We start from the raw sequence: 57,671 nt of genomic DNA, 5'->3' as shown, positions 1-57,671 counted from the left end.
CCAGATATTTATATAATCCGGATTCATCTTTGGCAAACCCATCATTGAAAAAAGAAAATCTGCATACTTTAGATATGGGTTCACGATTGATATTCAGACTATTTGATGATAAATTTTTTTTGAGTGGAGAATGTATTTATAGAAGTATTTTGAATAAATCAGATTTTGAAGCTTCCTGGAAATATCTTCTTAATTTTGAGTATGAGCTAACTAAAAACCAAAGGCTAACATTCTCATTCGGAAAAGACTTTAATGGCGACTATGAAAAGAAAGGTAACCTTATTGTGGCACTGAATTTATTAGTTGGACTAGGAAGAATGAAACTATAATAGAGAGATGATAGGTAAAAGAACATCAAACATCAATTTCAACTCTCCGGATTATAAGATCCGGAGAGTTTTTTAGCATAATTCCACCCTATCAATTCTCCTGTTTATCATAATATAAATTAACTAAAATTTAACTTGGATTTATTTCAAAAATATCTCCTGAAATACCCCTAAAAGTTAAATTTTGATTAAATTTGTCTAAACTAAAAAAAATAAAAAATGAGTGCAATTTCTTACATAGAAGCAAGACAGATTTTAGATTCCAGAGGTAATCCTACCATTGAAGTGGATGTATTTACAGAAAACGGAGCGATGGGACGTGCAGCTGTTCCTTCAGGAGCATCTACAGGAGAACATGAAGCCGTAGAATTACGTGACGGAGGTTCAGAATATCAGGGGAAAGGAGTTTTGAAAGCTGTTGAAAATGTAAAAGAAGTAATTGCAGAGAATTTAGTTGGACAGCCAGTTTTTGAACAAAACTATATCGATCAGATTATGATTGAGCTTGATGGTACTCCTAACAAAGGAAATCTAGGTGCTAATGCAATCCTTGGGGTTTCTTTGGCAGTAGCAAGAGCAGCTGCAGCAGAACTGGGAATGCCTTTATATAAATATGTAGGAGGGGTAAACGCAAACACGCTTCCTGTTCCAATGATGAATGTAATCAATGGTGGATCTCACTCAGATGCGCCTATCGCATTCCAGGAATTTATGATTATGCCGGTAAAAGCTGATTCTTTCTCTCATGCATTGAGAAAAGGAACAGAAATTTTCCACAATCTGAAATCAATCCTTAAAGGAAGAGGTCTTTCTACAGCAGTTGGTGATGAAGGAGGTTTTGCTCCTACATTCAACGGTACTGAAGACGCTTTAGATACTTTACTTCAGGCGATCGAAAAGGCAGGATATAAGCCAGGTGACGATATCATGTTGGCATTAGACTGTGCCGCTTCAGAATTCTACAAAGACGGAACTTACGATTACAGAAAATTTGAAGGAGATAAAGGAGCACACAGATCAAGAGAAGAACAGGTTTCTTACCTTGCTGAACTAGCTGCTAAATATCCAATCATTTCTATCGAAGACGGTATGCAGGAAGATGACTGGGAAGGATGGAAAATGTTAACTGATAAAATCGGTGACAGAGTACAATTGGTAGGTGATGATTTATTTGTAACTAACGTTGACAGATTATCAAGAGGAGTAAAAGAAGGAATTGCAAATTCAATCCTTGTAAAAGTAAACCAGATTGGTTCTCTTTCTGAAACAATGGCAGCAGTACAGATGGCTCAGAACAACAAATTTACTTCAGTAATGTCTCACAGATCTGGGGAAACTGAAGACTCTACCATTGCTGATTTAGCGGTTGCAATGAACTGTGGTCAAATTAAAACAGGTTCAGCTTCAAGATCAGACAGAATGGCAAAATACAACCAGTTGTTGAGAATTGAAGAAGCGCTAGGTGAAACTGCAATTTTCCCAGGTTTAGAAGCATTTAAAATAAAAAGATAATTGAATTTATAAATAACGGCAAGCGATAATTTTTGTTTGCCGTATTTTATGGAAAGTGGTATATTTAAAAAAAATAAATAAATAATGTCAGACAACAAAGTAATATTGAATTACGACGGTAATTCATATGAATATCCAATCGTGGATAGTACTATCGGAGACAGAGGGATTGATATTTCAAAATTAAGAGACCAGACAGGTTTAATCACTCTGGATTTAGGTTACAAAAATACAGGAGCTACTATTAGCGACATCACTTACTTAGACGGAGATAAAGGAGAATTATTCTACAGAGGTTATCCAATCGAGCAAATTGCTGAGAAATCTAACTTTACAGAAGTAATGTATCTTTTATTACATGGAGAATTACCTACTCAGGATCAATTTACTTCTTTCGACAACAATATTAAAAAATATAACTTCATCGCAGATGAGATGAAAAAGATCATTGATGTTTTTCCTCGTTCTGCTCACCCTATGGGAGTTTTATCTTCTATGACGTCTGCATTGACAGCTTTCAACCCGAAAGCCGTTAACGTAAACTCTAAAGAAGAAATGGATCACGCAGCTGAGCTGATGATCGCTAAATTCTCTCACCTTTGTGCTTGGACGTACAGAAAAACTCAAGGTTTACCATTAAACCACGGAGATAACAACCTAAGCTATGTAGAGAACTTCTACAAAATGGCATTCAGATTACCAAACGCTGATTTCGAAATCGATCCGGTAGTAGTAAATGCATTAGATAAACTATTAATCCTTCACGCTGACCACGAGCAAAACTGTTCTACTTCTACAGTAAGAATGGTAGGTTCTGCTCACACAGGTCTTTTTGCTTCTATCTCTGCTGGAGTATCTGCACTTTGGGGACCACTTCACGGTGGTGCTAACCAAGCTGTAATCGAAATGCTTGAGCTTATTGAGAAAGATGGTGGTGACGTATCTAAATATGTAGCTAAAGCTAAAGATAAAGGAGATAGCTTCCGTCTAATGGGATTCGGACACAGAGTGTACAAAAACTTCGATCCAAGAGCGAAAATTATCAAGAAAGCTGCTGATGATATCCTTAAAGCATTAGGAATTCAGGATAAGGCTCTTGATATTGCAATGCAGTTAGAAAGAGTAGCCCTTGAAGATGAGTACTTCGTAGAAAGAAAACTATATCCAAACGTAGACTTCTACTCTGGTATCATCTACAGAGCACTAGGAATTCCTACAGAAATGTTCACTGTAATGTTTGCATTAGGAAGACTACCAGGATGGATCTCTCAATGGAAAGAAATGAGATTGAAAGGAGACCCAATCGGAAGACCGAGACAGGTTTACCAAGGTGCTCAGGAAAGAAACTATATCGATATCGCAAGCAGATAATATTTGCTTTTACCATATCAAAATCCCAAGGCTTGCTTTGGGATTTTTTGTTTTTTAATGGTTAGGAGCTGTTTCCCGCTATCCACTTTTACTCCTCGCGCCCATGCTGTCCAAAACCTGCTGTGGGGTAGCCGTTTCTATCGGGGCTAAGGATATAGGGCATTATAATACCCGAACAACGTTATCCACAATGTTATCCACAACGCTTATTATTCAATAGAAACGGGCTTTAGCCCGTTTAGAAATAAAAAATTCCATTGGCTTTAGCCAAAACCTAAAAAAATCCCATCTATCTGGAATTCAATTCAATAATTTATTAAATTTACTCTTGTAAAAAGATAAGTTTCGGCTAAAGCCAAATGAATGATATTTATCGATGAAATGGACTAAAGTCCGTTTCTATTGATAGAACAATTGATATTAGAAAAATAAATAAGCCATGACCTTCGGACAGCAGATGCTTTTTTTCTTTAGTGCAGTAGGAGCCTTTAATGGGTTGCTGCTTGGTATTTATCTGCTGTTTGTCAAAAAACTGAAATGTATACCTGATTTTTTCCTTGGACTTCTTTTGCTCATGCTAAGTTTAAGAGTGGGAATCTCAGTATGCATCTACTTTTACCCTGATTTACCAAGATTAATTCCTTATTTGGGCTTGGCCGCATTGTTCTTTACAGGTCCAGCTTTATATTATTATGTGAAGGCATCTTTTCAACAGGAATATTTTGATTTGAAAAATTGCCGCATGTTATTTGGAATCCTTACTTTGGTCTTAGGAACTGTAGGTTTGCTTTATCTGTTCTTTCCTGTGACTTGGGATCGTTATATTGGAACTTTTATATACACCGTCTGGTCAGTATTTATTTGTCTCACAGTTTATCAGTATTATATTTTTTCTAAGCAGAATATTATAAGGACTAACAGATTTGTTCTTCCGGTTCTGATCAGTAATGTGATTATCTTTTTGACTTACCAGCTTATTTCTACAGGTTGGATACAGATCTATTGTGCAGGAGGAAGCTTGGTTTTTTCATTCGTTCTGTATGCTAATTTTTTAATCTTATTCAATAAAAAAGATCAGCAGATCCCGGTAAAAGATCCCGGGAACAGATATTCCAATAAAAAGATTTCCGAAGAGCAGGCGGATAATTTTGCTTCCAGATTAGAAAAACTGATGAACGCAGAAGAACTCTATAAAAATCCGAATCTTAAATTAAGTGACCTTGCCTTCAGAATGAATATATCGACTCATCAGCTTTCCCAGCTGTTGAACGATAACTTAGGTAAAAGTTTTTCCACCTACATTAATGAATACAGAATCGGTGAAGCCTGTGGAAAAATAGAAAATGGCTCTTATTTAAAAATTGAAGAGATTGGTTATGAAGTAGGATTCAACTCAAAATCAACTTTCTTTTCAACGTTCAAGAAAATAAAGAATACAACACCACTTTTATACAAGCAAACACAAACACCTTCTGATACTGGGTTTCATAGTCTTAATTTATAATTTCGTACTGCGGAATTTTAATTTCAAAACCTGATTTTTGCAACAAGCCAATACTTTTGATCTCATAAAATTTAAAAATTATGATGATCAAATTATGGTTCTTTCTGTTACTGCTTTTTCTTTCTGTTTTTGGTAATGCACAGCAAACCACAGGACAAAAGGTATCAGATTCTCTTGCTCAACAAAAGCCTCCGACAACAAACATTTCAGAAGTCGTGATCCAATCTGCCCCACGACGAATCAAATTAAATGATGGAAATTTGACGATGGCTGTTTCCGGTAATAAAGATTTTAAAACTTCTACCCATCTTCTCGATGTACTGAGAAAAACACCGGGAGTTACTGTTGATCAGGAAGAGGGAATTTTTATTGGGGGAAGAGAGACCCCCGCCATATTCATTGATGGCAAACCTATTGTAATGAGTAATCAGGAGTTGCAGGCTTATTTGCGGTCTTTATCACCAGAAATGGTAGAATCTATCGAAGTAAACACGAATCCATCTTCAAAATATGATGCTGAGTTTAAGGGAATTATCGACATTAAACTAAAAAAGAATACCAATCTGGGTTGGAAAGGAAGCTATAATGGAAATGTGTATGCATATAAGTTCAATTCCCGGGAGAATACTTTGAATATTACTTATAACACAGAAAAAGTAGCGTACAGTTTGCAGGCTGGATATAATGATGGAATCTCAGTTTACCGATACAATGCCCTACAAAGGCTAGCTAATACCAATGTTATGAGGACCAGGACCTATCAGGAGGATCAGATAAAGGTGTACAGCATTCAGGCAGGAGCTGATTTCAGATTGAATGATAAAAATAGACTAAGCCTGAATCTCAGAGGTAACTTCAGGGATATTGACCGGATGCGCTTAGGTTCATTATATACTACGGACAAAAGTGAAACACAGCTTGTTTTTAATACCGAAAATGAAAACCCAATGTACTATTTCCAGAACAATTACGGAATTACTACTGATTATTCTTTTCAGAATAAAGGATTTAAGATAAGTTTTTTAGGTAATTATCTTTCGGTGAAAAACAAACAGCAGGACGATTTTATTAATAAAGATAAGCCTTCTTCAGCAGTATTGTCCTATTGGAAATCTGACCTTGTCAATAAGATCGATATTTATACAGGACAAATTGATGCTTCTCAAAAAATAGGGGATGCAGAGATAGAAGCGGGGCTTAAATATAGCCAGTCTAATACCCATAACAATATGAGATATGACACGCTATCAGTAAATAACCAGTTTGTCTTCGATCCCGGGAGAACTAATCTGTTTTCCTACAAAGAGAAAATAGTTGCAGGTTATCTGGCATATAAACAAAAATTTGGAAAACTTCAGATCAATGCAGGATTAAGGTTTGAAAATACAAATAGTATTTCTGATGCTGTTACTGTAGATTCTATTGTTTCAAGAAATTATCTGGAATGGCTACCATCCTTCAGTGCAAATTATACTTTCAATAAATCTAATGAGTTTTCGTTGGCTTATAGCAGAAAAATAACAAGACCCGTTTTTTCACAGCTTAATCCGTTTCGGTATTACTTCAGTCCTTTGAATTACTGGATGGGAAATCCTTATTTGCAGCCTTCTTTTACCAGCCAGGTCAGAGCAACCTATCGATATAAAAATTGGATCACAAGTTTTACGGTAGGAAAAGAAAAAGATGTTATGACCCGTTATCCAAGATATAATCCGAAAACCAATGTATTGGAATATCTGGGAACGAACCTTCCGTACCGTAATTTTGCAGTGTTGGAAACAAGTTTTCCAGTGAAAATTACAAAATGGTGGAATATAACAAGCCAGATTACTGGATATTATAATTATGAGTTCAGACCTTATCTTGATCAGGTTTTTACACTGGGCATTTATAACTATGAAATCAGGGTAAATCAAGTGTTTACTTTACCCAAAGGATACACCATTAATCTATTTACTAATTATGAATCTAAAACCGGAAACAGTCTTTATATTATCAAACCACGTTATAGCATAGATCTATCCATTCAAAAATCCTGGTTGGATAATAAGCTGAACACGAAGATCGGCTATAATAATATTTTTGATACTTATGATCAAAAGTTAGAGTTTAGGTATAAACAGATTATAGACAATCAGTTTAGGCATTGGTGGGATAACAGCCGGTTCTTTTTTTCACTGAGTTATAGTTTTGGTGGTTCAAAATATCAGGCAAAAGAAACCCAGAGAACGGATGAAGAGAATAGAGCAAGATAAAAGAAAACCTGCTTGGAAAAGCAGGTTTATTATTTTATTAAGGGCAAACGCAGTTACCACATGTCCAGATTCTGCAGCTACCATCTTCATTCCACTCACAGCAGTATCTTTCTCTGTTTATTCCACCGATTACCGATTTTTGTTGCTCTCTTCCTAATTTTTGTGCGTTTTTTAGCACAGGATTTTTCTTGTTCATGATTTTGTTGTTTTTGATGTTAATAGATAGTTAAGTTCTGATTTTTTTATGGACATTGACATCTATCACAAGTATAGAGCGTGCATTTTCCTGACGGATCCCATTCACAGCATCTTTTGCCTGCTGAGATTCCTATTCCACCTACTACTGATTTTTGTTGCTCTCTTCCTAATTTTTGTGCGTTTTTTAGCACAGGATTTTTCTTGTTCATGATTTTGATTTTTTGATGTTGATAGTTAAGTTTTAAATAATATAATTTAATGATAAATTATATCACTAATATATGACTTTATTTTGTTTAAAAAAGAATTTTTTATTATTATGTGTGTGAAATTTAATAAGTTGTATTGTATTAAATAGAATTTCAACAATTTTTTATCATAAAATAAAGAAGATAGAGTACGGCTCAGAAAGGTGAAATTGAAAGTTACTGTTACAAAAACCCTTTTACATATAATTTGATGTAGGCGCATTAAAAAAGCCGTATCAAAATTCATGAAACGGCTTTCTCAATATTTTATGGACAACCACATCTGTTACATACCCAGAGGAAGCATGCTCCAGTAACATCATCATATTCACAGCATTTTCTAGGCCCTGTAAATTCACCTCCAATAATAAATTTTTGTTGGTCTCTTTCTAATTTTCGTGCATTTTTCAGCACAGGATTTTTCTTGTTCATGACTTTGATTTTTGATGTTAATAATAAAGTTTTAGCATATATAATTCCGCGAAAATTATATCACTAATGTAGGATGTTAAATTGTAAAAAAAATCTATTTTTCTGTTCTTATGTAGATGAAATATAGTAGGTTGTAGACGTTTTTGTGTGCTTTATACTACGGTTTGTTGGATAGGGGGAGAATTTCGCTAAAAGAAGGTGCTTGCAAAGGCCAAATTTCAGACATAAAATAATCCAAAAATTTTCTAGATAGAGACCTTTACTTATATTTGTAGTATTGCATAAATCTTTATGAGACTAAACATTAAAAACGAAACGGGTAGGCTGAAGTCAGTAGTTCTAGGCCAGCCTAATTCATTGGGAGCTGTTCCCACACTAGAGGAGAGTTATGACGCGAAGTCATATTACTCAATCGAACACAACATTTATCCTAAGGAAGTGGATATCATCAATGAGATGAACGCTTTTGAAACGGTATTAAAAAAGTATGACGTTGAAGTACTTCGTCCAAGCATTATCCAAGATTATAATCAGGTCTTTTCAAGAGATGTAGCCTTTGTAATTGACGATAAAATGATTATTTCCAACGTAATTGCAGACAGAGCAGATGAGCAGGAAGCATACAAAAGCGTATTTGAAAAAGTAGCCTGGAGAAAAATTATTAATCTTCCGGAAACAGCACATATTGAAGGCGGAGATGTTATCGTATGGAATGATTTTATTTTCATCGGAACCTGCTTCAGTGAAGATTACAGAAATTATAAAACGGCAAGAACCAACGAGTATGCCATTGAAATTTTAAAAGAATACTTTCCGAAGAAAAGAATTATTGATCTTGAACTGAAGAAAAATGATAAAGTACCTTTTGAAGGAATTTTACACCTGGACTGTACTTTCAATCCTGTAGGAGAAGACAAATGTATCATCTACAAAAACGGATTTGTAGACGAAAGCGATTACCGCCTAATCATCGATATTTTCGGAGAAGAAAACTGTTTCCACATCAACGATGAAGAAATGTTTGAAATGTTCCCGAATATTTTCTCTATTTCTCCAGATGTTGTAGTTTCAGACAAAGCATTCACGAGAATGAACAACCATTTAAGAAATGAGTGGGGAATGACTGTGGAAGAAATTCCTTACAGAGAAATCTCAAAAATGGGAGGACTGTTGAGATGCTCTACAATGCCTCTTGTAAGAGAGTAATTGAGTTATAGAGTAGGAAAGTATTAGAGTATTAGAGTAGGAGTGTTTTTAGGTTGGGAGAGTTTGAGTATAATTTTTTAATCTTAATTAATCATTATGTCAACAATTAAATTTCATCAAGACCTAAAAGTTTATCAAAAGTCTTTTGAGGCAGCTCAACAGATTTATGAATTCTCTAAGATCTTTCCAAAAGAAGAACTCTATTCTCTTACAGACCAGATAAGAAGATCATCAAGATCTGTTACAGCTAATATAAGTGAAGCATGGGGGAAAAGACGATATGAGAAATCCTTTATTGCTAAACTTACAGACTCTGAAGGCGAAGCACGGGAATCACAAACATGGCTTCAGTTTGCTTACGCCTGCAATTATATGAATGAAGAGCAATTTAATAATTTGCATAATCAGTATAATCAAATAATAGGGATGTTAATTAATATGATTAATCAGTCAGAAAAATGGTGCTCATTTTCTTCGTTTGATACGGAACAGAAGGATCGATAGACCAGACTGACAACTCACAAAGCCTCATACCCTAACACCCTCAAACTTTAAAAACATGCAAACGACAGATACAGTATTAATGATAGAACCGATTGCATTCGGTTACAACGCAGAAACTGCAAAAAATAATTACTTTCAGGTAGAACAGACAGGTTCTGATATTCAATCAAAGGCTTTAGCAGAGTTCAATACCTTTGTTGGAAAGCTGAGAGAGAAAGGAATCAATGTAATTACCATAAAAGATACATTAGATCCTCATACACCGGATTCCATTTTCCCTAATAATTGGGTAAGTTTCCACAAAGATGGAAAAGTGGTTTTATATCCGATGTTCGCTTCCAACAGAAGAGTGGAAAGACGCGATGATATTATAGAAAGTATCAAAGATCAGGGATTTGAAGTTGCTGAAATTGACGACTGGTCATTTCCTGAAACTCAGGGACATTTCCTGGAAGGAACAGGAAGTATGATCTTCGATCACGATAATAAGATTGCTTACGGATCTGTTTCCTTGAGATTAGATGAAAACCTATTCAGAGAATTCTGTGAAAAATATGGCTTCACACCAGTAGTTTTCCATTCTTATCAAACGGTGGGTACAGAAAGACTTCCTATTTATCACACCAATGTAATGATGTGTGTGGCAGACCGGTTTGTCGTTATTTGTCTTGACTGTATTGATGATGAGCTGGAAAGAGAAAAGGTGATTGAAACCATTAAAAATTCAGGAAAAGAAATCGTTGAAATTTCAGAAGAGCAAATGCAGCAGTTTGCAGGAAATATGCTTCAGGTTCAGAATAAAGAAGGTGAAAAATTCCTTGTTATGAGTCAGACAGCTTATCAATCTTTAACTTCGGAGCAAGTAGCTGCCATTGAAAAATATTGCGAAATTATTTACTCTGATTTAAATACCATTGAAGTAAACGGTGGTGGAAGTGCAAGATGTATGCTTGCTGAGGTTTTTCTTCCTAAAAAATAATTAAAATCATTACCATTATATTCTTCTGACTTTGGAAACAGGGTCAGAAGTTTTTTTTATCATTCAGAGGATAAAAGTTTCTGTATGTTTTTTACATGAAGAAACAGGAAAAAGTTAGCTAACTTTGCCTGGAATGTTTAAAATCTAAAAATGAGACAATACTTTTTATCTTTAGCAATTCTCCTAGGAATATTTGTGGTAGGGCAACAGAAAACGTTCTGTAATCCAATTAATATAGATTATGGATATACCCCTTTTGAAGTCTTTTCAAAACAAGGAAAACATCGTGCTACAGCAGATCCGGTAATTGTCAATTTTAAAGATAAACTTTTCCTTTTCTCTACGAACCAGGAAGGATATTGGTACAGTGATGATATGCTGGACTGGAAGTTTGTAAAAAGGAAATTTCTCAGAGACAATAAATACATTCATGATCTTAATGCTCCGGCTGCCTGGGCTATGAAAGATACCCTGTATGTGTATGGTTCTACCTGGGAGCAGGATTTTCCTATCTGGAAAAGTACCAATCCCACCAAAGACGATTGGAAAATTGCTGTAGACACCTTAAAGGTTGGCGCTTGGGATCCTGCATTCCATTATGATGAAGATAAAAACAAGCTTTATCTGTATTGGGGTTCCAGCAACGAATGGCCTTTATTAGGAACAGAAGTAAAAGTGAAAACCCTTCAATCTGAAGGCTTTGTAAAACCGATCCTTAAATTGAAGCCGGAAGATCACGGATGGGAAAGGTTTGGGGAATATAACGATAATGTTTTTCTTCAACCCTTTGTGGAAGGAGCCTGGGTGACCAAACACAATGGAAAATATTATATGCAGTATGGTGCTCCGGCAACAGAGTTTAGCGGATATTCCGATGGTGTATATGTTAGCAAAAATCCTTTGGAAGGCTTTGAATATCAGCAGCACAATCCGTTTTCTTATAAACCGGGAGGATTTGCAAGAGGTGCCGGACATGGGGCAACCTTTGAAGACAATTATAAAAACTGGTGGCATGTTTCAACCATTTTTATTTCCACAAAAAATAATTTTGAAAGAAGACTGGGAATATGGCCGGCAGGATTTGATAAAGATGATGTCATGTATACCAATACAGCTTATGGGGATTACCCGACTTACCTGCCGCAGTATGCGAAAGGGAAAGACTTTTCAAAAGGTCTTTTTGCCGGATGGATGTTGCTGAATTATAATAAACCCGTTCAGGTTTCATCTACTCTGGGAAGCTATCAACCCAATTTTGCCGTAGATGAAGATATTAAGACTTATTGGAGTGCAAAAACCGGAAATTCCGGAGAATGGTTTCAGACCGATCTTGGGGAGATATCCACAATCAATGCCATTCAGATTAATTATGCGGATCAGGATGCAGAATTTATGGGGAAGACCTTAGGCAAAATGCACCAGTACAAAATCTATGGATCGAATGATGGAAAAAAATGGAATATTATTGTGGATAAAAGCAAAAATACCAAAGATGTTCCTCATGATTATGTTGAGCTTGAAAAGCCTGCATCGGCAAGATTCCTTAAAATTGAAAATCTGAAAATGCCCACAGGGAAATTTGCATTAAGTGGTTTCAGGGTATTCGGGAAAGGAGCAGGGGAGAAGCCCCGAAAAGTAGAAGGGTTTGTCCCTCTCAGAGCTGATGCTAAGAAATATGGAGAAAGAAGAAGTATCTGGATGAAATGGCAGCAAAATTCTGAAGCAGACGGATATGTAATTTATTGGGGGAAATCTCCGGATAAATTATACGGAAGCATCATGGTATATGGAAAGAACGAATATTTTTTTACAGGTGCAGACAGAACGGATGCTTATTATTTCCAGATCGAAGCTTTCAATGCCAATGGAATGTCTGAAAGAACAGAAATCGTAAAATCTGAATAAGATAATATTTTATCTGAGGATGTAATATCTTGGCAGTAAGCTGGGAGAGGGAAGTTCTTGAAGTACAAAACAGAAATATCACATATTTTGATTAGTTTTTTTCAGACTAATCAAATCTATGATTACCGTTACAATGAGTGTGTATTATAACTTCCAGTCTATTGCTCCCAGCTTCCATTTAAAGTATTCATTTTTTATCAATATGTTTTAGAAATGTTTCAATTTTATCAATAAGAAAAGTATTATTGGGCCGCTTATCCCAATCCAGATGTCCTCCTTTGAATTCATATGACTCATGGATAACATTATTTTTGCTGAGAATAGAATCCAGAATTTTCTTTTGACTTAAAGGAACCACCCGGTCTGTTGTTCCATAATAAGAAAGAGTAGAAGCAGAAGCAGACGTAATCCAATGTATTGGGCTGGCAAAGTTGACGGGTGAGGTTGCAGTAGGTAGTATTTTTGGGTCAACCAGGTGCTTTTCTACAAAAGAATATTCTTCATAGTTTTTAAAACCTGTATCTGAAAGATCAGCAGGACCTACTATATTAATAACTGCTTTTACCTCTTTATCAGCATGAAAATAATAACCATAAAGCATAGATAAATGACCTCCGGCACTATTTCCCAAAAGGATTAACTTAGGGCTGTAACTTAATCTTTCTTTTAGAAACTCAGTCACTTTTGTGATATCATCCGTTTGATTGGGAATTCCATATTGTGTAGCAGAGGCCAGTCTGTAGTTCATATTCATAAAAATATGATCTGGAAATCTTTGCATCATGGAAAGGGTAAAAAAGGTAAGTTGGGATTTATTTCCACCACGCCAGCCGCCACCATGAATAATAATAAAAACTTCACGTTCTCCGATCAATTTTTTATCAGGAATATAAAGATCCATAACCTGATCTGGGTTATTTCCATAATGAATATTTTCTTCTTTATTAAAATAGACATTATGGCCAAGACTGATCTTGCTTTCTTTACAGGCTGTCAATAAAAAGAAAATAAAAAAGGTGATGAATACTAAGCTCTTTTTCATACAATTAAAGATAAAAAACCTGCTGAAGAATCAACAGGTTTGTGTACAAAATAATTTGATTGAATATGAAGAAAGATAGTTTTTATCTGGTTCTGCTTTTGATAGAATCGGAAGCCCCTTCAATATCTCTTACCTTTTTCAGTTTTTTATTTCCGAAATTGTAAGTAAGGCTCACTGTTAAGTTTCTTTTATACTGATTCTGGTGGATATAGTTATAGTTTCCGTTGCTTTGGTAATCATCAATTACTACAATATTGGTTCTTAAAACATCATTTACATTCAGGGCAAAAGTCCAGTCGTTCCAGTTTTTCTTGATGCTAAGATCTAAACTTGATAAACCTCGTAACATCCCCAATTCTATCTGCTGTTTGTCTATGTAGAAAAAGTTCACTCCAAGGAACCACGTTTTCGCTTTATCAAGACGAATGGTATTATTGGTCTGAATCAAAAGACTGGTAGAATTTACATTATTGACATAGGTTACAAAATTTCCAAGCTCATCTTTGAATCGGTCCCCTGTGGTAGGATCCATATCCAAACTTCCGTTGTTCCTGTTATGCTGAACTCCTATGCTGAAGTTGGTTGTCCAATACTGTTTAAAAAATGATTTTTGGACTCCTATCATCGCTGACATTTCCTGCTTATCTCCAAAATTGGTTCTAATATATCTTAAAGCAAGATTTTGACCAGTATCTCCGTTAGGTTTCACAGGATAACCCTGTAGAGGAACCTGGGTGATAGCATCTTTAATATAAGAATGGTTTAAAACTACAAAATATGAATTCTTATACATGTACATTAGCTCTTGATTATAAGTCGAGGAAGCCTTTACAAATGGGTTGTTTTGTGTATAATTGTCATCAGTCAGCTTGTTCACCACAGGATTGATTTCCCAGAAACTTGGTCTTCTCATTCTGCTTGAAAATGAATAGGAAATATTGTTCTTATCATTAATAGTATAGTTAAGGCTCAGGTAAGGAAGAAAATTATTGTAGTTTCTTTCAATTCTTTTAAGAGCTTCTGCCCCTTCAGGTGGATTATCTGAGGTTCCTAAACTATTAGTGATCTCATATCTTGTTCCAATTTTTCCAGAGAACTTATCCGAAAACTTTTTTTCAGCAGTCACATAGAAACCATAGATACTTTCATCATAGATAAAGTGGTTAGGGGCTAACTTTGGCGTATCCTCTGGGTCAAAAAAGTAAGTATCACTTTTTGTATCGTTATCTGTTTGGGTTTTATTATAATTTCCTCCAATGGAAATGGTCAGGTCATTTTTAAATTTTTGAATGTAATCCACCATTCCGGAGAAATTGTTGATAATCTGCGGAAGATCCTGGAACATCTGTATAGACTTATTTCCTATGTTTCTGTTGATGTCAGAATTATAAGTAATATTATCTATAGCCTGGAATCTTTTATAATTCAGGTAAGCTGCATTTACATTCAGTTTACTTCCTAAAGAATCGGTTTTCAATTCATAATTTAAATTGAGCGAGTTATTATAACTTCTTGCATCTTCTTTATTTTTAGACCATGTATAACGTGGGCCTTTTTCGTTAACAATAGTATTGAACAAATTTACCGTTGAATTATAACTCTTATTGGCCCAGGTATTCCAGGATAGAGCTAAGTTGCTTTTATCGTTTAACTGATAGTCGATGTTCAGATAACCGCCAATGTTTTTGTTTGGATCATCAATATCACCTGTAGATTCATTGGATGCATTTTTACTGCTGTTCTTCAGAGTATAGGTTTGAGCTTCAATATTTTCACCACCACTGAGACTGGCACTTATTCCCAGTTTATCTTTTCTGTAGTTGGCAGAGAAACTTGCCTGGCTGGCATTGTATTTACCTTGAGTGTTAGAGAATCTCATATTTCCATTAAGACCATCACTCATTTTTTTCTTTAAAACGATGTTGATGATCCCGTCAGAAGATTCTACCTGATATTCACTTCCCGGAACTGTAATTACCTCAATTTTCTGGATGTTTTCTGCCGGAGTATTTTTAAGGAACTGAGCTAATGATTCTGCATCCATATTGGATTTTCTTCCATTGATGTAGATTAACACATTGTTCTTTCCTGCAATCTTTAATGTTTTATCATCGGTGGAAGACAATAACGGAGTCTGTTTCAGAATATCAAAGGTTGTATTTCCTTTGGCTATAGGAGAAGAAGCAACATCATAGACCAGACGATCACTTTGTTTTTTGAAAACCTGTTTGGTGATGGTAATCCCTTCTATATTTTTAGTTTTTGTCGAGTCAGATTTCTTTTCCTGTGCAAAAGCACAAGTTCCGAATATGACTGCAATTGACAAAAGTATACGTTTCATGTTTGTTTTTTTTAAGAGTGGTAAGTTTTTATAGTTTAGGTTCTTGATTTTACAGCATCATTCGCTGATTTCATTTCCCTTGCTTTTTTCAGTTTCTGATTTCCGAAATTGTAGGTTACTCCAATGCTTATTAATCGTGGATAGTTGAAGTTCGTTATATTATTATACTTCCCGTTAGGCTGTATACTGTTAACTCTGTAAAAACTCTGATTAAATAGGTCATTTGCCTCTGCAATTACGGTCCAGTCACCGATAATTTTTTTCAAACTGATATCAAAGCTTTGTCTTACCCCTATTGTACCACCTTCCATAGCTACTTTACTTCCGAAAAAGTAATTAACTCCTAGAAACCAGTCCTTTTTAGAAGAAAGACGAACGACATTATTGATAGTTGCAGACATATTGTAATTTTTAACATCTACGATGTAAGGTTCCAGTTCTTCCGATTCGTATGGCCCAAGCTGAGAAGTAGGATCTTGCCATACACCACCAGTGTAAGTAATATATCCTAGATTTACGGAATAGTTGGTGGTCCAGATATCTTTAAACCAGGACTTGTTCATTCCAAGCGTCAAACTGATTTCTCTATTCTTACCATAATTGGTTCTGATGTATCTCAGGAATCTTATTTTATCCATAAGCATATTACCCGCTTGATCGTATATGTAATTACCATTTTCATCCTTTTGCGGAGTGGTTAAAATTCCCTGTAAAGGAAGCAGGTCAGAAGCTGCGGCATCGTCTACCATTGTATAACTCAGGTTAGCATAGAATGCATTTTTGTACATATAGTTCAGCTCCTGATTATAGAACTTCGCAGCCAGTACAAAAGGATTATTTTGGGTATAATTGGTTGGAGTAAAATACGTTCTGGATGGGTTGAGCTCCCAAAATCTTGGTCTTCTGATTCTACTGGAGAAAGTATAACTTAAATTATGGTCGGAATTGATGGCATAATTTAAATTCAGGTAAGGAAGCAGGTTATTATAATTTCTTTCAAATCCTGTTTTTCCAAGAATATCTCCGGTACTTCTGGTCATTTCATAACGGGCACCTATTTTTCCGGATAACTTTTCAGTCAGTTTTCTTTCATAGTTTAAATAAATACCTAAAATATTTTCTTTATAAATGAAATGATTGGTCTGTTTAGTATCCATTACAAATTCATCGCCGATTAATTTGTCTTGTCTTGTATCATTATCTGTATTGGTGTAATTATAGCTAACTCCCATTAACCATGTTGCCCCTTTAGCCGTTTTTTTCAGATAGTCGATATTGGCTGCATAATTGTTGATAATTTGGGGTACAGATTGTTGTAAAGCAGAATATCTCTTTTTATACTCTGCACTTGAAGGATCAATATTGAATGGAATACTCTCATTGAAACTTACCTTATCTCTGTTAAACCATAAATAAGAAACATTAGAGGTAAGTTTACTGCCTATAGAATCTGTTTTGATCTCATAATTCAAATTGAAAGAGTGATTTCTGGTTTGAGCATCTTCATAATTAACAGTTCTGTCCATTAATACTCCATTTTGCCAGTTCGTCATATCCAGAACAGAATTGAAACTCTTATTATATCTCATATTATAAGATAATCCAAGACTTTGTTTCTTGCTGATTTCATAATCAATATTAAATCCGCCACCGAAGTTTTTATTAGGATCATCATTAGAGCCATAGGACTCATTTCTGAAGGTTGGATCCCCGTTAGATAGTGTATATTTTTGTCTTTCTGTCCAGCTACCCATTCTAAAATTAGAATTTCCTGACCATTTTCCCTGTCTGAAGTTAAAAGATCCTCCTGCATTAGGGTTGTTGTAATAAGCTTGTTCGTTCTGCATTTTCAATGTCCCGTTGTAGCCATTATTTTTGTTCCTCTTCATCACAATGTTGATGACCCCTTCCTTAGATTCCACCTGGAATTCACTTCCTGGAACTGTAATGACCTCAATTTTCTGAATATCTTCCGATGGAGTAGACTTCAGCATTTCAATCAATGCCTCAGAATCCATATTGGTTTTTTTGTTATTGATATAAATAACAGCATCAGATTTACCTAAAATCTTTAAGGTTTTACCATCAATGCTGGAAATCATTGGAGTCTGCTTTAAAAGGTTGAACGTATTAGTGCCTTTAGCGATAGGAGAAGCTGCCACATCATAAACAAGACGGTCTCCCTGCTTTTTGAAAACCTGTTTCTTGATATTGACTGACTCAATAGCATTTACTTTCAAACTATCTTTTTTCTGTTGAGCGGAAACCAGTCCGCTGAAGAATAGTGCTGCAATGAGAATTTGAGTTTTCATGATTATTATATTTTAATTAATAGCTTGTATGGTTTGTTATTTAACATTACAAAGATATATAATAAATTTAGTATCATGCAATACAAAGTACTTAAAAATAATTTGAATTAAATTTAACTTATTGATTTTCAGTTACTAAAAATTAGTATTTAAAAATGCACTGCTTGACCTTTCTGTATAATAAGACAACTGTAACAATAATTCTGTTACAGCGAAACATGAAATTTTATGAAAAATAGTTTTATTCTCTGTCGAATTGAGCCAACTTTTTATCGACCCATACCGTAGCAAAGGGGAAAAAGGCTGCTAATAAAGCGAACACAAAATCTTCGTCATCCCAGTTATAAATTTTTCTTGCGGGAATGCAGAGTAAAAGGTAAAGTGTAAAAAATAACCCATGTAGACTACCAATGACGCTGATGAAAATAATAGAATAGAGATTTTCATCATACCGGATCCAGATCATAGCCACACAATATAATAAAACACATGAAATAGCTTCCGCAAGACAAATCTGTTTAAACCATTTGATGAGTTTTTCCTGAGAATATTTTGAGAAGAAATTTTCGATGAAGTTCATTTTTGTAGAATAAGTTGAGTATTAAAGGTAGGGGACTCTACAGTTTCCCACTTTAATCTCTTATTAATGGTTTTGCAAAATTACTTATAAAAGTTACTTCCATCCAAATATTCAAAAACTTCAGGTGGTAACATAGGCCTCACATTCTTACCTTCTTTGATCATATTACGGATTTCTGTAGCAGAAAGTTCTATCACAGGAGCCTTTATCAGAGAGATATTTTCATGCTGAAGATATTCTGAATCCTTCTTTTCTCCTTCAAACACCCTTGGATAAACAATGATATGATGATTTTTAATCAAAGCTTCAGAATTTTTCCATTTGTGCAGGCTATCCAGATTGTCCTCGCCCATAATCAGGCTGAAAGAATAGTCTGGGTGCTTTTCATGCAGATAAGTAAGCGTATCAATGGTATAACTTGGCTTTGGAAGAGAAAACTCCACGTTGGAAGCACGCATATTAGGATAATTCTTTACTGCCAACTGTACCATATCCAATCGGTTGTGGTCCTTCAATAAAGATTTTTTGTCTTTAAAAGGATTTTGTGGACTCACCACAAACCACATTTCATCCATATCGGAATTTTCCAAAATATAATTGGCTAAAATAAGATGTCCAATATGGATCGGATTAAAAGATCCGAAGAATAAACCGATTTTTTTCATATTTGTTAGATAGCAGAAAGGGATAATATAGTAAATGAATGATCTAGTCCTTAAACTTTACATCTTTGATATTAAGATAATGAGTTACATTGCCTTTCCAATGATTTTCTTCCAGCGTAAAAGCCAGATCAAAATTTTTATTTTTAAAATCCTCTACAAACTGTCCGAGTTTGAAACCTACACATTCAATATTTCGTCCCGTAGATTCTTGCTTGATATAAAACTTTAGATGATTGTTGTCTTTACCCATCGTTTTAACATAGCCTGAAAGCTTTTGATTCGTAAGTGTAAAGATAGGCTTCATATTGTGAGGTCCGAACGGAGCCAGTTTTCTATGGAAATTGATGAACTCTCTGTTAATTTCGTCAACGGTAATTTCAGTATCAATTGAGATAGAAGGTTCTTTCTGATGATCCTGAATTTTTTCAGAAACAATCTGTTCAAATTTTACTTTAAAAGCATCAAACTTATCCTTCTCCATTGAAAGTCCTGCAGCAGCATGATGTCCTCCAAATTTAAGGAAATATTCCGAGCATAGATCAAGAGCTTCATGAACGTCAAAATCCGAAACCGATCTTGCAGAAGCTACCATTTCACCATTATTTCCGTCCGTAAAAACCAATGTAGGTTTATAATAAGTTTCAATCAGTCTTGATGCTACAATTCCAATTACCCCTTTGTTCCACTCAGGATGATAAACAATGGTAGTGTGTTTCGTTTCCTGTTGAGATTCTATAATCTGGTTCAAAGCCGAAAGAGTAGAGTTCATGTCCAGTTCACGTCTTTCATCGTTGAGGTTCATGATGTCACTCACAATCTGGTTGGCATGTTTCAGGTTCTCAGAAACCATAAGTTCTACTGCAGCTTTTCCATGGGAAATTCTCCCTGCAGCATTTATTTTAGGGGCAATTTCAAAAACAATATTTGAAATTTCAAAATGAGACAACTTATCTTCGGGAATTAATAATCTTAATCCGAGGTTTCTTGTTTTTCTAAGGGTTTTTAATCCCATTTTAGCAAGAACTCTGTTTTCTCCGGTCATCGAAACAATATCTGCAGCGATGGATATAGCCAAAAGGTCTGTAAGCTCAAATAATTCTGCGTCCGGAAGTTTATAGATGGTATTCAATCCCTGGCAAAGCTTAAAACCTACACCGCATCCGGAAAGTTCCTTGAACGGATATCGGCAGTCGCTTCTTTTAGGATCTAATACAGCTGCAGCATTAGGAATTTCTTCACCAGGAAGGTGGTGATCGCAGATGATAAAATCTATTTCCAGGCTGGAGGCATAATTAATCATATCAAGAGCCTTAATTCCGCAGTCCAGTGCAATGATTAGTGAAAAACCATTCTCTTTGGCAAAATCAATTCCCTCTGTAGAAATTCCATATCCTTCAGAATTCCTGTCAGGAATATAGTAATCCAGGTATTTTTTCTCAACAATTTTGCTGAGGTAAAGGTACATTAAAGCAACAGCTGTAGTTCCATCTACATCATAATCGCCATATACCAATATTTTTTCGCCATTTTCAATTGCAGTAGCAATACGCTCTACAGCTTTTTGCATGTCTGCCATTAAAAACGGACTGTGTATATCGTTAAGGTTTGGTTTGAAAAATTCTCTCGCCTTCTGATAATTGTCAATTCCTCTAAGAACGAGAAGTTTAGATTCAAAAGTACCAAAACCAAGTGACGAACTTAGTCCGTCCACAATTTCCTCATCGGGTTCGGGCTTGTAAATCCATTTTTGACTCATGTTCACAAAAATAAGGAAAAAAAATAGCATTTTGGTGGGATAGGGAACGAAGTTTTGACTTAATAATTGTTAAAAATTAATTACCTTCGTGCTCCAAATTTAAATGACTATGAAAAAAATTATCGTATGCCTTGTATTTTTAGGGGCAATGAATTCGATCAGTGCACAGAAAATCAATCTTGGAAAAGCTGCCGGAATTGTTTCAAATGGTGCCAAAGCTTTAACGTTTACCAACGAAGATGCTATTAAATTATCCAAAGAATCTGTAGATTGGATGGATAAAAACAATGCTGTAGCAGGACCCAAAGATCCTTACACAGTAAGACTGAACAAGTTGTTTGGAAAACACAAAACACAAGACGGTCTGAATTTGAACTATAAAGTGTATAAAGTGAAAGATATCAATGCTTTTGCTTGCGCAGACGGAAGTGTACGTGTGTTTTCTTCTCTGATGGATATTATGACGGATAACGAATTATTGGCTGTAATTGGTCACGAAATTGGTCACGTTAAAAATCAGGATACGAAAGATGCCATGAAATCAGCTTATTTAAAAGCAGCAGCATTAGACGCAGCTTCATCAGCATCTGGTGCAGTAGCAACTCTTAATGATAGCCAGATCGGAAAAATGGCCAATGCATTTTTAGATGCTTCCCACAGCAAAAAGCAGGAGTCTGAAGCAGATACCTATTCTTATGAGTTTATGAAGGCTAATAAATATGACGTAGTGGGAGCTTATTCCGCTTTCAAGAAACTAGCTTTGTTATCTGAAGGAAGTACACAATCCGGTTTTGAAAAAATGTTTAACTCTCACCCGGATAGTGAAAAAAGAGCTCAAGCAATCAAAAAGAGAGCAGAAAAAGACGGATTATGGAAAGATCCGGGAACTGTTACGCTTCCAACGACGAAACTTACAAAATAATTATTTTATTTATTGTTTAAACAAAAATACCTCAAAGCATAGCCTTGAGGTATTTTTATATTCATTTTATTGTATCAGATTAAGAATACATTTTTTCTTTTAATTCTTTTACTTTTTTATCAGCAAGATATTCGTCATAAGTCATTTCTCTATCGATAATTCCGTTAGGAGTTAATTCAATAATTCTGTTACAGACCGTTGACAACATTTCGTGGTCATGAGAAGCCAATAAAAGATTTCCTTTGAAGTTAGACAATGAGTTGTTCAATGTCGTGATACTTTCAAGGTCTAAGTGGTTGGTAGGTTCATCTAATAAAAGAACGTTAGCTTTCTGAAGCATCATTCTACTGAACATACATCTCATTTTTTCTCCTCCTGAAAGTACTTTACAAGATTTCAACGCTTCATCACCAGAGAATAGCATTCTTCCTAGGAATCCTCTTACGAATTCTTCGTGACGCTCTTCATCATTTTTCGTGAATTGTCTCAACCAATCAACCAAGCTTAAATCTTCCTGGAAGAAATTAGTATTATCTAAAGGCATGTGAGATTGGTTAGTAGTTACTCCCCAAGCAACAGTTCCTTTATCTGCTTCAACGTTTCCAGCCAGAATTTCGAAAAATTCTGTGATCGCTAAAGAGTTTTTAGAAAGTACGGCTACTTTATCTCCCTTTTTAAGGTTTAAGTCAATATTAGAGAATAATAACTCTCCGTCTTTTGTTTTTTCAAGACCTTTTACATCAAGAATCTGATCTCCCGCTTCTCTTTCCATTTCGAAAATGATCGCTGGGTATCTTCTGGAAGAAGGCTTAATATCGTCAATATTTAATTTGTCGATCATTTTCTTTCTTGCAGTAGCCTGTTTAGCCTTAGCAACGTTAGAACTGAATCTGGCAATGAAGTCCTGAAGTTCTTTTTTCTTCTCTTCAGCTTTCTTGTTAGCCTGAGCTCTTTGTCTTGTTGCCAATTGAGATGCCTGGTACCAGAAAGAATAGTTACCTGTGTAAAGGTTAAGCTTCGCATAATCTAAATCTCCAATGTGAGTACACACTGTATCTAAGAAGTGACGGTCGTGAGATACTACGATTACCGTGTTTTCATAATCAGCAAGGAAATCTTCTAACCAAGAGATAGTATCAATGTCAAGGTCATTGGTAGGTTCATCCAGAATCAATACATCAGGATTACCGAAAAGTGCCTGAGCCAAAAGAACCTTTACTTTATCTTTGTTCTCAAGTTCACTCATCATTTGCCAGTGCATTTCATCTTTAACACCTACGTTGGAAAGCATGGTTTGTGCATCAGATTCAGCAGTCCATCCACCCATTTCATCATAGATTACACCTAATTCACCCGCTTTAATTCCATCTTCGTCGGAGAAATCTTCTTTTGCGTATAACGCATCCATTTCCTCCTTTATCTCAAATAATTTTTTATTACCTCTTAGTACAGCTTCAAGAACAGTATATTGATCATAAGCAAAGTGATCCTGCTCTAAAACTGACATCCTTTTCCCTGGTTCCAGAGATACGTGACCTGTTGTAGGATCTTGCTTTCCTGTTAATATTTTAAGGAATGTAGACTTTCCCGCCCCGTTTGCTCCGATGATCCCGTAGCAGTTTCCTTTGGTAAACATAATATTTACCTCGTCAAAAAGAACTCTTTTCCCGAATTGTAAAGATAAGTTAGATACTGTTAACATATAGTTTTGTAAATTTGGCGCAAAAATACAAAAAGAATTTGGGTATATTGTAATAATATAATAGTCAAGTTTTTAAATGTATGGTATTTTTTATATATTTCATTAACGAAATTTTAAAATAATGAAGATTGAGAAAACAGTTAATATATTAAATAAAAGAGCCCGCTTTGAATATGAAATTCTTGAAGAATATGAAGCCGGGATGGTTTTGACGGGTACAGAAATAAAATCTTTACGTTCTTCTAAAGCATCTATCACAGAATCGTTCTGTCAGTTTATTGATGGGGAATTATACATCATTAATATGATGATTGATGAGTACAAATTGGGTACTTTTTACAACCACAAAACAAAAAGGGAACGGAAATTGCTCTTGCACAAAAAAGAATTGCAAAAACTTGAAAAAAAGTTAAAAGATGCAGGAAACACGATTATAGCTTTAAAATTATATATCACTGATCGAGGTAAAGCAAAAGTGCTGATAGCGCTGGGTAGAGGGAAAAAGCTTTTCGATAAAAGAGAGGCCATTAAAGATAGAGAAAATAAGCGGAACCTGGACAGAATATTAAAGAAAAGTTAAAAATCATTTGAAAAACTTTGTATATAAAGAAAAATTATATTTATTTTGCATTATCAATTATTTAATCATTTAATTCTATGAAAAATCTAAAATTAGGAATTTCAGCATTGGCGCTTACTGTTGCTTCTACTGTTTTCGCACAGACTACCAACAATCCGTGGTTAATCGGAGTTGGTGCTCACGCAGAAAACCATGTAGCTGCACGTGCAGGTTTCAGTAATACGTTCTCTGCGAAAAATTTGACAAAGAATCTGTTCAATATGAACAGCTATTCTATTACACCTCCATTATCTAAGTTAACAGTTGCTAGAAACGTTGGTAAAGGTTTAGTTATTGACTGGCAAACTTCTGTTGGAAATGTTGAAAACAAAAGATTCAACATGGGGAAAGAATTTTTCTTAATGACAGGTATTGGTTTCCAGGCTAAAGCTGCAGGTCTTTTATGGAACGAAGAATCTTGGTTTGATCCATATTTAAGAGTTGGTGCTAACTACCTAAGACATGACTATACTGGTCAAACTTTCCCTAAAAATGGGCTTGATGCTAATGGAAATGTATTAGATTACAACGTACCTAATGGAAAAGATGGTAACGAGAATGGTAAAGCTAACTTCTTTACTGTATCTACAGGTGCTGGTGCTAACTTCTGGGTAACTAAAAACTTCGGTCTTGGTATCCAAGGAGATTATGTATCAACTCCAGGTGATAAATCTACAGTTGCTAACTTCTGGCAAGCTTCTGCTTCTATCTTATTCAGATTCGGAAACAGAGATAGAGATAAGGATGGTATCCTAGATAAAGATGATCTTTGTCCAGATACTCCAGGTTTACCAGAATTCCAAGGATGTCCTGATACTGACGGTGATGGAGTTCCAGATAAAGACGATCAATGTCCAGATGTAGCTGGTCCAGTTGAAAACAACGGTTGTCCTTGGCCAGATACAGACGGTGATGGTGTTATCGACAAAGATGATGCTTGTCCTACTGTTGCAGGTCCTGCTGAAAACAAAGGTTGTCCTTGGCCAGATACAGACGGTGACGGTATCCTTGATAAAGATGATGCTTGTCCTACAGTTCCAGGTCTTCCAGAATACAACGGATGTCCTAAACCTAAGACTAAAACTGCTGAAGAAGTTGAAACAACATTCAAGAGTGTATTCTTTGACTTCAACAAGGCTACAATTAAAGCTGAATCTAAGCCAGCATTAGATAGAGCTGCTGAAATCATTAAGAAAGATGGAGGTAACTATCTATTAGAAGGTAGAACTGATGCTAAAGGTGCTGCTGCTTACAACTTGAAATTATCTAGAGAAAGAGCTGCTTCTGTAGTTGCTGCTTTAGATTCAAGAGGTGTAGATGCTAACGCTCTTAAGTCTGTAGGTGTAGGTGCTACTAAAGCTACTGTTCCTGCTAAAGCTACTGACGCTGAAAGACAAGTAGACAGAAAAGTAGTTGTTAAAGCTATTGAGAACGAAGCTGAGTGGAATGCAATCGCTAAGAAAGATTATGCTGACGCTCCTGCTAAGAAAGCTCCAGCTAAAAAAGCTACTAAAAAAGCTCCAGCTAAGAAAAAAGCTGTTGCTAAAAAGAAAAAATAATTAATTTTTCTAAATAATGAATACCTCCAATTTTTTGGAGGTATTTTTTTTTTGTAGACTTTTGAGTAATTTTGTTGAAAATTTAAAAATTTAAAATGGGAAGAGCATTTGAATATAGAAAAGCTTCTAAAATGGCCAGATGGGATAAAATGGCCAAAACTTTCTCTAAAATAGGTAAGGATATTGCATTAGCAGTAAAAGCTGGAGGAACAGATCCTGAAGCTAACCCTGCTTTGAGAAGATGTATCCAAAACGCTAAAGGGGCAAACATGCCTAAGGATAACGTAGAAAGAGCAATCAAAAAAGCGAGCGGTGCAGATGCTGAAAACTATGAAGAAGTTACTTATGAAGGATACGGGCAAGGAGGAGTTGCCTTTTTTGTAGAATGTACTACAAACAATACAACCAGAACGGTAGCCAATGTAAGAGCTGTTTTCAATAAGTTTGACGGGAATCTTGGTAAAAATGGTGAACTGGCATTTATCTTTGACAGAAAAGGAATTTTTACAATTGATTTAGCTCAAGTTAAAATGGACTGGGATGATTTCGAAATGGAAATGATTGATGGAGGAGCTGAAGATGTAGAAAAAGATGAAGAAGAAGTAATGATTACTACTGCTTTTGAAGACTTCGGGTCTTTATCTCATAAATTAGATGAACTGGGAATTGAAGCGAAGAGTGCAGAATTACAAAGAATTCCAAATAATACAAAAGAGGTAAATGAAGAACAGTTCAAAGCGAATATGAAAATGCTTGAGCGTTTTGAGGACGATGATGATGTGCAAAACGTTTACCACAATATGGAAATTACTGAGGAGCTAATGAACTCTTTATAAAAAATAATATAGCATTCATATATAGTTAACTTTCAATTAGTTTCTTTGTGAAAAACTATGAAACGCCTTCATGTATTTTCGATTTGGAAAATAATAGGCGTTCCGTCCGGCCAATTTAAAAGCTGAAAAATATACGGATGAAAAGAAACGTTGAGTTAGTTGTTATATCGGATGTTCATTTGGGAACTTATGGATGTAAGGCTAAAGAATTGCTGAGATACCTCAATTCTATCCAGCCTAAAACTTTGGTTTTGAATGGTGATATCATTGATATCTGGCAATTCAAAAAGTCTTACTTCCCTAAACCTCATTTGAAAGTGATCCGAAAAATTCTTTCATTTGCTACTAAAAATACAGATGTTTATTATATTACAGGAAATCACGATGAAATGTTCCGCAAGTTTACCGATTTTGAATTGGGGAAACTTAAAGTCTGTAATAAAATCTGCCTGACTATTGACCAGAAGAAAACCTGGATCTTTCATGGTGATGTTTTCGATGCATCAGTTCAACATTCAAAATGGATCGCCAAACTCGGTGGCAAGGGATATGATCTTTTAATTATCATTAATAATGTCGTAAATTGGTTTTTAGAGAAAATGGGTAAAGAAAAATATTCATTTTCAAAGAAAATAAAAAATAATGTAAAGAAAGCGGTAAAGTACATTGGAGATTTTGAACTCACGGCTTCTGAGCTGGCCATTGATAATCAATATGACTATGTAATTTGTGGTCATATTCATCAGCCGCAGATTAGAGAGGTTGTTAATAAAAAAGGATCCTGTATTTATCTGAATTCCGGAGACTGGATTGAAAACTTATCAGCATTAGAATATAATGATAAGGAATGGAAGATCTTTTATTATGACGATCATAAGCATTTATTGAAAGATGATGAAATTGAGGAAATCCAGGAGATGGATAATTCTGAGCTTTTAAAAATTGTAACCAATTTTACCTAATGAAAATTTTGTATGCATTTCAGGGTACCGGCAATGGGCATGTGGCGCGGGCACAAGAGATTATTCCGATACTCAAAAAGTATGCTTCGGTAGATACGCTCATCAGTGGTCATCAATCGCAATTAAAGGCCGATTTTGACATTAATTTTCAATATAGAGGTATTTCCCTGCTTTATAATAAAACAGGCGGTTTATCCTATCGAAAAACATTTACTGATAATAGCTTTATTGATGCAGCAAAGACAATAAGGGGATTGGAACTTTCCCAATATGACTTAATCATCAATGATTATGAACCTTTGACAGGTTGGGCTTCTAAATTAAAGAAACTGCCAATGATTGAACTTAGTCATCAGGCTTCTATGAGCTTTCCGGAAACCCCTAAGCCTCAAAAGAAAGATTTTCTGGGAGAAATGATTTTAAAATATTATGTTCCGAGTGAAAGGAAAATCGGTTTTCATTTTGAAAATTATCATCCCCAAATCAAAAAACCGGTAATCCGAAGAAAGATAAGAAATCTTAATCCTTATAAGAAAGGATATTACCTTGTTTATCTTCCGAGCTTTGCAGATGAAAATATCATTAAAGTTCTGAGAAAAATTCCGGTAGAGTGGAAAGTGTTTTCAAAATACAGTAAAGTACAGGTTAAAGTAAAAAATGTTGAAGTATTTCCTATTGATGAAATCCAATATCTGAAATATTTTGAAGGGTGTGAAGGAATTCTTTGCAATGCAGGTTTCGAAACTCCTGCAGAAGCACTCTTCATGGATAAAAAATTATTTGTAATCCCAATTCACAATCAATATGAGCAGGAATGCAATGCCTGTGCTCTGGATAAAATGGGAATTCCCAACTCTAAGGTTTTAAATTTGCAGGAGATTATGGAATGGGTGGCTTCAGATCATCACCTTAAAGTTGATTATCCTGATAATATTGAAGAAATCCTGGTGAAGGATGTCTTAGTTCTTTAAGAAAATATCATCCACATCATTCATTCTCATCATTACGGCTCTTGCATATGAGCAGTGAGGATAAACGTTCCAATTATTTTCCCTTGCAAATTTGATGGCTTCTTCTACCAGATATTTTCCCATTCCTCGTCCTTCAAATTCAGGATGAACCAGAACAAAAGAAATAATTAATTTATGATCTTCAGGAAAAATTGTATAGGTTAATCTTCCTACTTCTTTTATTTCATTATTCAGGGTAAGAACTCCGCCGTTTCCAGATCTGTTGTTTTCAAATTTCATGATAGAAGGTTTATTGTTATTATTAAAGATACGAAAATTATGAGGACTGATAAAATGTATTGGGTTTGATAGTCCTGCTATTCATTACTTGCGAAGCAAAATTGACTAGTGACAATCTATTTATCCTTTCCTGTATAATAGTTATAATCTTTAATAATAACATTAATAAACTGTTTTTCCGTCATTTTTGTAGGATCTATTTCCAGTTTCAGAATGCTTTTGATCTTATTGGAAAGTTTACTGATGATCTGGCGGTCGTCCGCTTTCACAGCTTTAGTATAATTATCCTTGATGATTCTCATATCATTATCACTTAAAGCAATAACCTGAGGAAATGAAGGAATATAATCGTCATTGATATTCTCGAGAATCGTATGAGAAATATTAATATTGTTTTTTAAAGAAATCACAGCCGTTCCGGAAGCGATATCTCCCAGACGCTGATTGTTTTTGGAAACAATCATTGAGATTAGGCCTACCACTCCTGCAAAAGATACATCTATCAGCCTGAATACCCAACGGATTAAATAATCTCCAAAACTGGCCTGATATCCATCAATCTTTACCACTCTGATTTTCATGAGTTTTTTCCCTGGCGTCTGCCCTTCCATCAAACTTTCCAAAACAAGAGGATAAATGTAAGTAGGGAAGGTGAGTATAATATAAACTGCCATTACAGACCAGTTATCCAGACCATTAAGTAAATATCCCAAGTCCAGGATGTTGAAAAACAAATACAGAACAATGACAACGTAAGCAACTCTTATCAGAAGATCAATGATAAATGCAAGCATTCTTTCTCCAACACTTGCCGTATTGAAGTTAATATTTACATTTTGTGAGGTATTTATCGCAATCTGAGACATATTTTTTATTATTTTAGCCTTACAATTATGAGAGAAGTTTATTTCATTAAACAAAATAAAGAAAAATGGTTGGGAATAGAACAGGTTATTGATGGGAAAATTAAAAAAAATCCTGATGACCTGTCTTCGTTATATATTAACCTGATCAATGATCTTTCTTTTGCCCAGACTTACTATCCTAAAAGTAATACAACCATTTATCTGAATCACCTATCTTCACAAATTTTCCAAAAGATTTATAAAACCAAAAGAGTAGAGGAGAACAGATTGGTGTATTTCTTTAAAACAGAAGTGCCGCTGCTGGTGTATCAGTACCGGAGATATTTACTGTATGCTTTTCTGTTTTTTGTTCTTTTTACTTCTATAGGCGTACTTTCTGCTATGTATGATAAAGATTTTGTGAATATTATTCTTGGTGAAAGTTATGTAAATGAGACTATTGAAAATATTAAAAAAAATAATGCAGTTGGAGTATATCAGAGTGGAACAACCTGGGGAACAACCATTGGTATTATTTTCAACAACATCCAGGTAGGTGCTAAATTATATATCTACGGAATTGCTGGTGGAGTGGGAACTTTATTTGCATTGCTCTCCAACAGTGTTATGTTAGGATCTTTCCAATACTTTTTTTATGATTATGGTGCTTTGAAGGAGAGCGCCAGAGGAATTTGGCTTCATGGCGTTTTTGAAATCTTTGCTATGGTCGTAGAAGCGATGTGTGGATTGATTTTAGGGGCATCTATTCTATTTCCGAGAACCTTTTCAAGATTTAATTCTTTTAAAAAAGGATTTAAAGATTCTTTTAAAATATTTTTAAGCACTGTTCCTTTCACTATTTGTGCCGGAATTATCGAAGGGTATGTGACAAGACATGCTTTAAAAATGCCTATCATCCTGAACCTGATTATTATTCTGGGATCTCTGGCGATTATAGGATTTTACTATTTTGTATATCCGGTTATAGTCAATAAAAAAACTAATAAACACATCAATGATACAATTTTATAAAAAAAGAGATTTTGGAACTTTCATCAGTGACAGTTTCAATTTTTTCAAATTATACGGAAAGAATTATTTTAAGAACTACATTCTGATCAATGGCTTACTGTTGATTTTAATGGTAACTGTTTTTATTTTTGGGTATAGAGAGCTTTTTTCTCAAATTTTCGGCTCTAATCTGGGGGGAGATACTTATTATTTTGAAAGGTATTTTTCAGACAACGCCGGAATGCTGATCGGAGTTGGGATAGTTACATTCCTGCTTTTTATGATTCTGGCTATTGTCAATTATCTTTATCCTGTTTTTTATCTGAAAAGAATCGCTGCCGGAGCAAAAAATATAAAGACCGATGAGATCTTAGGTGACTTTAAAGAAAATATAGGTAGAATTGGTAAGTTGTGTATTGGGATGACATTTATTGTAATTCCTTTATCTTTATTTATAGCAGGGTTTTCCTATCTTCTGATATTTGTGCTTATTGGGATTTTTCTTGTAATGATTGTTTATCCTACATTATTTAATGTGATTACATTTCTGATGTATGATTATTTTAATTCGGGCAGAGGTTTTATGGAAAGTCTGAGTTATTCTATCCGGTCACAATTTTCTTATCCTAACGGAAGCGAAAAATCTCCTTACTGGAAATATTGGGGTGCAGGATTTGTAATGTTTATTATCATATCTATTGCCAGCTCTGTATTTACCTATATTCCCATGATTTTTTTCTACGGTTCAATACTTACCTCTACACCCGATGGAAGTTTTGAGCAAGACCCTTTTACAGGTGCTTTCGGAATCATATTTTTTGTATTTTATGGAATTTCAATGCTGCTTTCATTCTTCCTTTCGAATCTGTTGTATGTGAATGCCGGATTCATGTATTATGACAGCAGAACGGATCTTCATCAGAAAGTAGAGCTTGAAGAAATAGACACTATTGGAATTAATGAATAAGGTTCTTTTTTTCATATTATTCGTTTTCTCCCTAAGCCTTGTTAAAGCTCAGGATGAAAATGATATGGGCGATTCACTGTTTACAACGGGACATTATCATAATATGCTGCGTGCAGATTCCGTACTGGCAAAAAATCCTATTTCTGAAAATACTGTATATCCTAAAGAGTTTAAGAAAAATATTCCATCAAGATATAAAGGAAATGAATTTGATTATTCTGTATCAAAACCCAGAGAATCTTTCTGGCAAAAACTATTGAAGAAAATAGACCGTATTTTTAGAAGCATTTTTGGAGAGACCGTTTTTGAAAAATCTTCCCAAATGACGGTAGCACTTGTTCGGCTTTTTGCTATTATTCTGGTAGGCTTTCTTCTATATTTTATTATTAAATATATTCTTGGAAAAGACGGGAGTTTTATTTTCGGTAAAAAAAATAAAAAACTGAACCTGAATGTAGAAGAACTTCATGAAAATATCCATGAAATCAATTTTCCGGAAAGTATTGCAAAATTTGAACATGCTGGAGATTACCGTTCAGCCGTTCGTTATCAGTTCTTATTTATTCTTAAAAAATTAAGTGATAAGAAACTGATTGCTTGGAATCCTGAAAAAACCAATAAAGATTATGTGTCGGAACTAAAAGCTACCCAGCTTAAAAATGAATTTTTCGATCTGTCTTACATTTTCGATTATGTATGGTATGGTGAATTCAATATTGACGAACAGAGTTACCAGAGATTTAAAAATCAATACCAGGCATTTAAACCATAACCTAATTAACTATGAATAAGACTTTCAGAATATATGCTGTGATCTTCATCGTTGTGATGGTTATTTTGGCATTGCTTGAAGTGAATAAAAAAGAAACTACAGACTGGCGTAAAAATTTTGATATCAATGAGAAGTCTCCATTTGGCCTTTTTGTATTTGATAACGAAGCAAAAGATCTTTTTAAAACTCATCTGAAGAAAATAGATCGGGCTCCTTACGAATATTATAACCAACATAAAAAAGAAGTTCATAACATTGTCATTATTGAAACTGATATTGATACAGAATCCTGGAAAAAGATTATGGATCAGGTATCAAAAGGTTCAGATGCTATGCTGGTGATAAGCAGTATGCCTAAGCAGATTTCAGACAGTATAGGATTTTATGATTCAGAAATTTCTTTTGAAGAAGAGAATGTACTAAAGCTTACAGATCAAAAATATAAAAATGACTTTATTCAATTAGATAAGTTTCCTTCAGGAAGAGGGTTCTCATTTATTAAGCCTGAAGTGGAAGTATTGGGAAAGACGGTGGAGAGTAAAAATACAGATCAGGCTAACTTTATCAAGGTGAAATTTGGGAAAGGAAACTTCTATGTTCACAGTGAACCACTTTTCCTTACCAATTATTATTTGTTGAAGCCTGGAAATGTGAAATATGCACAGGATGTTTTCTCTTATCTTCAAGATAGGGAAACCCTTTGGTTTGTTGATAATAACACTAAGACATCCCGTTTCTTCATGAGATTTGTATTGGGAAATCCAGCATTGAAATATGCATGGTGGGTATTTCTTGGGGGGCTCATCCTCTTTATTTTCTTCAATGCTAAAAGAAAACAGAGAATTGTACCCGTTACAGAACCATTGAGAAATACATCACTGGATTTTGTGAAAAGCATCGGAAATCTTTATCTTCAGGAAGGTGATTTTCATGACATGATGGCTAAAAAAGCCCAATATTTTCTAAATAAAGTCAGGCTGGATCTTCTGATTGATACACAAAATCTGGATGAAGAATTTGCTAAGAAACTACAGATGAAAACCGGAAAATCCATAGAAATGATTAATGAGGCTATTAACCTTATCAAAAGAGCACAGGATCCGTATGCAAGCGTTATGAAGGAAGATCTGACAAGAATCAATAAACTGCTTGACGAGATATTAAAATAAATAAGCATCCCAAGGGACGATTTAATAAAAGATAGAACGAAGTCCTATCAAACCCAAAGAAAAAAAAATATGGAAAATCTTGATAACCCAAACATAGAAAATCAATCTTCTATAAATCTTAATAAGAACGAAGATCAGTTTCAGTCAAGAATTGATATGATTGAGCTTCGTGCAAGCCTGGATAAGGTAAAAGCGGAAATAGGAAAAGTAATTGTAGGACAGGAGAAAATGATAGAACATCTTCTGGCAGCATTACTTTCAAACGGACATGTTCTTATTGAAGGTGTTCCGGGAGTAGCAAAAACGATTACCGCAAAATTATTAGCAAAGACCATTGATGTAGGTTTCAGCAGAATTCAGTTTACACCGGATCTTATGCCTTCTGATATCTTAGGAACCTCAGTTTTCAATGTGAAAAATTCTGAATTTGAATTTAAAAAAGGACCTATTTTCTCCAATTTTATATTAATTGATGAGATCAACAGATCACCGGCGAAAACTCAGGCTGCTTTATTTGAAGTAATGGAGGAAAGGCAAATTACAATGGATGGTACCCGTTATATGATGGAGGAACCATTCCTTGTAGTAGCTACGCAGAACCCGATAGAGCACGAAGGAACATATAGACTTCCTGAAGCCCAACTAGACCGTTTTCTATTCAAAATTACTGTGGGATATCCGAATCTTGAGCAGGAAATCGCCATCATTAAAAATCAACACGAAAGCAAAAAAGAAGATAAAACAGAAGGCGTAAACCATGTTATTACGGCAGAGCAACTGAAAAATTATCAACATTTGGTTAAGGAAATCATCGTGGAATCTCAATTGATGGAATATATTGCGAAGATTATTATCAACACCAGAGAAAATCAATTCCTGTATCTGGGAGCTTCACCTAGAGCTTCGTTAGCTCTTCTTACGGCTTCCAAAGCTTTTGCTGCATTAAGAGGAAGAGATTTTGTAACTCCTGAAGATATCAAAGAGGCAAGTTATGCCGTATTAAGACACAGAGTGATAGTTTCTCCGGAAAGAGAAATGGAAGGCCTTACTGCAGATGAAATTATCCGTCAAATCTTAGAAGGAATAGAAATCCCTAGATAGGTAATAGGTAAGGATCTCTTGTAAAACCTATAATCTGCTACCAGCCACCTAAACAATGAAAAACTTATATATCAATACACGTTTCTTCTTTACGCTCATTGGAGTGGGGATACTGTATGTTCTGACATTTTTCTTTCCGGTGTTGATGTGGGTAGCCCACATTGCACTTCTGATATGCTTTCTTGCCGTAATAGTGGATTATTTGCTGATTTTTAATCAGAAAAATGCCGTACAGGCACAAAGAATATTGCCGGAAAAATTGTCCAATGGTGATGAGAACTTTGTAAAGATTGATATTAAAAATAACTACAGTTTTAAAATCAATACTAAGATTATTGATGAGATCCCGTTTCAGTTTCAGAAAAGAGATTTTCTAATTGAAAAATCAATTAATGCTGACGCCAACACATTCTTTCAGTATAGTTTAGAACCCAAAGAAAGAGGGGAATATCATTTTGGAAGCCTTAATGTTTATGCTTCATCACCTTTAGGATTTGTTTCGAAAAGATTCAATTTTCAGAAGGATGCGATGTTACCTTCTTATCCGTCTTTTATCCATCTTAGAAAATATGAATTGATGGCTTTACAGAGTGAATTTCTGTTAGGCGGAATAAAAAAAGTAAGAAAGTTGGGGCATACTATGGAATTTGAACAGATCAAAGAGTATGTTCCGGGAGATGATATCAGAACGATCAACTGGAAAGCAACTTCTAAAGCCAATCGTCTGATGGTAAACCAATTTCAGGATGAGAAATCACAACGTATTTTCATGCTGATAGATAAAGGGAGAACCATGAAGATGCCTTTTAAAGGATTGAGCCTTTTAGATTATTCCATCAATGCAACGATGGCTTTATCTCATATTATTCTAAGAAAAGGAGATCGAGCAGGAATGATGACTTTCTCCAAAAAAGCTGAAAATAAAATTGCAGCAGAGAATAAGTCTGGACAGCTTAAGAAAATATCAGAATCACTTTATAATATTAAAACAGATTTCTTTGAAAGTGATTTCAACCGACTGTATCAGGATGTAAAATATTCGATCAACCAGAGAAGTCTTATTTTGTTATTTACCAATTTTGAAACGCTAGATGGATTAAACCGTCAGTTAAAATATCTTCGCGGAATTGCTAAGAACCACTTGTTGGTTGTGGTATTCTTCAAAAACTCAGAATTACAAACATTGATTCATAAGAATCCGGAAAGTATGCAGGAAATCTATGATGAAATTGTTGCTGAAAAATTCGAATTTGAAAAGAAACTGATTATTCAGGAGCTCCGTAAATATGGGATTTATACAGTATATACACTTCCTGAGAATTTGAATATTGACGTTATCAATAAATATTTGGAGATAAAAGCCAGAGGAATTTTATAATTTTGCAACAAGCAACAAGCAACAAGCAACAAGCAACAATGAAAATAACACTAAATAGAATCAACGACGACTTTTTATTTGAATGTACAAACAGTCAGGGAAATTCCATCCTTTTAGACAATACTTCCCAGCCAGGAGCTAAAGGAGTTTCTCCAATGGAAAGTGTCCTGATGGCAGTGGCTGGATGCAGCGGAATAGATGTAGTTTCAATTTTAAAAAAGCAACGTCAGGAAATTAAAAGTTTTCAGGCAGAAGTAGAAGGGGAGAGAGTTCAGGTAGACGATGCAAAACCTTTCAAATCAATTATGGTTAAATTCCTTTTAGAAGGTGAAATTGATTCTAAGAAAGCTTTAAAAGCTGCAGAATTATCTTTCGAAAAATATTGTTCTGTATCGAAAACTTTAGAACCGAACGTAGAAATCGGATACGAAGTATTCGTAAACGGAGAAAAAATTTAAAACTATAGTGAGGCCTTTAAGCCTCATTTTTTATTTGACACAAATGCACGAATAAAATAGTTTATAAGCATTCTAAGAACTATGTACCTATATGGTTTAAAAATTCTTACCACATAGACTTTATGCAAAAAAATATATATGCAAAAAGAAAACCGGATGTTTCATCCGGTTTTTTTATTACTCATTACCTATTATTCATTGCCCATTAAAAGGTAAGTCTTGGTTTTATCAATTTCGCCACAGTAGCCGTCCATCCTGTTTGATGGGAAGCTCCTACGCCTCGGCCATTGTCTCCATGGAAATATTCAAAAAAGGTGATGTAGTCTCTAAAGTGTTCATCGTAATTGAATTTCGGATTTCCTCCATTGAAGGCTCGTTGTCCATGTTCATCCTTTAGGAAGATAGAACATAGTCTCTTACTGATATTCTGTGCCACTTCATCCAGGTTTTTCTTTTCACCGCTTCCTGTTGGGAATTCTACTTTTAAGCTATTTCCATAATAATAGTGGAAACGTTGTAAGCTTTCTACAATAAGAAAATTAATAGGGAACCAGATCGGACCACGCCAGTTACTGTTTCCGCCAAACATTCTGCTATCACTTTCTGCAGGCGTATAATATACTACATTTTCATGGCCGTGAACAGAGAATACAAATGGATTTTCCTCATATACTTTAGACATAGCCCGGATTCCGTAAGCGCTTAGAAATTCCTTTTCATCAAGCATTCTTGATAATACTTTAGTCAGTCTGTTTTTACGAAGGATGCTCATCAGATGTTTTCTGCCCTGGCCTTCTTCATCCCAATGAGAAACAAGTTTGGTGAGTTCCGGTTTGTTTTTTAAGATCCATTCCATTCTGGTTTTGAAATTCGGCATCTTTTCCAGAAGGCGGTGATCTACAATTTCTACGGCAAATAATGGAATTAATCCAACAATACTTCTCAATCGTAAAGAAACACTGTTTCCATTTCCAAGCTGAAGAACATCATAGAAAAATCCGTCTTCCTCATTCCATAGCCCTTTGGTTCCTTCACCAAGATTTTCCATAGCTTCTGCGATATAAAGGTAATGCTCAAAGAATTTGATGGCCATATCTTCATATACCTGATAATATTGGGCAAGTTCCATGGCAATTCGCATCATGTTCAGCGCATACATCGCCATCCAGCTTGTTCCGTCTGCTTGTTCCAGATGTTGTCCATCCTCTAAAACCATATTTCGGTCAAAGGCTCCGATATTATCCAGTCCAAGAAAACCGCCACCAAAAATATTTTTTCCGTTTTTATCCTTTCTGTTCACCCACCAAGTGAAATTCAGAAGAAGTTTTTGGAAGACTTTTTCAAGGAATAATAAATCGGGTTTTCCATTGTTTTTTTCATCAATTTTAAAAACCCTGAAGCATGACCATGCGTGTACGGGTGGATTTACATCGCTCATATTCCATTCATAGGCAGGCAGTTGTCCGTTAGGATGCATGTACCATTCTTTGGTAAGGAGTAATAGCTGTCCTTTGGCAAATTCAGCATCAATGATGGATAAAGGAACACAGTGAAATGCCAAATCCCAGGTTGCATACCATGGATATTCCCATTTATCGGGCATCGAAATAATATCTTTATTGTGAAGATGGTTCCATTCCGTATTTCTTACATACTGATTAAAGTTTCTGGGTGCCTCAAAGTTAGGATCCCCTTTGAGCCATTTTCCAACATTATAGTGATAAAACTGTTTATTCCAAAGAAGTCCTGCAAAAGCTTGTCTTTGAACATTCCTTTCGTCTTCATTGGTGGTATCATTCTGAATTTCATGGTAAAATTCTTCCGCTTCAGATTGTCTGATCTCAAAGATTTTATCAAAGTTTTCAAAAGGCTCATCGCTTTCCTCAGGACATAGTCTGAATTCAAAGACCTGAGATTGCCCGGCTCCAATGAGTTCATCAATTAAAAAAGAAGCTTTGCTTCCTCTTTTTTCAGGGTTTACGGTGTTACTATGATGGACGATAAAATCATTGATGCCATCTTTAAAATAAGTGTTTTCTGTCTGTGGTGCTCCATACAACTTTGGAGTGTTGGTTTCATTTTCGCAGAATACACTTTGAGCATTTCCATTTCTTGAATAAAACTTTTTGATGGAAATACTGTCGTGTCCAATAGTAATACTTCCGTCATCGGAGGCATTCATGTCTCCTTTATAGGTATTATAACCCCATTTCCAATTATTTCTGAACCAAGCTGTTGGTGCTACCACTATCGGGGCATCCTGTTGGCTTCGGTTGCATATTGTTACCCTTACCAGAATATCGTTGTGATCTGCTTTACAATATTCAATGAAAATATCAAAATAGGCATCATTATCAAAAATTCCTGTATCAAAGATCTCATATTCCGGTTCCTGTTTGCTGCGTCTTCCGTTGACTGTAACGAGTTCATCATAAGGGAATTCATTGATCGGATATTTGTAAACCATTTTCATATAACTATGAGTAGGGGTATTATCCAGATAATAGAAAATTTCCTTGATGTCTTCTCCGTGGTTTCCCTGAGGATTGCTCAGACCAAAGAAACGTTCCTTAACGATTTTATCTTTTTTATTCCAGAACGAAAGCGCAAAGCAGAACAGTTGTTTTACGTCAGAAATTCCTGCAATACCTTCTTCACCCCAACGGTAGGCATAGCTTTCCGCATTATTATGATTGGTATGGTTCCAGGCATTTCCGTCCGGGCTATAATCTTCCCTTACATTTCCCCATTGCCGGTTGCTTACATAAGGTCCCCAGTTTTTCCATTTGGTATCTTGTAATCTTTCTTTTTCGGCGATCATATATCATCATTTTTCTATACGAAGGTAGTTTTTTTGAAAAATAATTCCAATTCATTTTATCTGAAGAATAATTAATATGCCCTTGAGAGACTTCTATTTAAGGGCTTTTTAAAATATTAAATTATTTTTTTTTTGATTTTAAAAGAAAAGAACTACCTTTGCACCATTCGTTCATTCAAATATTGAAAATGTTATCAAGAAAGGTTGAGGGATTAGACCCTATGAAACCTTAGCAACCCTTTGCGCAAGCAAAGAAGGTGCTACGTTCTACCAAAATTATTTTGGACAGATAACTTACTGAAGTTCTTTTCAGCCATTTCCTGTGGCATTTTCAATTGTATTAAAATATATAATAGAATTGAAAACAGAACTAAACTATATTAATCTTTCGTATCAAATCCATTCCCAAAAGGAATACAATATCTCGTTGAGCTATGAGCTTTTCGGGAAAGATCTGTTTACAGCCCCAATCATTTTAATTAATCATGCCCTTACCGGAAATTCAAATGTATCCGGAGAAAAAGGCTGGTGGAAACAATTGGTAGGCGAAAATCAGATCGTTGATACTAATAAGTACACTGTTCTGTGTTTCAATATCCCCGGAAACGGATACGATCATTTTTTAATTGAAGACTATGAAGACTTCACGCCTTCAGACATAGCCAATATTTTTCTGAAAGGATTAGAAGCTCTACATATCAAAAATTTATATACCATTATTGGAGGCTCCCTGGGAGGAGGAATTGCATGGGAAATGTTAGCAAAACAACCAAAGCTGGCAGAAATTTTTATTCCCATTGCCTGTGATTACAGAACACATGATTGGCTTCATGCACAATGTCTGGTTCAGAAATTTTTATTGAATGATAAAGAAGAACCATTACAAAAAGCAAGAATCCATGCGATGTTGTGCTATAGAACTCCGGAATCACTTAACGACAGATTTCAAAACAAATACAATCAGGAAAGGCAACGCTTAGAATCAGAAGACTGGCTGGTTTATCATGGTAACGCGCTAAACGAAAGGTTTAGTTTACAAGCATACAAGCTGATGAATCATTTACTGATGAATATCAATGCTGATGAAACTACTCTGGAGAATATACAAGCACGAATGCACATGATCTCCGTAGATACAGATTTATTCTTCCCGGCTTCTGAAATCCGAATGTGTTTTGAGAAACTGAAAAAGAAAAAGGAGAATATCTCTTATCACGAGATCCAATCTATACATGGGCATGACGCCTTCCTAATGGAATATCAACAATTAAATAATATCATAAAAAACATTTTATAAGTAATGAAAAATGCTAAAGAAATAAAATTTTTGAAGAACAGATCAATTGTCAAATTTGAAGGGGAAGATTTCTTAGGGGAAATCGGAATTGACGGACGAATTTTTAAAGCGCTTACTTTAGCGCGCATCAGTGTGGGAGTAATCTCCCAGCAAGCTATAGAAAACGGAATTTCTATTTTAGTTCACGAAAATGATGCTGAAAAAGCAGTGGCTTGTCTTATTGATGAATTTGAAACAGAAAGAAAATCAGGAAAAGTATCTCAAATATACAGTATCAACAATGTTTCTGTTATAGGTTTTGTAGCAGAAGATTCTAACAAAATTTTTGCAGAACTCGCAAGAAACAACGTTTTCCCATTGCTGTTAAATCAGGTTGCCGGTGAAAACAGAGTAAATATCGTGGTGACTTCTTCACAGGACGAAAAAACCAGGAATATTATAGAATCTGAGATTTTCAAAAAGCCGAAGACCGTTCATCTGGCCATTATTGGCCATGGAAATGTAGGGAAAACATTAATCGAACAGGTTCTTGAGTCTTCAGAAGAGATCAAAAGACGTAAAAAAGTAGATCTGAAAGTTGTTGCAGTAGCCAATTCAAAGAAAATTGCATTCAATAAAAAAGGGTTTGACAATAATTGGTCTGATGAGGTTTTAACGGCAGAGCATTCTTCGGACGTTCAGGAATTAATCAATTTTTCCAATGAAAATCAATTGGAGAACCTCATTGTTGTAGACAACACAGCAAGTAAAGACTTTGTAAAAAACTATCATGCATTAGCAGAAAACGGATTTGATCTGGTATCTTCCAATAAAATTTTCAACACCCTTCCGATTGAAGAATACAGAAAACTAAGATATACGTTGAGTAAAAACAATAGACGTTATCTGTATGAAACAAATGTAGGAGCTGGTCTTCCGTTAATTGATACCATCAAATTATTACACCTTTCAGGAGAGAATATCACAAGAATCAAAGGAGTTTTCTCAGGAACATTGAGCTATGTTTTCAACAATTTCTCTTTGAGAGATGATAAGTTTTCCACAATTATCAACGAAGCTTTAGAAAAAGGATATACAGAACCGGATCCAAGAGAAGACCTGTCAGGAAATGACGTGGCAAGAAAGCTATTGATTTTGGCTAGAGAACTAGACTTAATCAATGAATTTGAAGATATCAACATTCAAAATCTGGTTCCGGAAAGCTTACTTGAAGTTTCAAAATCAGAATTTCTTACAAGATTAGATGAGCTTGATGAAGAATATCAGAAGATTAAAGAAAATCAGGAACCAGGTCATGTGTTGAGATATGTGGGAGATTTACATGGCGATTTACAGAAAGACAAAGGTGAGCTGGATGTGAAACTGATTTCTGTTCCTGCAACATCAGCATTAGGGCAATTGAAAGGATCAGATTCCATCTTTGAGATCTATACAGAAAGTTATGGTGAAAATCCAATTGTGATTATGGGAGCCGGAGCCGGAGCACAGGTAACTGCCAGAGGAGTATTCGGTGATATTTTAAGACTAAGTGAAACAAAATAAATTAATGTAGCAATCTAACAATGTAGCAGTTTACCAATGGCTGTCATTGTCATTCTGAGCAAAGCGAAGAATCTCATTGTTACACTGTTAGATTGATACATTGGTAAATCAATTAAAACTATATGGAAAATTTCGAAACATCAGCAATAAGAACCCAGACGGAGAGATCTCAGTTTGACGAGCATTCCACACCATTATATCTTACTTCCAGCTTTATTTTTCAGGATGCTGAAGATATGAGAGCAAGCTTTGCTGAAGAAAAGCCTAAGAATCTGTACAGCCGTTTCTCCAATCCGAATGTATCTGAATTTACAGAGAAGATTGCAAAAATGGAAGGAGCAGAAGCAGGATATGCCTTTGCAACCGGAATGGCAGCAATCTATTCTACATTTGCAGCTTTATTAAGTGCAGGAGACCACATTGTAAGTTGTCAGTCCGTTTTCGGATCTACTCACACTTTATTCACAAAGTATTTTCCGAAATGGAATATTGAAACCACTTATTTCAAAGCAGAAGATGCACAGAATGTAGAACAATATATAAAACCAAATACAAAGATATTATATCTTGAAACCCCTACCAATCCTGCAATTGAAATCCTGGATCTGGAGTTTTTCGGACAAATCGCGAAAAAACATAATCTGATTTTTATTGTAGATAACTGTTTTGCAACTCCTTATCTTCAACAGCCTATTAAATATGGTGCGGATGTTGTTGTACATTCTGCAACGAAGTTGATCGACGGGCAGGGAAGAGTTTTGGGAGGAATCGCAGTAGGAAAAGAAGACCTGATCAGAGAAATTTATCTTTTCGCAAGAAATACAGGACCTGCGTTGTCTCCTTTTAATGCATGGATATTATCAAAAAGCCTTGAAACATTAGCGATCAGAGTTGAAAAGCATTGTGAAAACGCATTAAAGGTCGCTGAGTTTTTAGAAAGTCATCCTAATGTAGAACTCGTAAAATATCCATTCCTGAAATCCCATCCAAACTATGAAGTAGCTAAAAAGCAGATGAAGCTAGGGGGGAATATCGTTGCTTTTGAAATAAAAGGAGGAATTGAAGGCGGAAGAAACTTCCTGGATAAGATCCAGATGTGTTCACTTTCTGCGAACTTAGGGGATACAAGAACGATCGTAACCCATCCGGCATCTACAACCCACTCTAAATTGTCAGATGAAGAAAGAAACGAAGTAGGAATTACAGCAGGATTAGTTCGTTGTTCAGTAGGTTTAGAAAACGTAGACGATATCATCGCAGACTTAAAACAAGCCTTAGACTAATCATAAAGAGCCCCAAAAGGGCGATTTAACCAAAGATAGAACGAAGTCCTATCGACCCCAAACCATATCAGTCTCACTCAACAACTATAAAAGACATGACAAATATAGAATCACTAAACAAAGCCCTCAAAGAACGAATACTCGTCCTGGACGGAGCCATGGGAACCATGCTTCAGCGCTACAAATTTGAAGAAGAAGACTATCGCGGTGAACGATTCAAAGACTGGGAACATCCGGTAAAAGGAAATAATGACCTGCTTTCCCTTACACAGCCACAGGCGATTGAAGAAGTACACAAGAAATATCTGGAAGCAGGAGCTGATATCATTGAAACCAATACATTCTCCGGAACTACCATTGCAATGGCTGATTACCACATGGAAGAGCTGGTGTATGACCTGAATTATGAGTCTGCAAAAATTGCCAGAAAAGCCTGTGATGAATACACAGCCAAAACTCCGGATAAACCTAGATTTGTAGCAGGGTCAATAGGTCCAACCAACAGAACGGCAAGCCTAAGCCCTGATGTGAATGATCCGGGATACAGAGCCATTACTTTTGAAGAACTGAGAGTCGCTTACAAACAGCAATGCGAAGCTTTATTAGACGGAGGTTCAGATATTCTATTGGTAGAAACCATATTTGATACCTTAAATGCTAAGGCTGCCTTATTTGCTATCGATGAACTTCAGGAAGAAAGAGGAATAAAAATTCCAATTATGGTTTCCGGAACCATTACCGATGCTTCAGGAAGAACTTTGAGCGGACAGACCGCTGAAGCCTTTTTAATTTCAGTTTCTCATTTGAATCTATTAAGTGTAGGCTTTAACTGTGCTCTAGGAGCAGATCAGCTGACTCCTTATCTGGAAACATTGGCTCATAATTCAGAATTCTATGTTTCAGCTTACCCCAATGCCGGATTACCGAATGCCTTTGGAAAATATGATGAAACACCAGAAGATATGGCGAGACAGATCAAAGAATATGCAGAAAAAGGATTGATTAATATTATTGGAGGTTGCTGCGGTACCACTCCGGAACATATCAAGGCGATTGCGGAGCTTGTAGAAAAATATGAACCAAGGAAATTGAAGGAATTTGTGTAATTAGATAGATTTTTTTAATTAAAATCAAGAATGTAGGCTGGAATATAAATATTAACTTTAAGTAAACCACAAAAATTAATATAATGGAAAAGCCGAGTTACTTAAAAGATTCAGATGATGCCAAGTTGTTTAATGAATTGAGAAAGAAAGTAAACCAACGGATAGAAGCTATTCCTGAAAACAGAGATATCTATATTCAGATCAAAGCGATACTTCTGCCACTGATCTATGTTGGTTTATATTTTATTGCTCTTTTGAATGCAGAAAAACATTGGGTCTATATCCTGAGTTTTATTTTAATGGGAATTTCTCTGGTTTTAATTTATTTAAATCTGATCCATGAAGCAGCTCATAACAATATTTTTAAAAGTAAAAAGCTGAATGGAGTAGTGTTGCACATTTTTGATTTCATAGGAGCTAATTCCTATATCTGGAAGAAGAGACACATCGCAAGTCACCATGCTTATCCGAATGTGGATGGTTGGGATACCGATATTGAGCAGAGTGGTTTGCTTTTAATAGTGCCTTGGATTAAGGCCAAAGGAGTTCAGAAGTATCAGCATAGGTTTTTCTTTTTAGTATATCCGTTGTATTTGTTCAATTGGATGTTCATAAGAGACTTCAGAGACTTTTTTGATAAGGAAAGAGTGATTTTGAAAACGCAGGGAAGAATACCTGTGGTGGAGAAAGTGAAAATGGTGAGTTATAAGCTATTTTACTTTTTTTATCAGATTGCGATTCCTGTTATGTTCTTTAAAGTATCAATTGGTTTGGCTTTAGGAGCTTGGTTTTTACAGGTAATTGCGGCAAGTATTTTTGCCCTGTTTGTTCTATTGCCTTTGCACCCTCTTCCTGATAATGCCTTTCCAAGATTGAATAAGGACAATGGGCTTCCATTTAGCTGGCTTCATCATCAGTTTGAAGTGACCAATGATTTAAAAGAAAATAACTGGTGGGTAAGAAATGTATTGGGAAATTTTAATTTTCATGTGGCTCACCACCTTTTTCCCAATTACAGCTACATGTATTATAATGAGATCACAGAAGAGATAGAAGAATTTGCTAAAGAACATGGCTTGGCATACAAAAGATTTCCGTTGCTCACTGCTTTAGGCAAGCATAGGGATTTATTAAGGCAGAATGCAAATAATGCCTACTATATTTTAGAAGAATAAAATGAAATATTTAAGATTATCAGGCCTCGAGCCTCTTATCATAACGCCGGAAAGTAATTTCATCAATGTGGGTGAAAGGACCAATGTTGCCGGTTCCAAAAAGTTTTTAAGACTAATCAAAGAGGAGAAATTCTCTGAAGCATTAGACATTGCCCGCCATCAGGTAGAAGGAGGTGCCCAGATTCTGGATGTTAACTTTGATGACGGTTTGATCGATGGGAAAGCTTCGATGATTAAATTTTTGAATCTAATCGCCTCAGAACCGGATATTGCAAGAATCCCCATCATGGTAGACTCTTCCAAATGGGAAATTCTGGAAGCAGGACTTCAGGTGGCTCAGGGGAAATGTGTAGTAAACTCTATCAGCTTAAAAGAAGGCGAAGAAGAATTTATCAAACACGCCAAAGCAATTAAAAGATACGGAGCCGCAGTAATTGTAATGGCATTTGATGAGGTAGGACAGGCTGACAATCTTGAACGAAGAATAGAAATTTCAAAACGATCTTATGATATCCTGGTCAACCAAATCGGATTCCCGGCTGAAGATATCATTTTCGACTTAAATATCTTTCCGGTAGCAACGGGAATGGATGAGCATAGAAAAAATGCTATTGATTTTATCGAAGCTACACGCTGGGTAAGACAAAATCTTCCTTATGCATCTGTGAGTGGGGGAGTGAGCAATGTATCCTTTTCATTCCGTGGAAATGATACCGTAAGAGAAGCCATGCACTCCGTATTCCTTTACCATGCCATTCAAGCTGGAATGAATATCGGTATTGTAAATCCTGCCATGTTGGAAGTTTACGATGAGATTAATAAGGAATTGCTGGAACTTGTAGAAGACGTAATCCTGGATAGAAGAGAAGACGCTACAGAAAGACTTCTTGATTATTCCGAAAAACATAAATCAGTCAAAAAAGAAAAGACTGAAGATCTGGAATGGAGAAATAACCCATTACAGGAAAGAATTACTTATGCTTTGGTAAAAGGGATTGACCGTTTTATTGAAGAAGATGTAGAAGAAGCCAGACAATCGGCTGAAAGACCGCTTCACGTTATTGAAGTAAATCTAATGACCGGGATGGGAGTTGTAGGAGATTTATTCGGAAGCGGAAAAATGTTCCTGCCACAGGTAGTGAAATCTGCCAGAGTAATGAAAAAAGCCGTTGCTTATTTACAACCTTTCATTGAGGCCGAAAAAGACGGATCAAGACCAGCGAACGGAAAAATTCTGATGGCAACTGTAAAAGGAGACGTTCACGATATTGGAAAGAATATTGTAAGCGTAGTTTTAGGGTGTAACAACTATGAAATCGTTGACCTTGGCGTAATGGTTCCGGCTGAAAAGATTATCCAAACTGCCATCGCAGAAAAAGTAGACGTAATCGGATTAAGCGGACTAATTACACCGAGTTTGGATGAAATGGTGTACATCGCTTCAGAATTAGAAAGACAGAACTTAGATTTTCCTTTATTGATAGGTGGTGCAACTACTTCAAAGGCACACACCGCAGTGAAAATCGATTTGAAATATAAAAATGCAGTAGTTCACGTTAATGATGCTTCAAGGGCTGTAAACGTGGTAAGCTCATTATTGGGAGACAGAAATAAAGAATACGTTTCTGATTTGAAGAATGACTACTCAGATTTCAGAGAAAAATTCCTGAACAGACAAGTTGATAAAGATTATGTTTCCATTGAAGAAGCCAGAGAAAGTAAGTTTAAAATAGACTGGAAAAACGAAGAAATCTTCACTCCGAATAATTTAGGCATCACTGTAATTGAAAACCAGGACCTGAGAGAATTATTACCTTTCATTGACTGGTCTCCATTCTTCAGAAGCTGGGATCTTCACGGGAAATACCCGAATATCTTAGAAGATGAGGTAGTAGGAGTACAGGCGAAAGAACTGTTTAAAGATGCACAGGTTATTCTCAATAGAATTCTGGATGAAAAACTATTAACAGCAAAAGCCATCTTTGGAATCTTTAAAGCCAATTCCAACGAATCCGATGATATTCTGATTTTTGATGAGAATAATAATGAACAGGCTAAATTTTTAACCCTAAGACAGCAGGCTCAAAGATCAAAAGGAAAAGATTATCTGGCATTAAGTGACTTCATTGCTCCACAAAGCTCAGGGAAGACAGATTACATGGGAGCATTTTGTGTAACCACAGGTTTCGGAACTGATGAACTGGCAGAAGAATATGAAAAAGCCAACGATGATTACAATGCTATCATGGTAAAAGCCCTGGCGGATCGTTTTGCAGAAGCTTACGCCGAATTTTTACATAAAAAAGTAAGAACAGAATACTGGGGTTATGCCGTTCAGGAAGAATTAAGTAATGAAGAACTGATCGCAGAAAGATATAAAGGAATTCGTCCGGCACCGGGATATCCGGCTTGCCCAGACCACTTGGAAAAAAGTACTATTTGGGATCTTTTAAAAGTAAAAGAAAATATAGGAGTATACCTTACAGAAAGCTTAGCGATGTTCCCAACAGCAGCCGTTTCAGGATATTATTTCGGAAGCCCGCATGCCAAGTATTTTGGATTAGGAAAAATTACAGAAGACCAGCTTAAGGACTATGCAGACAGAAGAAGTTGTAGCATTCAGGAAGCGCAAAAATGGTTGTCACCAAATTTAGCAGATTAAAATTGATATGAAGATAACAGAGCACATTAAAAATGCAAATGGAAAAACTTTATTCTCCTTAGAAGTTGTTCCGCCACAAAAGGGAATTGGTATTGAAGACCTATACACGAATATAGATCCTTTGATGGAGTTCAAACCACCATTCATTGATGTTACTACTTCAAGAGAAGAATATATTTATTTGGATAAAGGAAATGGATTGATGGAGCGCCGTATCACAAGGATGCGTCCGGGAACATTGGGGATTTGTGCAGCTATTCAGCATAAATATAATGTAGATACTGTTCCACACCTATTATGTGGAGGCTTTACCAAAGAAGAAACCGAATATCTTTTAGTAGACTGTATGTATTTGGGTATCGATAATGTAATGGCATTGAGAGGAGATGCTATGAAAGGGCATCAGTATTTTGAACCTACTCAGGGAGGGCATGCCAGTGCGATGGATCTTGTGAACCAGATTAATGATCTGGGAAGAGGAAAATACCTTCACAACGAAGAACAGGTTTGTGATGAACTTAATAAATTCTGCATTGGAGTAGCAGGTTACCCTGAAAAACACATGGAAGCACCTTCTATGAATTACGACCTGAAGTGGCTGAAACAAAAAGTAGATGCCGGAGCAGATTATATCGTGACTCAAATGTTTTTTGACAATAAAAAGTATATTGAATTCGTTCAGAAAGCAAGAGAAATGGGAATTACCGTTCCAATTATTCCGGGAATTAAACCGATTGCCACGAAGAAACACCTGAAAATCTTGCCTCAGGTATTCAAAATAGATCTTCCGGAAGAGCTTATCAATGAAGTGGAGAATGCAAAAAATAATGAAGCGGTTAAGCAGATCGGAATAGAATGGTCCATTGCCCAGTGCAAAGAACTTCTGGATTTCGGAGTTCCTGTTTTACACTTTTACTCAATGGGGAAAAGTGATAACATTAAAAAAGTAGCCGGTGAGCTATTCTAATAAAAGTACCAAAAATGAAAGTAGCCTTGTCTTAAAAGACAGGGCTTTTTATTTTAATCAGAATCAGTATAAGAAAAAATTGCAAAAGCCGCAGGCTATACATTCGCTTAGAAAGAATCAATGAAGTTGATTCCACCTTCGCTCCCTTTAAAATATAACAGTAGCAAACTAAAACTTTGCGTCAAATACTTAGCAGCTTACAAGAAAATTAAACTAAACCTTTAGTCAATCATCACACTTCGATATCTTCCCTATCTTAAAGAACAGTATGCCTTTCAAACTCCTTATTCCGATCAAATAAATAACGATAAGTAGCTAGTTTCCTAGTCACCGTGGTATCAAGAGTTTCTGCAATCTTAATCATCTTTGGGTTAAAATCACCAATCCACTGAAGCTCAGTAATCGTAAAATCCGTATGCTTTCTCAAATGTTGGGTACCTTCCCAGATCATATACCCATCAATTCCTTTCCTTTGCCATTCAGGAACCACGCCGAACACCAGACCAACCATTTTTTCATTCTTCTTAAATCGCTTTAAAAACAAAAACTTAAGCTTCTCAAAAACGCCAAACTTTCCGTTGAGGTATTTAAACCACTGGTTGAGGTCCGGAAGATTGATCCACATGGCAATAGGCTTGTCATTTTCATACACAAACCATGAGATATGTTCATTCATAATAGGTTTCATCGTATTGAACATTTTCAAAACCTTACCTTCTTCCAATTGCTTTCCTTCTCCGTGAGCTGCCCATGCCTTATTATAAACCTCTGTAAAGTCCTTTGCAAACTTTGGCAGGTTATTCTTTTTCATAGGCTGAGCAGAAATAGCCGGATTTCTCCTGTTTTTCTCATGAGCAATCGTAAAAACACGTGAAACTTCTGCAAATACAGGCCTGGTGAAACAAAGCTGTTCAAAGTAAATCTGAAATCCATAATTTTCAAAAAGCTCTTTGTAATAAGGAAAATTATAATTCATCCCATACAAAGGCTCTATAAAACCTTCAATCAAAAGTCCCCAGAATTTATCACGCTCTCCGAAATTAATCGGTCCATCCATAGCTTCCATACCTTTTCCCTGAAGCCAGTTTTTACAATGTTCAAAAATGAAATTAGCCGTTTCCTGATCGTTAATACAATCAAAAAAACCAATTCCTCCTGTAAGTTGCTTCTGCTCATAACAGCTGTTGATAAAAACAGCTACCTTTCCAACCGTCTTATTATCCTTTTTAAATAAAAATCTTTTGCATTCTCCATTTTTGAAAAACTTGTTCTTTCCAGGATCAAAGATCTCCTCAATATGTTGATCTAAAGGGCGTATATAATTTTTGTCGTGTTGATAAAGTTGTGCGGGAAATTCCAGAAATTCCCTTTTGTGGTTTTTGTTTTGTACTTCTTCGACAATAATCATATAGTTTTAATCAGAGTAGGTTATAAAAGATAATGATTTTCATCCCATTTAAAATAGATGAAACAATATTATCCGTATTTTTGCTGCAAATTAAATAAAAATGGTTGATTTTACTGATAACGACGATGATATTTTCACAGGAAAAGAACATACGCCTATAAGGGAAGATGCTTTTGATAAATCGCCACAGGAAAAAATAGAGAAAATTACTGAGCTTTTTGGAGAAATCATGGAAACATTAGGACTGGATATGACTGATGATTCCCTGAAGGACTCTCCAAAGCGTGTTGCTAAAATGTATGTGAACGAAATTTTCGGAGGACTTCTTCCAGAAAACAAGCCTGGAATCTCTACATTTTCCAATAAATATAAATACCGTCAGATGTTGGTGGAAAAAGATATCACAGTATATTCTTTTTGTGAACACCACTTCTTACCTATTATAGGAAGAGCACACGTTGCTTATATCTCCAATGGAGAAGTAATCGGTCTTTCAAAAATTAACAGAATTGTGGATTACTATGCAAAAAGACCACAAGTTCAGGAAAGGCTGACAATGCAGATTGTAGACGCTCTGAAAGAAGCTTTAGGAACAAAAGATGTCGCTTGTATTATAGATGCAAAACATCTTTGTGTAAACTGTAGAGGAATTAAAGACACAGCAAGTTCTACCATCACGGCAGAATTAAGTGGAATTTTCAGAACAAATCCTATCACAAGGCAGGAATTCTTACATTATGTAGGAAGTCACGCAAAATTAGATTATTAATGAACTACCAAATCCTTAAAAATATTATAGATACAGAACTTCAGAGATTCCAGACAATTTCTGAAGAAGAATGGATTGATAAGAAATCACCTGAAAAATGGTCCAAAAAAGAAATTATTGGCCATCTTTGTGACAGTGCTTTTACAAATATCCGTAGATTTGTAGTCACTCAATATAAAGAGAACGAGAATATCGTATACGATCAGAATGTCTGGGTAAAAGCTCAGAACTATCAGAATGTTCCAACGGCCGAATTAATCAACCTTTGGAAAGGTTTGAACTATCAGGTCGTTCACATCGTAGAAAATATTCCTGATGAAGCATTACAAAGAACTTGTGATACCACCAAAACAGAACCTCAGGTTTTTACCCTGGAGTTTATCATTAAGGATTACATAGAACACTTGCAGCATCATTTAGAAGCGATTTAATTATGATAAAATTTAAAAAAGTTTCACATAAAATTTTTATCACAACAATTATTTGTTGTGACAGATCTTTATTTTAACTAATTTTTGAATCTTAAAACTATTGAATCTTTTAATAAAAAATAAATGCAATTAAAAATATATAACTCGCTTACAGCAGAAAAAGAAATATTCAAACCCATCTTAGAAGGAAACGTAGGAATGTATGTCTGCGGACCTACAGTATACAGCAACGTACACTTGGGAAATGTAAGAACTTTCCTTTCCTTTGATTTTATCTACCGTTCCCTAACCCATTTAGGATATAAAGTAAGGTATGTAAGAAACATTACCGATGCCGGACACCTTACCGATGATGGAAACGTTGATAACGACAGATTCGTAAAACAAACCAGATTAGAAAAGCTGGAACCTATGGAAATCGTACAAAAGTACACCGTTGATTTTCATAAAGTATTGGATATGTTCAACCTGCTTCCTCCAAATATTGAGCCTACAGCTACAGGACATATTGTAGAACAGATCGAGCTTACTCAAAAGTTAATAGATACAGGCTTTGCTTACGAAAGCAATGGCTCCGTATACTTCGATGTATTGGAATACAATAAAAGAGGCCTGAACTATGGTGAACTTTCAAAACGTAATATAGAGGAACTTTTTGCCAATACCCGTGATCTTGACGGACAAGGCGAAAAGAAGAATCCACAGGATTTTGCCCTTTGGAAAAAAGCATCTCCCGCTCATATTATGAGATGGAACTCTCCTTGGGGAGAAGGTTTTCCGGGGTGGCACCTTGAATGTACAGCAATGAGTACTAAATATTTAGGTGAAACTTTTGATATCCATGGAGGAGGAATGGATTTGAAATTTCCACACCATGAATGTGAAATTGCTCAGGGAAAAGCTTGCAACGGAGCAGCACCGGTACATTACTGGATGCATGCCAATATGTTGACGATGAATTCACAGCGTATGAGTAAATCTACTGGAAATTATATCCTTCCGATGCAGTTGGTAACAGGAGATAATGATTTCTTTGAAAAGCCTTTCCATCCGTCAATTGTACGTTTCTGCTTCCTGCAGGCACATTACAGAAGTGTTTTGGATATTTCCAATGACGCAATGATTGCCAGCGAAAAAGGATTTATCAGATTGATGGAAGCTGTGAAAGTATTGAATTCCATTACTCCTGACGATACAAAACAATCAGCGTTCAGCCTTACAGAATGGAAGAACAAATGTTATGATGCATTAACAGATGATTTCAACTCTCCCGTTCTAATCGCTCACTTATTTGAAGCAGTAAAATATATTTTTGCTTTAAATGATGGGAAAGAAACGATCTCAACAGCAGATCTCGAAGAATTAAAGTCAACATTGAATGCCTTTATCTTTGACGTGTTAGGATTACAGACTGTAGAAGAAAACAATAATGAAAAATTGGATCAAACCCTAAAAGTTTTAATTGAACTGAGAAATCAGGCAAGAAAATCCAAGAACTTCGAACTTTCAGACCAGATCAGAGATAAACTGCTTGCTGAAGGTATAGAATTAAAAGACGGAAGAGACGGAACATCGTATGTTCTGAACTAAAAATATAAACTTCAGTTTTACAATCATTCCGTAAGAGTCCATATTCAGGATTCTTACGGAATTTTTTTATCTATCTTTGAAAATACACACACGTGGCTAAAAATTTCAATCTTTCATTCTTCCACATATAATATACATCTCTTTTCTATTCCATTTCTAAAATTCTCCAATCTTCTGCACTTAAGCAATCAAGCTTTTCCGGAGCTATTTCCCGCTATCCACTCTTACTCCTCACGCCTTTACCCTCCAAGGCTCAAACCCTCCACCTCTCCAAACCCTGTTGCGGGGTAACCGTTACTATCGGGGCTAGGGTAGTGGACATATATTATAAATAATGAGTAATAAGTAATAGAGGATAGGTTTTATTACATAGGTAAGCATTCATATCATTAATAATTAGAATGAGTTTTTATAAAAACCCGTCTTCTTATATATAAGTATACATCAACATCTCCTGAAGTCTTTGTCATTGGTGACGTGTAATTTTCTATTCCGGTAAGAACTCCCACAAAAGCTACCTATTCCTTTAAGAAGATCGAGTGACTCTTTCAATTAAATAAAAAGCTACTCATATAATACAACCAGCACTATCATCTGTGAAAATCCGTGTCCTCTGTGGGAAATAAAAAAACACTGCGTTTTTCTATAAAATAATCTTACAGAATAACCATCATATCCTCCTGTCTCTTTATTTATCTATTTTCTCTGCACAATTTTTGTCATCCTGTAAGGATCTCAACACCGCATTATTAAAATAAACCTCTATCTATAATTTCCAACGTACAGAAATCCATCAATAGGAGTGGGCTTTAGCCCACTCAAATAAAATAAACGCCCAGCCATTGGCTTTAGCCCAAACCTATTTCAAAATAATTCTGAAAACTTACCCCATGTATTATATATCATGTATACCTTCCATTACTCATTACTCATTACCCATTACCCATTACTCATTACTCATCATTATATAGATGATATATCATATAAAAACACCCCCATTTCTTCCCAACTTTCATCCCCTTGGACCCTTTCCCTCCAATCCCCAAACAAATGTTTAAAATTTTTCTCTCATAGTACCAGTGCTTTAAGGGTAAAACATTACCTGAGTATGAATTTTATGTTAAATAAACTTGCGGGTAATGGATGAAGTTTCTATCTTTGCCCCACTGAAAAACGAAAGGGATTCAGTAAGCGCAGAAGAGCTTTTAGATAAGCATAAACATTATACTCTACGAAAGAGACAGACGAAAAAAAAACTTTTAATTTTTAGGATTTAAAAGTTGCGAGTTAAAATAAAGTTTGTATCTTTGCAGTCCCAATTAAGGGAGCGCAGGAGTAGAGAGATTGAGGGTTAGGAAAGAGATTAAGGTTACTTAAAAAAAACTTTAAAATTTTCTTTCAAAACATTTGGTCGAATCAAAATAAAGTTTTACTTTTGCACTCGCAAATACGGAGCGACACTGACAGTAAAGATTGCTTCGTTGAAAAGCGGAAGATATAAAGATCATTGACATACAATATAACAACCAAGTAAGGAAAAACTAAAGCGTTAAAAAACTTTGAGTGAGTCAGACAAACATACAATGGAGAGTTTGATCCTGGCTCAGGATGAACGCTAGCGGGAGGCCTAACACATGCAAGCTGAGCGGTAGAGATCTTTCGGGATCTTGAGAGCGGCGTACGGGTGCGGAACACGTGTGCAACCTGCCTTTATCAGGGGGATAGCCTTTCGAAAGGAAGATTAATACCCCATAATATAAGAAACGGCATCGTTTTTTATTGAAAACTCCGGTGGATAGAGATGGGCACGCGCAAGATTAGATAGTTGGTAAGGTAACGGCTCACCAAGTCTGCGATCTTTAGGGGGCCTGAGAGGGTGATCCCCCACACTGGTACTGAGACACGGACCAGACTCCTACGGGAGGCAGCAGTGAGGAATATTGGACAATGGGTTAGCGCCTGATCCAGCCATCCCGCGTGAAGGACGACGGCCCTATGGGTTGTAAACTTCTTTTGTATAGGGATAAACCTACTCTCGTGAGGGTAGCTGAAGGTACTATACGAATAAGCACCGGCTAACTCCGTGCCAGCAGCCGCGGTAATACGGAGGGTGCAAGCGTTATCCGGATTTATTGGGTTTAAAGGGTCCGTAGGCGGATCTGTAAGTCAGTGGTGAAATCTCACAGCTTAACTGTGAAACTGCCATTGATACTGCAGGTCTTGAGTGTTATTGAAGTAGCTGGAATAAGTAGTGTAGCGGTGAAATGCATAGATATTACTTAGAACACCAATTGCGAAGGCAGGTTACTAAGCAACAACTGACGCTGATGGACGAAAGCGTGGGGAGCGAACAGGATTAGATACCCTGGTAGTCCACGCCGTAAACGATGCTAACTCGTTTTTGGTTTTTCGGAATCAGAGACTAAGCGAAAGTGATAAGTTAGCCACCTGGGGAGTACGTTCGCAAGAATGAAACTCAAAGGAATTGACGGGGGCCCGCACAAGCGGTGGATTATGTGGTTTAATTCGATGATACGCGAGGAACCTTACCAAGGCTTAAATGGGAAATGACAGGTTTAGAAATAGACTTTTCTTCGGACATTTTTCAAGGTGCTGCATGGTTGTCGTCAGCTCGTGCCGTGAGGTGTTAGGTTAAGTCCTGCAACGAGCGCAACCCCTGTCACTAGTTGCCATCATTAAGTTGGGGACTCTAGTGAGACTGCCTACGCAAGTAGAGAGGAAGGTGGGGATGACGTCAAATCATCACGGCCCTTACGCCTTGGGCCACACACGTAATACAATGGCCGGTACAGAGGGCAGCTACACAGCGATGTGATGCAAATCTCGAAAGCCGGTCTCAGTTCGGATTGGAGTCTGCAACTCGACTCTATGAAGCTGGAATCGCTAGTAATCGCGCATCAGCCATGGCGCGGTGAATACGTTCCCGGGCCTTGTACACACCGCCCGTCAAGCCATGGAAGTCTGGGGTACCTGAAGTCGGTGACCGTAATAGGAGCTGCCTAGGGTAAAACAGGTAACTAGGGCTAAGTCGTAACAAGGTAGCCGTACCGGAAGGTGCGGCTGGAACATCTCATTTTAGAGCGTCGTTAGACGATAAAAAAAATAGTATCGCAAGATACAGAACTTACTTAAAGTTCAAGCTTTAGTTTTTTGTTTGGTTGATTATATTAAAAATACAAAACCCACTAGAAATTAGTAAAGGGATAGAGAGATTTTAGATTATAAATTATAGATTTTAGATTTAAAGAATCATTTAAAATTTTCAATTTAAAATTTAAAATTAATAATGAAGTCTCGTAGCTCAGCTGGTTAGAGCGCTACACTGATAATGTAGAGGTCGGCAGTTCGAGCCTGCCCGAGACTACTAATTATAAGACGGGAAGATATAAGACATCAGATGTCAGACAATAAAGTCTGTAATCTGAGATCTAAAATCTGAAGTCTACTAGAGGGGGAATTAGCTCAGCTGGCTAGAGCGCCTGCCTTGCACGCAGGAGGTCAAGGGTTCGACTCCCTTATTCTCCACATCGATGGTTTAATTTTAAAAAAGCAAATAGAGCCAAAAACAATATTTGCGAATTAGATCAGAAATAGATAAAGATCATTGACATTAACGGTAAAGACATCACAAAGAGATAACCGAGCACTTTCGAGTGCCGAGTTTATAAAAATATCGATAGACGAGAGTTTATCAAAAAATACTGAACTAATTTAATATTAGGAAAGAAATCGTTAAGGGCGTATGGCGGATGCCTAGGCTTTCAGAGGCGACGAAGGACGTGGTAAGCTGCGAAAAGCTGCGGGGATTGGCACACACGAATTGATCCGCAGATGTCCGAATGGGGCAACCCGGCTGGTTGAAGACCAGTCACCTCGTAAGAGGAGCAAACCCGGAGAACTGAAACATCT

At 35.9% G+C, this 57,671-nt stretch carries 45 protein-coding genes, 2 tRNA genes, 2 rRNA genes and 1 riboswitch (2 of these 50 only partly in view); of the genes, 36 read left to right on the top strand and 13 right to left on the bottom strand.

The features are described from left to right. The 5 genes from EG344_RS08905 to EG344_RS08885 form a co-directional block, all read left to right on the top strand. Window positions 1-329, top strand: the end of a protein-coding gene (locus EG344_RS08905) for a hypothetical protein (RefSeq protein ID WP_123909146.1). Its footprint begins 886 nt before the window's first position; the window shows 329 of its 1,215 coding nt (coding positions 887-1,215); its start codon lies off the left edge, out of view; its stop codon occupies window positions 327-329. 219 nt (window positions 330-548) lie between these two features. Next, on the top strand, window positions 549-1,841 hold the full coding sequence (gene eno / locus EG344_RS08900) for a phosphopyruvate hydratase (protein ID WP_045491082.1): 1,293 nt from the start codon (window positions 549-551) through the stop codon (window positions 1,839-1,841). Between the two features lie 84 nt (window positions 1,842-1,925). Then, a complete protein-coding gene (locus tag EG344_RS08895; protein WP_065395929.1) occupies window positions 1,926-3,212 on the top strand; it encodes a citrate synthase in 1,287 nt (428 codons plus the stop codon). A gap of 439 nt (window positions 3,213-3,651) precedes the next feature. Then, complete coding sequence (locus tag EG344_RS08890) at window positions 3,652-4,716, top strand: helix-turn-helix domain-containing protein (RefSeq protein WP_123909145.1); 1,065 nt, start codon at window positions 3,652-3,654, stop codon at window positions 4,714-4,716. An 80-nt stretch (window positions 4,717-4,796) separates the two neighbouring features. Then, window positions 4,797-6,971, top strand: coding sequence for an outer membrane beta-barrel protein (locus EG344_RS08885; protein WP_123909144.1), 2,175 nt, complete (start codon window positions 4,797-4,799; stop codon window positions 6,969-6,971). A gap of 37 nt (window positions 6,972-7,008) precedes the next feature. On the opposite strand, the gene EG344_RS23880 is transcribed toward EG344_RS08885, so the two are convergent. Both EG344_RS23880 and EG344_RS23875 read right to left on the bottom strand, forming a co-directional pair. Continuing rightward, the gene (locus tag EG344_RS23880) at window positions 7,009-7,167 is read right to left on the bottom strand and encodes a hypothetical protein (protein WP_164464413.1); all 159 of its coding nucleotides are present in this window, start codon (window positions 7,165-7,167) and stop codon (window positions 7,009-7,011) included. Between the two features lie 517 nt (window positions 7,168-7,684). After that, complete coding sequence (locus EG344_RS23875; protein WP_164464412.1) at window positions 7,685-7,849, bottom strand: hypothetical protein; 165 nt, start codon at window positions 7,847-7,849, stop codon at window positions 7,685-7,687. A 291-nt stretch (window positions 7,850-8,140) separates the two neighbouring features. Here EG344_RS23875 and EG344_RS08880 point away from each other — a divergent pair, with 291 nt between their 5' ends. From EG344_RS08880 to EG344_RS08865, 4 genes are all read left to right on the top strand, one after another. Further along, a complete protein-coding gene (locus EG344_RS08880) occupies window positions 8,141-9,055 on the top strand; it encodes a dimethylarginine dimethylaminohydrolase family protein (protein ID WP_123909143.1) in 915 nt (304 codons plus the stop codon). 96 nt (window positions 9,056-9,151) lie between these two features. Beyond that, window positions 9,152-9,559, top strand: a complete 408-nt coding sequence (locus EG344_RS08875; protein WP_123909142.1) for a four helix bundle protein — start codon at window positions 9,152-9,154, stop codon at window positions 9,557-9,559. Between the two features lie 55 nt (window positions 9,560-9,614). After that, entirely contained in the window at window positions 9,615-10,538 is a 924-nt protein-coding gene (ctlX, locus tag EG344_RS08870) for a citrulline utilization hydrolase CtlX (protein WP_123909141.1), read from the top strand. Between the two features lie 150 nt (window positions 10,539-10,688). Next, window positions 10,689-12,443, top strand: a complete 1,755-nt coding sequence (locus EG344_RS08865; protein WP_123909140.1) for a discoidin domain-containing protein — start codon at window positions 10,689-10,691, stop codon at window positions 12,441-12,443. Between the two features lie 187 nt (window positions 12,444-12,630). On the opposite strand, the gene EG344_RS08860 is transcribed toward EG344_RS08865, so the two are convergent. The 6 genes from EG344_RS08860 to recJ all read right to left on the bottom strand — a co-directional run bounded on the left by EG344_RS08860 (window position 12,631) and on the right by recJ (window position 21,139). Continuing rightward, on the bottom strand, window positions 12,631-13,485 hold the full coding sequence (locus tag EG344_RS08860; protein ID WP_123909139.1) for an alpha/beta hydrolase: 855 nt from the start codon (window positions 13,483-13,485) through the stop codon (window positions 12,631-12,633). 82 nt (window positions 13,486-13,567) lie between these two features. Beyond that, window positions 13,568-15,826 (bottom strand): TonB-dependent receptor domain-containing protein, encoded by a 2,259-nt coding sequence (locus EG344_RS08855; RefSeq protein ID WP_123909138.1) that lies wholly within the window; start codon window positions 15,824-15,826, stop codon window positions 13,568-13,570. Between the two features lie 35 nt (window positions 15,827-15,861). Continuing rightward, on the bottom strand, window positions 15,862-18,138 hold the full coding sequence (locus EG344_RS08850) for an outer membrane beta-barrel family protein (protein ID WP_123909137.1): 2,277 nt from the start codon (window positions 18,136-18,138) through the stop codon (window positions 15,862-15,864). A gap of 241 nt (window positions 18,139-18,379) precedes the next feature. After that, window positions 18,380-18,718: a DUF3817 domain-containing protein gene (locus tag EG344_RS08845; RefSeq protein ID WP_123858847.1), complete on the bottom strand. Its 339-nt coding sequence runs from the start codon at window positions 18,716-18,718 to the stop codon at window positions 18,380-18,382. Between the two features lie 80 nt (window positions 18,719-18,798). Beyond that, window positions 18,799-19,383 carry a nicotinate (nicotinamide) nucleotide adenylyltransferase gene (nadD, locus tag EG344_RS08840; RefSeq protein WP_123909136.1) on the bottom strand — a complete coding sequence of 195 codons (585 nt, stop codon included), beginning with the start codon at window positions 19,381-19,383 and terminating at the stop codon, window positions 18,799-18,801. 43 nt (window positions 19,384-19,426) lie between these two features. After that, complete coding sequence (gene recJ, locus EG344_RS08835) at window positions 19,427-21,139, bottom strand: single-stranded-DNA-specific exonuclease RecJ (RefSeq protein WP_123909135.1); 1,713 nt, start codon at window positions 21,137-21,139, stop codon at window positions 19,427-19,429. Between the two features lie 109 nt (window positions 21,140-21,248). On the opposite strand from recJ, the gene EG344_RS08830 reads away from it, so the two are divergent. Beyond that, on the top strand, window positions 21,249-22,061 hold the full coding sequence (locus tag EG344_RS08830; RefSeq protein ID WP_123909134.1) for a M48 family metallopeptidase: 813 nt from the start codon (window positions 21,249-21,251) through the stop codon (window positions 22,059-22,061). Window positions 22,062-22,140: 79 nt separating this feature from the next. Here EG344_RS08830 and EG344_RS08825 read toward each other — a convergent pair whose 3' ends face one another. After that, entirely contained in the window at window positions 22,141-23,763 is a 1,623-nt protein-coding gene (locus EG344_RS08825) for an ABC-F family ATP-binding cassette domain-containing protein (RefSeq protein ID WP_123909133.1), read from the bottom strand. A 121-nt stretch (window positions 23,764-23,884) separates the two neighbouring features. On the opposite strand from EG344_RS08825, the gene smpB reads away from it, so the two are divergent. The 5 genes from smpB (at window position 23,885) to EG344_RS08800 (ending at window position 28,710) form a co-directional block, all read left to right on the top strand. Next, complete coding sequence (smpB, locus tag EG344_RS08820) at window positions 23,885-24,343, top strand: SsrA-binding protein SmpB (protein WP_068940217.1); 459 nt, start codon at window positions 23,885-23,887, stop codon at window positions 24,341-24,343. A 77-nt stretch (window positions 24,344-24,420) separates the two neighbouring features. Then, entirely contained in the window at window positions 24,421-25,941 is a 1,521-nt protein-coding gene (locus EG344_RS08815; RefSeq protein ID WP_123909132.1) for an OmpA family protein, read from the top strand. A 95-nt stretch (window positions 25,942-26,036) separates the two neighbouring features. After that, complete coding sequence (locus tag EG344_RS08810) at window positions 26,037-26,777, top strand: YebC/PmpR family DNA-binding transcriptional regulator (protein WP_123909131.1); 741 nt, start codon at window positions 26,037-26,039, stop codon at window positions 26,775-26,777. Window positions 26,778-26,914: 137 nt separating this feature from the next. Then, window positions 26,915-27,739, top strand: a complete 825-nt coding sequence (locus EG344_RS08805; protein ID WP_123909130.1) for a UDP-2,3-diacylglucosamine diphosphatase — start codon at window positions 26,915-26,917, stop codon at window positions 27,737-27,739. Further along, window positions 27,739-28,710 carry a glycosyltransferase family protein gene (locus EG344_RS08800; RefSeq protein ID WP_123909129.1) on the top strand — a complete coding sequence of 324 codons (972 nt, stop codon included), beginning with the start codon at window positions 27,739-27,741 and terminating at the stop codon, window positions 28,708-28,710. Before EG344_RS08805 ends, EG344_RS08800 begins: the two co-directional genes overlap by 1 nt. Here the strand turns inward: EG344_RS08800 and EG344_RS08795 are convergent. Continuing rightward, window positions 28,699-28,989: a GNAT family N-acetyltransferase gene (locus tag EG344_RS08795; protein WP_123909128.1), complete on the bottom strand. Its 291-nt coding sequence runs from the start codon at window positions 28,987-28,989 to the stop codon at window positions 28,699-28,701. The genes EG344_RS08800 and EG344_RS08795 overlap by 12 nt on opposite strands. A gap of 116 nt (window positions 28,990-29,105) precedes the next feature. Next, a complete protein-coding gene (locus EG344_RS08790) occupies window positions 29,106-29,855 on the bottom strand; it encodes an RDD family protein (protein ID WP_123909127.1) in 750 nt (249 codons plus the stop codon). A 27-nt stretch (window positions 29,856-29,882) separates the two neighbouring features. On the opposite strand from EG344_RS08790, the gene EG344_RS08785 reads away from it, so the two are divergent. The 7 genes from EG344_RS08785 (at window position 29,883) to EG344_RS08755 (ending at window position 36,690) form a co-directional block, all read left to right on the top strand. Beyond that, window positions 29,883-30,866 carry a stage II sporulation protein M gene (locus EG344_RS08785; protein ID WP_123909126.1) on the top strand — a complete coding sequence of 328 codons (984 nt, stop codon included), beginning with the start codon at window positions 29,883-29,885 and terminating at the stop codon, window positions 30,864-30,866. Continuing rightward, on the top strand, window positions 30,850-31,812 hold the full coding sequence (locus tag EG344_RS08780) for a DUF4013 domain-containing protein (RefSeq protein WP_123909125.1): 963 nt from the start codon (window positions 30,850-30,852) through the stop codon (window positions 31,810-31,812). Before EG344_RS08785 ends, EG344_RS08780 begins: the two co-directional genes overlap by 17 nt. Then, a complete protein-coding gene (locus EG344_RS08775; protein ID WP_123909124.1) occupies window positions 31,805-32,584 on the top strand; it encodes a DUF4129 domain-containing protein in 780 nt (259 codons plus the stop codon). The genes EG344_RS08780 and EG344_RS08775 overlap by 8 nt, the downstream gene beginning before the upstream one ends. A gap of 11 nt (window positions 32,585-32,595) precedes the next feature. Continuing rightward, window positions 32,596-33,753, top strand: a complete 1,158-nt coding sequence (locus EG344_RS08770; protein WP_123909123.1) for a hypothetical protein — start codon at window positions 32,596-32,598, stop codon at window positions 33,751-33,753. 69 nt (window positions 33,754-33,822) lie between these two features. Further along, window positions 33,823-34,854, top strand: coding sequence for an AAA family ATPase (locus tag EG344_RS08765; RefSeq protein ID WP_123909122.1), 1,032 nt, complete (start codon window positions 33,823-33,825; stop codon window positions 34,852-34,854). 55 nt (window positions 34,855-34,909) lie between these two features. Then, the gene (locus tag EG344_RS08760) at window positions 34,910-36,232 is read left to right on the top strand and encodes a DUF58 domain-containing protein (RefSeq protein WP_123858863.1); all 1,323 of its coding nucleotides are present in this window, start codon (window positions 34,910-34,912) and stop codon (window positions 36,230-36,232) included. Window positions 36,233-36,270: 38 nt separating this feature from the next. Beyond that, window positions 36,271-36,690, top strand: a complete 420-nt coding sequence (locus EG344_RS08755) for an OsmC family protein (RefSeq protein WP_123909121.1) — start codon at window positions 36,271-36,273, stop codon at window positions 36,688-36,690. A gap of 205 nt (window positions 36,691-36,895) precedes the next feature. On the opposite strand, the gene EG344_RS08750 is transcribed toward EG344_RS08755, so the two are convergent. Then, window positions 36,896-39,511, bottom strand: coding sequence for an MGH1-like glycoside hydrolase domain-containing protein (locus EG344_RS08750; protein ID WP_123909120.1), 2,616 nt, complete (start codon window positions 39,509-39,511; stop codon window positions 36,896-36,898). A gap of 188 nt (window positions 39,512-39,699) precedes the next feature. After that, a riboswitch (SAM riboswitch) is annotated at window positions 39,700-39,807 on the top strand. 62 nt (window positions 39,808-39,869) lie between these two features. Here EG344_RS08750 and EG344_RS24270 point away from each other — a divergent pair. From EG344_RS24270 to metF, 7 genes are all read left to right on the top strand, one after another. Then, a complete protein-coding gene (locus tag EG344_RS24270; protein WP_228412892.1) occupies window positions 39,870-40,808 on the top strand; it encodes an alpha/beta fold hydrolase in 939 nt (312 codons plus the stop codon). A 3-nt stretch (window positions 40,809-40,811) separates the two neighbouring features. Next, entirely contained in the window at window positions 40,812-42,350 is a 1,539-nt protein-coding gene (locus EG344_RS24265) for an ACT domain-containing protein (RefSeq protein ID WP_228412891.1), read from the top strand. A 122-nt stretch (window positions 42,351-42,472) separates the two neighbouring features. Continuing rightward, window positions 42,473-43,633, top strand: a complete 1,161-nt coding sequence (locus EG344_RS08740) for an O-succinylhomoserine sulfhydrylase (protein WP_123909119.1) — start codon at window positions 42,473-42,475, stop codon at window positions 43,631-43,633. A 95-nt stretch (window positions 43,634-43,728) separates the two neighbouring features. Continuing rightward, complete coding sequence (locus EG344_RS08735) at window positions 43,729-44,739, top strand: homocysteine S-methyltransferase family protein (RefSeq protein WP_068940187.1); 1,011 nt, start codon at window positions 43,729-43,731, stop codon at window positions 44,737-44,739. Window positions 44,740-44,822: 83 nt separating this feature from the next. Further along, window positions 44,823-45,914, top strand: a complete 1,092-nt coding sequence (locus EG344_RS08730; RefSeq protein WP_123909118.1) for a fatty acid desaturase family protein — start codon at window positions 44,823-44,825, stop codon at window positions 45,912-45,914. Between the two features lies 1 nt (window position 45,915). Beyond that, window positions 45,916-48,576 (top strand): methionine synthase, encoded by a 2,661-nt coding sequence (metH, locus tag EG344_RS08725; protein ID WP_123909117.1) that lies wholly within the window; start codon window positions 45,916-45,918, stop codon window positions 48,574-48,576. A 7-nt stretch (window positions 48,577-48,583) separates the two neighbouring features. Further along, window positions 48,584-49,543 (top strand): methylenetetrahydrofolate reductase [NAD(P)H], encoded by a 960-nt coding sequence (metF, locus tag EG344_RS08720; protein ID WP_110008601.1) that lies wholly within the window; start codon window positions 48,584-48,586, stop codon window positions 49,541-49,543. 256 nt (window positions 49,544-49,799) lie between these two features. On the opposite strand, the gene EG344_RS08715 is transcribed toward metF, so the two are convergent. Continuing rightward, complete coding sequence (locus EG344_RS08715) at window positions 49,800-50,951, bottom strand: hypothetical protein (RefSeq protein ID WP_123909116.1); 1,152 nt, start codon at window positions 50,949-50,951, stop codon at window positions 49,800-49,802. A 100-nt stretch (window positions 50,952-51,051) separates the two neighbouring features. On the opposite strand from EG344_RS08715, the gene folE reads away from it, so the two are divergent. From folE to EG344_RS08680, 7 genes are all read left to right on the top strand, one after another. Then, window positions 51,052-51,720, top strand: coding sequence for a GTP cyclohydrolase I FolE (gene folE / locus EG344_RS08710; protein ID WP_123909115.1), 669 nt, complete (start codon window positions 51,052-51,054; stop codon window positions 51,718-51,720). Beyond that, on the top strand, window positions 51,720-52,151 hold the full coding sequence (locus EG344_RS08705) for a DinB family protein (protein WP_123909114.1): 432 nt from the start codon (window positions 51,720-51,722) through the stop codon (window positions 52,149-52,151). Before folE ends, EG344_RS08705 begins: the two co-directional genes overlap by 1 nt. A 123-nt stretch (window positions 52,152-52,274) precedes the next feature. After that, window positions 52,275-53,741, top strand: a complete 1,467-nt coding sequence (gene cysS, locus EG344_RS08700) for a cysteine--tRNA ligase (RefSeq protein WP_123909113.1) — start codon at window positions 52,275-52,277, stop codon at window positions 53,739-53,741. A 1,580-nt stretch (window positions 53,742-55,321) separates the two neighbouring features. Next, a 16S ribosomal RNA gene (locus EG344_RS08695) occupies window positions 55,322-56,838 on the top strand. A 214-nt stretch (window positions 56,839-57,052) separates the two neighbouring features. Next, a tRNA-Ile gene (locus tag EG344_RS08690) sits at window positions 57,053-57,126 on the top strand. An 87-nt stretch (window positions 57,127-57,213) separates the two neighbouring features. Next, a tRNA-Ala gene (locus EG344_RS08685) sits at window positions 57,214-57,287 on the top strand. A 197-nt stretch (window positions 57,288-57,484) separates the two neighbouring features. Next, window positions 57,485-57,671, top strand: a 23S ribosomal RNA gene (locus EG344_RS08680) (it continues 2,572 nt past the right edge of the window). The 16S and 23S rRNA genes sit together here with 2 tRNA genes alongside, the layout of an rRNA operon.

This window comes from Chryseobacterium sp. G0162 (assembly GCF_003815715.1).
Classification (GTDB): domain Bacteria; phylum Bacteroidota; class Bacteroidia; order Flavobacteriales; family Weeksellaceae; genus Chryseobacterium.
This window is presented reverse-complemented; position numbering and strand designations above follow the sequence as displayed.

Bases quoted from the DNA above. Each gene is read 5' to 3' on its own strand.
- cysS (WP_123909113.1), top strand. From the start codon at position 52,275: ATGCAATTAAAAATATATAACTCGCTTACAGCAGAAAAAGAAATATTC.
- EG344_RS08785 (WP_123909126.1), top strand. From the start codon at position 29,883: ATGAGAGAAGTTTATTTCATTAAACAAAATAAAGAAAAATGGTTGGGA.
- EG344_RS08750 (WP_123909120.1), bottom strand. From the start codon at position 39,511: ATGATCGCCGAAAAAGAAAGATTACAAGATACCAAATGGAAAAACTGG.
- EG344_RS08805 (WP_123909130.1), top strand. From the start codon at position 26,915: ATGAAAAGAAACGTTGAGTTAGTTGTTATATCGGATGTTCATTTGGGA.
- EG344_RS08705 (WP_123909114.1), top strand. From the start codon at position 51,720: ATGAACTACCAAATCCTTAAAAATATTATAGATACAGAACTTCAGAGA.
- EG344_RS08830 (WP_123909134.1), top strand. From the start codon at position 21,249: ATGAAAAAAATTATCGTATGCCTTGTATTTTTAGGGGCAATGAATTCG.
- ctlX (WP_123909141.1), top strand. From the start codon at position 9,615: ATGCAAACGACAGATACAGTATTAATGATAGAACCGATTGCATTCGGT.
- metH (WP_123909117.1), top strand. From the start codon at position 45,916: ATGAAATATTTAAGATTATCAGGCCTCGAGCCTCTTATCATAACGCCG.
- EG344_RS08735 (WP_068940187.1), top strand. From the start codon at position 43,729: ATGACAAATATAGAATCACTAAACAAAGCCCTCAAAGAACGAATACTC.
- EG344_RS08860 (WP_123909139.1), bottom strand. From the start codon at position 13,485: ATGAAAAAGAGCTTAGTATTCATCACCTTTTTTATTTTCTTTTTATTG.
- EG344_RS08810 (WP_123909131.1), top strand. From the start codon at position 26,037: ATGGGAAGAGCATTTGAATATAGAAAAGCTTCTAAAATGGCCAGATGG.
- EG344_RS08880 (WP_123909143.1), top strand. From the start codon at position 8,141: ATGAGACTAAACATTAAAAACGAAACGGGTAGGCTGAAGTCAGTAGTT.
- EG344_RS23880 (WP_164464413.1), bottom strand. From the start codon at position 7,167: ATGAACAAGAAAAATCCTGTGCTAAAAAACGCACAAAAATTAGGAAGA.
- smpB (WP_068940217.1), top strand. From the start codon at position 23,885: ATGAAGATTGAGAAAACAGTTAATATATTAAATAAAAGAGCCCGCTTT.
- EG344_RS08740 (WP_123909119.1), top strand. From the start codon at position 42,473: ATGGAAAATTTCGAAACATCAGCAATAAGAACCCAGACGGAGAGATCT.
- EG344_RS08855 (WP_123909138.1), bottom strand. From the start codon at position 15,826: ATGAAACGTATACTTTTGTCAATTGCAGTCATATTCGGAACTTGTGCT.
- EG344_RS08755 (WP_123909121.1), top strand. From the start codon at position 36,271: ATGAAAATAACACTAAATAGAATCAACGACGACTTTTTATTTGAATGT.
- EG344_RS24265 (WP_228412891.1), top strand. From the start codon at position 40,812: ATGAAAAATGCTAAAGAAATAAAATTTTTGAAGAACAGATCAATTGTC.
- EG344_RS08895 (WP_065395929.1), top strand. From the start codon at position 1,926: ATGTCAGACAACAAAGTAATATTGAATTACGACGGTAATTCATATGAA.
- EG344_RS08890 (WP_123909145.1), top strand. From the start codon at position 3,652: ATGACCTTCGGACAGCAGATGCTTTTTTTCTTTAGTGCAGTAGGAGCC.
- EG344_RS08815 (WP_123909132.1), top strand. From the start codon at position 24,421: ATGAAAAATCTAAAATTAGGAATTTCAGCATTGGCGCTTACTGTTGCT.
- EG344_RS08885 (WP_123909144.1), top strand. From the start codon at position 4,797: ATGATGATCAAATTATGGTTCTTTCTGTTACTGCTTTTTCTTTCTGTT.
- recJ (WP_123909135.1), bottom strand. From the start codon at position 21,139: ATGAGTCAAAAATGGATTTACAAGCCCGAACCCGATGAGGAAATTGTG.
- EG344_RS08800 (WP_123909129.1), top strand. From the start codon at position 27,739: ATGAAAATTTTGTATGCATTTCAGGGTACCGGCAATGGGCATGTGGCG.
- nadD (WP_123909136.1), bottom strand. From the start codon at position 19,383: ATGAAAAAAATCGGTTTATTCTTCGGATCTTTTAATCCGATCCATATT.
- metF (WP_110008601.1), top strand. From the start codon at position 48,584: ATGAAGATAACAGAGCACATTAAAAATGCAAATGGAAAAACTTTATTC.
- EG344_RS08850 (WP_123909137.1), bottom strand. From the start codon at position 18,138: ATGAAAACTCAAATTCTCATTGCAGCACTATTCTTCAGCGGACTGGTT.
- EG344_RS08780 (WP_123909125.1), top strand. From the start codon at position 30,850: ATGATACAATTTTATAAAAAAAGAGATTTTGGAACTTTCATCAGTGAC.
- EG344_RS08730 (WP_123909118.1), top strand. From the start codon at position 44,823: ATGGAAAAGCCGAGTTACTTAAAAGATTCAGATGATGCCAAGTTGTTT.
- EG344_RS08865 (WP_123909140.1), top strand. From the start codon at position 10,689: ATGAGACAATACTTTTTATCTTTAGCAATTCTCCTAGGAATATTTGTG.
- EG344_RS08715 (WP_123909116.1), bottom strand. From the start codon at position 50,951: ATGATTATTGTCGAAGAAGTACAAAACAAAAACCACAAAAGGGAATTT.
- EG344_RS08775 (WP_123909124.1), top strand. From the start codon at position 31,805: ATGAATAAGGTTCTTTTTTTCATATTATTCGTTTTCTCCCTAAGCCTT.
- EG344_RS08760 (WP_123858863.1), top strand. From the start codon at position 34,910: ATGAAAAACTTATATATCAATACACGTTTCTTCTTTACGCTCATTGGA.
- EG344_RS08770 (WP_123909123.1), top strand. From the start codon at position 32,596: ATGAATAAGACTTTCAGAATATATGCTGTGATCTTCATCGTTGTGATG.
- folE (WP_123909115.1), top strand. From the start codon at position 51,052: ATGGTTGATTTTACTGATAACGACGATGATATTTTCACAGGAAAAGAA.
- EG344_RS08845 (WP_123858847.1), bottom strand. From the start codon at position 18,718: ATGAACTTCATCGAAAATTTCTTCTCAAAATATTCTCAGGAAAAACTC.
- EG344_RS08765 (WP_123909122.1), top strand. From the start codon at position 33,823: ATGGAAAATCTTGATAACCCAAACATAGAAAATCAATCTTCTATAAAT.
- EG344_RS08795 (WP_123909128.1), bottom strand. From the start codon at position 28,989: ATGAAATTTGAAAACAACAGATCTGGAAACGGCGGAGTTCTTACCCTG.
- EG344_RS23875 (WP_164464412.1), bottom strand. From the start codon at position 7,849: ATGAACAAGAAAAATCCTGTGCTGAAAAATGCACGAAAATTAGAAAGA.
- EG344_RS08825 (WP_123909133.1), bottom strand. From the start codon at position 23,763: ATGTTAACAGTATCTAACTTATCTTTACAATTCGGGAAAAGAGTTCTT.
- EG344_RS08790 (WP_123909127.1), bottom strand. From the start codon at position 29,855: ATGTCTCAGATTGCGATAAATACCTCACAAAATGTAAATATTAACTTC.
- eno (WP_045491082.1), top strand. From the start codon at position 549: ATGAGTGCAATTTCTTACATAGAAGCAAGACAGATTTTAGATTCCAGA.
- EG344_RS08875 (WP_123909142.1), top strand. From the start codon at position 9,152: ATGTCAACAATTAAATTTCATCAAGACCTAAAAGTTTATCAAAAGTCT.